Consider the following 56529-nt stretch of genomic DNA (forward strand, 5'->3'; position numbering starts at 1 on the left):
GATCCAGCCGAGGCATTGAGATGCTATGGGGGATGCCGCATGAAGGAGACAGCCGCATGTCGACCGCCCGCATTCCTGCTTCCGCGCCGACCTCATCCTGGCCTCCCCTCGACTACAACCAGTGGCGCGACACCGCCGTCACCCTGCAGCTGTGGACGCAGATCGTTGGCAAGATCAGGCTGGCGCAGACGCCATGGCTCAATCATTCGTGGCATGTGGCGCTGTACGTCACTGCGCGAGGCCTGACGACGTCGCCCATCGATTTCGGCAACGCGCAGGTCGAGATCGCCTTCGACTTCATCGATCACCGTCTGCGGATCACGACGAGCGCCGGGGATAGCTGCGAGATCCCCCTTGAGCCTCAATCCGTCGCCACTTTCTACACGCGCGTCATGGCGGCGTTGTCAGAACTTGGACGTCCGGTATCCATCGACACCATGCCCAACGAAGTCGAAAACCCGATCCCGTTTCCCGAGGACGAGGCCCACGTGGCCTATGACGCGGAGGCGGCTCATCGGTTCTGGCGCGCCCTCGTCCAGGCCGACCGGGTCTTCAAGGCCTTCCGGACCGCGTTTGTTGGGAAGTGCAGCCCCGTCCATTTCTTTTGGGGCAGTTTCGATCTCGCCGTGACGCGCTTTTCCGGCCGTCCCGCCCCTCTGCATCCGGGGGGCGTCCCCCATCTGCCCGATGCGGTGGCGCAGGAGGCCTATTCGCACGAGGTCAGCAGCGCGGGCTTCTGGCCGGGCAGCGACGCCTATCCGCACGCGGCGTTCTATTCCTATGCCTATCCCGAGCCGCCAGGTTTCCGGGAGCAGCCAGTGCGGCCGGCGGGGGCCGCGTTCAATCCGACCCTGGGCGAGTTCATCCTGCCCTACGATGTGGTGCAAGGCGATTCATCGCCCGACGAAGCGCTGATGTCGTTCCTGCAATCGACCTACGCGGCGGCGGCCACCACCGCCGAGTGGGATTCCACGCTTGAGTGTTCGCCGGGATTGCCCCGCCGGGCGCGGGTCGTGCGGGGCTGATCGGTGCGCCGGCGGCGGCCCCTGGCGAGCGTTGCCCCTGGGTAACAACCGGCAAAAAATCCCAGATGCGTGGCCGAACCGGGTAGGTTCGGCCGCACGGCTGTGCGACCCATGCTCTTTCAGTGGTGACGTGAGTTCGGGTCATGGATCGTCGGGGACGGCTGATGGCGTGCAGACGCCGGGTGCCGGAAAACGGGCCGTCGTCTGGACCTTCGCAACCCGCGGACCCTCAATCGAAAAGGGAAAACTCCGCATGGCCCCACTTTTCTTGCGCTTCACCCGAATGCTCTGCCTGTCGGCATTGGGCTGGTCCCTTGTGCTGTGCGGGGGCCTCCAGGCCCAGGAGCGTCCGGATTATGGACGCTTCCGCGACGGGGTGTTCCTGCGCTATCTCAACGCCAGCGACGGGCCGCTTGCTGTCACGCCCCATATCGGTCTCTCGTTCGGCGAGCGCACCCTGCGGGCGGACCTCGACTCGGGCTCGACAGGGATCGTGGTGGCCGCAGCCCTGGTGCCTGGATTCGGCTCGCTTCCCTCGACTGGCGAAGGACGCCTGACCTATACCAGTTCCGGCCGGGTGATGATCGGCCAATGGGTCGTGACGCCGCTTTCGCTCGTCGGTCAGAACGGGGCCCGGATCGACACGGAGCCAATGCCGATTCTCGCGGTCACCCGCGTCGAATGCCTGCGCGAATCCCGTGATTGCACGCCGGAGGATGGCCCCCGCAACATCGCGATGGTCGGGGTGGGCTTTGCCCGCGAGCATGACCGGCAGACCCAGAGCACACCGGACAAGAACCCGCTCCTGCGCATCCCGTCCGGCGGACGGGAGCAGCGGCGCGGCTACGTCCTGACCCCGAAGGGGATCCATGTGGGACTGACGGCGGTGAACACGGAGGGCGCCTTCTCGTTCATCAAGCTCGCCCGACAGCCCGACATCGACGATTGGGCGCCGATCCCGGCGTGCATTGGAATCAACGGCCAGCAACCGGCCGCCTGTGGCTCGATGCTGGTGGATACCGGGGTCTCGGCGATGTTCATGACCCTCCCTCCGGCACAGGCAGGCGGCGGGCCCCTGCCCCCCGGGACGCAGGTGACCATCAGCACCGGGATACAGAAGGCGCATCGCGCGCTGTATTCCTTCTCTGTGGACGGGGGCTCACCTCTGGCGCCGAGCGCCATCCATCTCCAGACGTCCGCCGAGCGGGTCTTCGTCAATACCAGCTTTCATCTGCTGAACGGGTTTGATGTCCTGTACGACGCCGATGGCGGCTATGCGGCTTTCCGGCCCCATTGAAAGACCAAATTTCAGACCTCGGGAATGAATCGATATAAAGTGGAACGATTATGTGATTGAAGACTTGGCGGTGAAGGGGAACATCATGGCTCGTTTTTTTCTTCATTTCGAAAGAATTGGTGATTGTATCCGGGCAGACCTGAAAGGTCTTGAACTTCTCGATATTAAGGTTGCTCTGGAAAAAGCAAAAAATCTCGCGGCTCGGCTCGGGCTGGATGCGGCATTTTCTGGAGATAAACTCGAAACTGAGGCCGTCCTCCTCGCTGATCACCTCGGGAATGTGCTCCACCGCGTCCAGGTTCACAAATCCTGCCCGTCCGCGATCCAAAGCCTCCGCTGCCCGCCATTTCGCGGACGCAAACGGGAAGGTTGGTTATCGGGCGCCACGACCCGCAGGTTCAAGGTCAGGCCGCGCCCGACAGAATATCAGTCCGCGGCCGCGACAGGACCCACCCCGGTCTGGATGCGCGCCAGCGCAAGCTCGCAAATCTAAGACCAAATGAGACCCCGTCGCCATGGCGACGGGGGAGCAGGTTACGCCGCGAATTCCGGCACTCAGTAACCGCCGTGCAACTCGCGCTGATAGCGCAGATTGGGATAGCCCGCGGCGGTGCAGAGCGGCGGGCCGGCTGTGCACGGCGCCCACAGGTCCGGGCCGCCATCGTTGGGTCCCACCACAATGACGCTTCCGGTGCTGCTCGGATCGTATTGATAGTAGGCGGGACGTTGCGCCTGCGCATTCTGGCGCGCCAACTGATCCTTCTGCATGAAGGCATTCATTTCGTAGGGCGACAACGCGTCGGACGCCGCAGCCGGCAGAACCGCTCCGGTGCCGATGAACGCCGCCACAAGTGTAAGAGCCACGATCTTCTTCATCTGAAGAACTCCTCTAAAACCCCTCCGCCGATACAATCTCCGCCCTGCGGACGACGTTCCCATGGCGAGGTGCGATCAAAGAGCTCACCGGGTGACTGCGCGCGCGCCCACCCCGTCACGCAATCAGGCGCGCGATCGCATACATCCCGAGCCCGAACACCACATGGGCCACAAGGCTGAGGATTCGGCTCCGGTTGGGATTGGGGCGCTTCGACGACGCGATGCCAGCCCCCATTCCGGGTTGCAGAATGAACCACCCGGCGCCAACCGTCACGATCCCCACCGCCAGAGCGGGAGCCACTGTGGGCTGCGATACCCAGCCTGCCGGCGCGACGATCAGCAGAATGACCGCGAACAGGATCCCCACCACATAGTGACCGATCCAGCCGACCACCAATTCCGACCGGAAGGGGGGCGATCGGGCGATGTCCTCGTGAAACATGCGTCCCTGCGCCAGATAGCAGAACCAACGGCCGACCGGTGCCCAGTTCGGGCGGGGCATCCCGGCCATGCGGTGCAGCCCATAGACCCAGAGGTCCAGGATCGCGGTGGCGCCCACCCCGATGAGAATGGCGTGGGTGATGAAACTGATCACGTAAAAATCCTTCGGTGAGGACCGGTCAGGGAGGAAACGCCAGGGCCCCTAACCGTGGTCGTCGGCAATGGCCACCACATGGCCCGTGGGAGCGCGAAGCACCGGCTCATCGGGGGTCATGACAGCGACCCGGTCGGGGGAGAATAGCCGTCCGACAAGGGGCGCTCCGACGATGCCGGCCACGAGGGCAAAGGCCGCCACGATGAGACCGATATGCCCAAACTGAACAAGAGCCGCGCTACGCTTCATCCGAGACCTTCCGGCTGTGCCGATCAAGCGTGAGCGTAGAGAACCCGATGTCATTCGCCAAGAGTAACAGCCTTGCGTCCGAACAAGGCGGTCGCGAGATCGGCGGCCGCGAGACCGGTTTGCAAAGCGCCATGCGCGGTCGAGAAATCCCGGAGCGAACACGCCTCGCCGGCGAAGAACAGCCTGTCGTCGACGGGGGCTGCGAGCACCGCGCGACTGTCGGCGTGCCCCGGTAGCGCGTGCGAATACGAACCCCGCGCATAGGGATCGGTTCGCCAGGGATGCAGGTGGATCGGTTTCACGCGGCGGGCGAAGTCTGAGCCGAACAATCCGACCAGTTCGGCAACGGCGAAATCGAAGAAGGCGTCCTTGCCGGCTATTTCCAGTTCGGCCGCCAGCGCCCCTGCGAAATACGCCTCGATCTGCGGCCGTCCGAAGGGCCTGACATGGTAGGCGGCGGTGGCCGTCCTGTCCGTGCTGCCAAAGGCGCGACTGTCGGCCGGGAACTCCTCGTGGGACGACAGCGACAGGAAGAGTTTGTCGGCAAGCCCGAGTGGCAGCCCTTCGGCCGCGGCTGTCTTGTCCGGCAAGTCCGGCAAAAAGCGGATCTCCTGACGGGCGAGCAGGCTCGTGGGAAGGGTGACGATCACCGCGTCCGCCGTCAGCGTGCCCTTGTCCGTCTCGAGCCTGAGACGTTTGCCGCTGTGATCGATGAGCCGGACCGGATTGCCTAGAGAGATCCGCAAACCTGCAGCATGCGCCTTGATCACGCTCCCGTAGCCATCGGGAACCCGCCAGTTCACGCCGCTGTCGTGATAGCGGCTGAGATCGCGCACGGACACGCGGTCGAGTTCGACACCGTTCGCGTAGGTGCTGACGGCGTTCGCCAGTGCGTTCCAGCGCCCGCCTGGCGGCAGGCAGGTTTCGGCGGGCCTGTCCTCCGCTTGCGTGCCTGCCGCATGAACGCATGCATCGAGGTCGTCGAGAGCCTGCTGAAAGGCGGATTGCTCGCCGGCGGCAAAACCCGTCGACAGCGATGACCGCCGCCACGGCGGCGGCGTGCGGTCGATCGTACGGCCCTGCGCCTCGGCAATCGGAAGCCACGGATTGCCGTCTGCGGAATGCAGCCAGCCGCACCCGAGATCGACCGGATGGGCCTCGCCTTCCCCGACGGTCCAGGAGCGTCCGCCGAGGCGTTCGCGCGCCTCGACGATCAGGCAGTCGATCCCGTTATCGGTCAGCCGTCGCGCCGCCGCGATCCCGGCAGCGCCTCCCCCGACAATAGCGACCTTTGTGTCAAAGCTGCTCATGGTCTGTCCGCGCTGGTTTGATGGCAGGGCACATGCTGGTAACGCCGTGCATGCTCGCCGGGCCGGGCCTGTGTCAAGCCGCAGCGGAGAGAGCGGCGCACGCCCTCGATGCCAGTGCGATGCGCGGATTTGTCTGTGATGTCACGCAGCGTGTGTTACCCATGAGACCTTCACGTCAGCACCGATCCGCGCGAGGTCCCATGAGCGTTCGAACTCTCGTCTGTCTGCTTGCGGCGCTTGCGCTCTCATGGAGTGTCTCGCGCGCAGACGCGCAGGATGCGGCCTCGATGGACAACACCATGGTGCAGATCGACAGCGGTCGCATCAAGGGCGTGCGCGCGGACGGCGTCGTGGCGTTCAAGGGCATTCCCTTCGCTCAGGCGCCGATCGGCGATCTTCGCTGGGCGTTGCCGGTGCCTGCGGCACCCTGGAGCGGCATTCGCCACGCGACGGCGTTCGGGACCGGATGCCCGCAGACGGCCCGGTATGGATTGACCCAGGCAGGCTATGACGAGGATTGCCTCTCGATCAACGTGACAGTGCCTGATCGTCCCGCCCCATCCGGCGGCAAGCGACCGGTGATTGTCTGGATCTATGGCGGCGCATTCGTGGGCGGCTCGAGCGCGCTCTATCCGCTCACCGACATGGCGCTGACGGGAGACGCCGTCGTCGTGTCGTTCAACTACCGGATCGGCGTTTTCGGCTTCATGGCGAACCCCGCCTTCGGCCGCGACCATGATGGCGGCTACGGTCTTGCGGATCAGCGCCTGGCCCTGCAATGGGTCCAGCGCAACATCGCGACCTTCGGCGGCGATCCGGCCAATGTGACCGTCGCGGGCGAATCCGCGGGGGCTGCATCCATCTGCATGCATCTGGCGAGCCCGCGCGAGGCAGCAGGCCTGTTCGCGAAGGCGATCATGCAGAGCGCGGGCTGCACGCAGCACCTACGCACCCGCGATGAGGCCGATCTTGTCGGCGCGAAAGTGTCCGGTCTCGTCGGTTGCGACCAACCGGTTCTCGCCGACGTCCTCGCCTGCCTGCGCGCCAAGCCGGTCAAGGATCTTCTGGAGGCCGCAGCGCAGGTCGCCGGCAGCGACGTGATGACGTATGTGCCCTCCATCACCGGCGCCCTCGTCGAGCAGCCCCGCGAGGCTTTCGCGAGCGGACGCTTCGTTCAGGTGCCGATGATCAATGGCGGCAATCGCGATGAGTTGCGCCTCTATGTCGCCTATGCCCAGCAGGCCGGAAATCCGCCGGTGAGCGCGGACACGTATGCGGCCCACCTCAAGGTCAATTACGGCGACAAGACCGATCGGGTCGTCGCGGAATATCCGGCCGCCGCGTTCTCCTCGCCCTCTGCAGCGCTCGGGACGGCGTTGTCGGATTACACGCCGGTGAACGGGCTCAACAACTGCGCATTCCTGGAGACGGCCAAGCTGGCGAGCGCTTATGTGCCTGTCTTTCAGTATGAGTTCGCCGATAGGGCGGCACCGGCGGTCACCCCGGATCCTGGCTTCGAGATGGGCGCGGTTCACTCGTCGGAATTGCCCTACCAGTTTCCCGGATTCTCAAACACCACGGCTCTCGACGGCGCGCCGGTCCCACCCGGTTCCCAGGATGTGGCGCGCGTCATGATGGCGTACTGGACGAGTTTCGCAGCCACCGGCCAACCGCGCGCCGCGGATGCGCCGACCTGGAACCGGTTCGTGTCGGCCGCGCGGGTGATGCGCCTCGAGCCGAAGCATTTCGGCGATTTCGACGCCGGAGCCGAACATCGCTGCGGTTTCTGGCAAAAGCTCTACCCTGAGAACCTGCGGCCGTGAGTCCTGCGCGCAGGTGACAAGCGACACATGGCGAACGCGCACCCGGCGGTTTCTCTGCCGCATCCATTGCGCGGACCCGCTGGCGATGGGATAGCTTGTCCCAACGTCAGTTACAGGAACAGGGCCAGGCATGATTGACCATTTCTTCGGCGACGAACCTGCCACCGATTCCGCCACGACGATCGCCCGGGCTCTCGGAACGTTTGTTGGCTTGGCCGTGTACGTAACCCTCACCCTGGTGGCTTTGCGCGGCTTGTTCTGACGCAGCCATATCCGGGCTGACCGACCTTCGCCGTCGGGCGCTATAGCCCGAGCGTCGCGCGGAGGTTTTTCCGCACTCCATCGAGACGCGCCACGAAGGCGGGGTCTGCCAGCAAGGCTGCGGCCACCAGACGGCCTCCCGTGCGGCCGGCCTCCACGTCCGACGGATAATGGAAGCCGCACACGATGCGGCTCCAGCCATAATCCAGACCCCGCGCCTCAAGCTCGGCTGTGCGCTCCGGCGCGATATGCGCCAGCAAAGCGGCAAACAGCGTGCCCGTGGCTGCGTGGGTGGAGGGAAACGAACTGCTGGGCGGCAAGCGGATCGCGCACGGCTTGACCGCTTCGCTTCCCCGAAAGGGACGTGTTCGGTTGAACCGGCTCTTCACGGAGGACAGCGTGTCTTCCAGGGTCGCGGCCGCATCCTTGAACAACGCTCGCGCCTTCTTCGACGGCTTTTTGTTCACAGCCGGTTCGAGGCCGCCGAGAAAGGCCGACAGGGTCTGCCGGCTATCGGCAATGGCCTGCTCTTGACGCGCGCTCGTGCGCGCGTCCTGGGCCGCCAGCACCGCGGCCATGTCGCTCGCGGACGTCGCCGCATCCGGGGGCGACCCGATCTGGCTCACATCGATCGAGACCGGAAATCTCTCGCGATCCCGCGCGCTTGCCGGCAACAGCGTGACGGCCCCCAGCACCATCGCGACCGCAAGGCCGGCGAGGAGCCTCAACGCAGGGGCGGAAGACAAGCGCGGCATGATTCGGGACGCCTTGATGATGATCTGGGAGAGGGATTGCGCCGTGTTCGGCCGGCCGGTGCATCCTGAAGGCGAGCCGCGACCGCGCCAGCCTCGTTCCGGGATGAAATGGTACAGCCGCCCCGGCTTGAACGGGGGACCCCCAGATCCACAATCTGGTGCTCTAACCAACTGAGCTACGGCTGCACACGCGGCAGGGTGTAGTCGGCCCGGCGATGATTTTCAAGGACTGTTTGAGGGGTCAGGGCGCTGAAATGGCAACGGCGGGCCTTGAGGACCCGCCGTCACGGTCGTTCAGCGAGTCGCTTACTCGGCGGTTGCGCCGGCAGCCTTGAGAACCGGGGTCCAGCGGGCGACCTCGGATTCCACTAGCTTCTGGAGCGCGGCCGGGGTCTGCTCGGCGGCGGGCGGGATGACGCCGCCGAGATCGAGCAGGCGCTTCTTGGTATTCTCGTCGTTCAACGATTTGACCAGCGCATCGTTAAGCTTGGCCACGATCTCCGGCGGAGTGCCCTTGGGCGCGAAGACCGCGTTCCAGGCGCTCACCTCGTAGCTCTCAAGGCCTGCTTCCTTCGTGGTCGGCACATTCGGCAGCGCCGGCGAGCGCTCGGCGGTCGCAATGGCGAAGGCCTTGATGTTGCCGCCCTGGATCTGCGGCGCCACGTTGACGATCTGATCGGTCATGTAGTCGACCGTGTTGCCCATCAGATCGTTCAGCGCCGGACCCGTGCCCCGGTAGGCCACCATGGTGGGCTTGGCCTTGACGACGGAGTTGAAGAAGATGCCCGTCGAGTGGGAAACCGATCCGACCCCCGCATGGGCCATGTTCACCTTGTCGCCATTGGCCTGGAGGTAGGCGAGAAAGCTCTTCAGGTCGGTGGCCGGGAAGTCCTTCTTGGCCACGATGACGATCGGCGTGCCGGCCGCAAGGCCGATGGGTGCGAAATCCTTCGCGGGATCGTATTTGAGGTTGGGATAGAGCGCCGGCGCGGCACCGTGCGTGCCCATATGGCCCATCATGATGGTGTAGCCGTCAGGCTGCGACTGGGCCGCGCGGGTGATGCCCGTGGTGCCACCGGCGCCGGCGACGTTTTCGATGACGATCTGCTGGCCGAGCGTCCGCGACATGTTATCGCTGACGATGCGGGCAATCACGTCCGTGGGGCCGCCGGCAGCGAATGGCACGATCATCGTGATGGGCCGTGTCGGATAGGTCCCCTGAGCCTGAGCGGCCGTCGCAGCAAGACCCAAAGCCGCAAGCGTGAGCACAAGTTTTTTCATTTTACTCTCCCTGGAAAATCGTCACGTGGCTGAATGATAGACTGCGACCGCGGCTGTCGGCTATTCGACGAAAACCTCATCGCGGCCCTTCCGGATCGATGGCAGGAGCGCGAGAACGAGCAACAAAGCCGCGACGGCAAGGAGCCCCGCACTGATCGGCCGCTCCACAAAGGTCTCGAGCGATCCGCGCGACAGGATGAGCGCACGCCGGAGGTTTTCCTCCAACAGCTTGCCGAGCACGAAGCCAAGCAGCAGCGGCGCCGGCTCGAAGCCGAACTTGAGGAGCACGTAGCCGATGATCCCGAACAGCCCGATGAACATCACGTCGGTGGGCAGCGAGTTGATCGAATAGATACCGATGCAGCAGAACATCAGGATCGCCGGGAACATCAGGTGATAGGGCACCTTGAGCAGGCGCACCCACACGCCGACGAGGGGCAGATTGATGATGAGCAGCATGAGATTGCCGACCCACATGGAGGCGATCATCCCCCAGAACAGATCGGGGTTTCGCGTCATCACCTGCGGACCCGGCACGATGCCGTGGATCGTCATGGCGCCCACCATCAGGGCCATGACCGCGTTGGGGGGAATGCCCAGGGTCAGCAGCGGGATGAACGAGGTCTGGGCGCCCGCATTGTTGGCAGCCTCCGGCCCCGCCACGCCCTCGATCGCGCCCCGTCCGAACCGGCGCGGATCCTTCGCGAGCTTCTTCTCGACCGTGTAGGACGCGAAAGGCCCGAGTACCGCGCCGTTGCCCGGCAGAATGCCGAGAATCGCCCCGATCGTCGTGCCGCGCAGGATCGGCAGATAGGATTGCCGAAAATCCTCGCGGTTCGGGAGCAGCCGGCCGATCGCCTGATGGACGACGTCCCGCGTCTCCGTGTGGTCCAGATTGCGCAGGATCTCGGCGATGCCGAAGATCCCCATGGCCAGCACGGCGAAATCGATGCCGTCCGACAGGAAGGACAGGCCGAATGTCATGCGGTCCTGGCCGGTTTCAAGATCGGTGCCGACGGTGGAGAGAAGAACGCCCAGCAGGATCATCGCAATGGCCTTGAGGATAGAGCCCCGCGCGAGAACGACCGCGAAGACAAGCCCCATCACCATCAGGGAGAAATATTCGGCCGGCCCGAAGATCAAGGCGAGCTTCGTCAGCGGCGCACCGAGTGCTGCGATCACGACCGTGGACACGGTTCCGGCAAAGAACGACCCTATGGCGGCGATCCCCAGCGCGACGCCGGCACGGCCCTGGCGGGCCATCTGGTGCCCGTCGAGGGTCGTGACCACGGAAGTCGCCTCACCCGGGATGTTGACCAGGATCGCTGTGGTCGAGCCGCCGTACTGCGCGCCGTAATAGATGCCGGCCAACATGATCAGGGCGCCCACCGGCTCGAGGCCGAAGGTGATCGGCAGCAGCATGGCAATGGTGGCGATGGGGCCGACGCCCGGCAGGACGCCGACCAGGGTTCCCACCAGACAACCCAGAAAGGCAAGGCCAAGGTTCTGGAACGTCAGGGCGATGGAAAAGCCGAGACCGAGGTTTGCGAACAGATCACCCATCAGCGTATCCCCGACTCGTCGACCACATCGATGCGGCTGCTGCTCCGGTGACGGCCCGTGATGAAGATGACAAGCGCCGCAAGGGCAAGAACAGCCGCGGTTGCACGCAGAATGGCCTTCTGGGACCAACTGGCCGGGAAGAGGTTGGCGAAGCTCTGCGGAAACACGGGAATGGGCAGGTTCAGGAGATCCCCGAACAGCAGCATGCAGAACGGCGTCAGGCTGAGCGCGAGGATGACCAAGGGACGAAAGCGCACATCCGCTGTCGCGTAGCCACCGATGATGATCGCCAGCGGGCCTGCTACCACCATGCCCAGCCCGGGAATGGACACGGGGCCGAGGGAGAACGGCCGGATCGTGACCGCGAAAGCCAGGATGGCCAGCACCACCACGACCGGACCACGCAAGGCGGAAGGTTCGATCGCGTCGCCGTCCTTGATCAGGCCGGAGACCAGCAGGGCGAGGCCGCAGGCCGCAACCGCATAGGCGAGCCAGTCCGGCAGCATGGCCGGCCCCATCGACCGCAGGCTCCCTTGCGGAAGCTCCCGCGTGAGGTACAGCGCGAGGGCCGCGACAGCCATCAAGAAGATTCCGCCCGCAACATTTTGCGACGATCGGATCCAGCTGCGTCGCTCCGGGGGAGCGGTGTGGGGGTGGGACATGGGCAAGCCTCCCGATCGAGCTTCTCTGTCCCGACCTTCTCGTGGGTCGATTAGTGCCCAAGGCACGGCTCGGGATCAATCCCTCCCGGGCCGCTTTCGAAAATGACCGTCGGGAACCTGTGGGCGGCCAACATCTTATTCTGCCTGAACAGCTTAGCCGTTTGGGCGATTGTCCCAAACGACTTGATCGGTGGGCATCTCTTGGCTAGATGAAGTCCACCAGGCCGGGCCCCTCTGGCGGCTCCTCGGAGCAGCGATGTCGGACTGGATCGCAACCAGGGTGGCCTGGATCGTTCATTCGTCGCCTTTTAACCCGATTGTCGCGTTCGCCGCCCGATCCCGTCGGTGCCGCAACGCCGAGGCGGCTTGCGTCTGAACGAGTCCTGCGCCCCCGTCGATCGGATGAATGAGGCGTCGCATGGAACAATTTTTCTCCCCCGAGGTGACGGCCTTTCTCCAGGTCGTGATGATCGACCTGGTGCTCGCAGGCGACAACGCCATCGTGATCGGGCTGGCCGCCGCTGGCCTTCCCAAGGATCAGCGCAACAAGGCGATCCTGGTCGGCGTCATCGCCGCCACGGTCCTGCGCATCATCTTTGCGGGGCTGACGATCCAGTTGCTGCAGATCGTCGGCCTGCTGCTCGCGGGCGGTATCCTGCTCCTGTGGGTGTGCTGGAAGATGTGGCGCGAATTGCGCACATCCTCGGCCGAGGAGGAAGACGGCGAGCTGGCGCTCGAAGGGCTTGACGGAAAGACCACCGGCGCGCCTCGCAAGACCTTCGCTCAGGCAGCCTGGCAGATCGTCATCGCCGACGTGTCCATGTCCCTCGACAACGTGCTGGCGGTGGCGGGCGCTGCCCGCGAGCATCCCTACGTGATGGTCTTCGGCCTCGTCCTCTCGATCGCCCTGATGGGACTTGCGGCCTCCTACATCGCACGATTGCTGCAACGCTACCGCTGGATCGCCTATGTGGGTCTGCTGATCATCCTCTATGTGGCGCTCAAGATGGTCTATACGGGAGCCCTCGAGGTGTTCCCGCAGCTCGCGACCTTCACGCTCTAGCGCCGCATCCCGCTTCGCGGGACCGCCCTGTCGAGAGCCGGGCCACCGGGCGCCGGCTCTCGTTTCCACCCTGCGGAGTGCGCACTTTGACCTTACGTCATCATGAGGGCGCAGAGCCTTCCGGGCAGACGTCAGGTCCGCATACGGTGTTCACGCGCGCTGCCTTTCTCGCTGGCGCTCGCAGCTCTCTGCCGGGGTTTCCCGGTCTCCTTGTCTTTGGCATGGCTTTCGGGGCAGCCGCCGCCCAAAAGGGCCTGTCGTTTGCCGAAGCCCTGGGCCTGAGCACCTTTGTCTATGCGGGTGCGGCGCAGATGGTGGGCCTCGAGGTCTGGCAGGAGGTCTGGACGCTGGGAAACATCCTGACGCTCATGACCGTGACGGCGATCATCAATGCCCGCTTCCTCCTGCTGGGCGCGACGATCCATCCCTGGATCCGTTACGAGCCCCTGCCCCGGGCCGCCGCCAATCTGTTTCTGCTGACGGATGCGAGCTGGATCTTCAGCATGCGCTACCGCAACGAGGGCGGACGCGACGTGGGGTTTCTGTTCGGCTGCGGCGCAGCCCTGTGGGTGCCCTGGGTGGCGGCAAGCGTCGCCGGCTTCTTCGCGGGCGCCTTCATTCCAGAGCCAAAGCGGTTTGGTCTCGATCTGGTGATGCCCATCCTGTTCAGCGTCATGCTGGTTCCCATGTGGAAAGGGGTGCTGCCGGCCCTGCCCTGGCTCGCGGCCGGGCTTGTCTCGCTTCTCGTGCACACATTCGTGCCGGGCTACACCTTCATCATTGCGGGCGCATTGGCCGGGGTTGCGACCGGCATGGTGATGAAATGACGACCTGGATCCAATTCGCCAGCCCCTGGGGCAGCGCGCTCGCCATCGCCGCGATGGCTCTGGCGACCTATCTGTGCCGCATCGGCGGCGTGCTGCTCATGACGCGGGTGAAGATCACGCCGCGCGCCGAGCGCGGCCTTCGCGCGCTGCCGGGCTCGATCATCGTTGCCACCACCCTGCCGTTGATCGTCAATGGCGGCCTTTCTGCGTTTGTCAGCGTCGCGGTTGCGGCGATTGCCATGGCGCTCACGCGCGTGGAGCTTGCGGGTCTTGCGGCCGGCCTCGGGACCTTGTCAATCCTGCGAGCCTTTGGCGTCTGAGCCCTGCTTGAAACGCATCCGGATGCGATAGACGAGCCCGTCCCGCACATTGCGATGAGCGTCGAGCATCTGCTCGCGCGAGCCCGTCACCAGGGTTGGGTCCTGCGTCGGCCAGTATTCCACATCGGCCGCAAGCGTCCGGGTGAGCTCCAGCGCCGCGTGATGGGCCTCGGGCGAGAGCGAGACGATCAGATCGAAGTTCAATCCCTCCCACTCCTCGAGTTCATCGAGGGTGCGCGGCTTGTGCTTGGATCCGTCGATGCCGATTTCGTCCAGTGCGGCCGTGGTGAATCCGCTGGTCTCGCCTTTGTGCACACCCGCCGACTGCACGTAGATCGACCGCCCGAAATAGTGGCGGGCTATGGCCTCCGCCATCGGCGATCGGACCGCGTTCATGGCGCACACGAAGAGAACCGAGTGGATGCGTTTGGACCCCGGCTCCTCCAATCCTCAACCCCTCCAATGCAGGGCGAAGATCAGCGTGAAGATCCGGCGCGCGGTGTCGAAATCCAGCACCAGCTTGCCGTCGAGACGCTTCATCAGGAGTTCCGCCGCCTCGTTATGCAGACCGCGGCGGCCCATGTCGATCGCCTCGATCTGAGCAGGCGACGCAGAGCGGATCGCCTTGTAATAACTGTCGCAGACCATGTCGTAATCGCGGATCGTGTTGCGGAAGGGCGTCAGCGACAGGTGATGCGTGACAAGGCGCTCGCCCGAATCCGAATTGACCTCGAAACACAGGCGGTTCTCGACGAGACCAACATGCAGCGCGTACGGCCCGCCCTCGTAATTCGGCAGCGCGAAGTAATTCGCCTCCACGATGTCGTAGATGGCAATGGCGCGCTCATGCTCCTGGTCGGGGTTGCCCCGGCCGATCGAGGTCTCGTCCAGAGTAATGGCGATCAACCGACTCCGTTCGTTCGCCATCCCCCCTCCCGTCCTCACATGTTCAAGCGGATCGCCACCGACCGCGCGTGGCCTTCCAGCCCCTCCGAGCGTCCGAGCGCGATGGCCGCCGGACCGAGCGCGCGCAGGGCCTCGGCGTCGCATTTCAGGATCGAGGTTCGCTTCATGAAGTCAAGCACGCCGAGCCCCGACGAGAACCGGGCCGAGCGCGCGGTGGGCAGGACGTGGTTGGGACCGCCCACATAATCGCCGATCGCCTCCGGCGTGTGGCTGCCGAGGAAGATGGCGCCGGCATTGCGCACCCGGGCCGAAAGGGCGTCGGCATTCTCGGTTTCGATCTCGAGATGCTCGGGGGCCAGCCGGTCGACGAGGGGAATGGCATCCTCCAGAGAGGCCACGAGAATGATGGCGCCGAAATCCCGCCAGCTCGCCCGGGCGATCTCCGCCTTGGGGAGACTGAGCAATTGCCGCTCGACCGCACCCTCGACGGCATCGGCCAACGCCGCATCGTCGGTGATCAGGATCGCCTGCGCGACCGGGTCGTGCTCGGCCTGTGCCAGAAGATCGGCCGCGATCCAGTCCGGATTGGCGTGACGGTCGGCAAGGATGAGAACCTCGGAGGGGCCGGCGATCATGTCGATTCCGACCTGCCCGAAAACCCGTCGTTTCGCCGCGGCCACAAACGCGTTTCCTGGCCCGACGATCTTGGCGACCGGCGCGACCGACGCGGTTCCGTACGCGAAGGCGGCAATCGCCTGGGCTCCGCCGATGCGGAAGACCTCGTCGACCCCGGCAAGGCGGGCTGCCGCAAGAACGAGCGGATTGGTCTCGCCATGAGGCGTCGGCACCATCATGGCAAGCCGCGGGACGCCCGCGACTTTGGCCGGAACGGCGTTCATGAGAACCGATGAGGGATAGCTTGCCCGCCCGCCCGGCACGTAGAGGCCGACGGATTCGATCGCCGTCCACCGCCAACCGAGGGTGACACCCAGCGAATCGGTGCTCATATGGTCCTGCGGAACCTGCGCCCGGTGATAGGTCTCGATCCGCTCCTTCGCCAGGGCGAGGGCCGACAGCTCCTCCGGCGAGCAACGTTTGGCCGCTCCTTCGATTTCCTGATCCGAGATGCGCAGGCTCTCCGGGGTCAGGTACAGGTGGTCGAAACGCGCCGTATAATCGATCAGCGCCTGGTCGCCGCGGGCCACCACGTCCTCGATGATGGCGCGAACGGCGTGGTCCACATCCTCGGAGGATTCGCGCTTGCCCGAGAGCAGGCGGGAGAAGGCGTCCGCGAATGACGCGTCACGGGCGTCGAGTCGCACCGGCATCAGGGGCGCTCCGGCGATGCATCGTCGTGGACGGGACGGCCATCGGCGGCCCATACGGGGCCCACGTCCATCATCTGCAATTCCACGCAATCGATATCGACCTGAATGGCGCCGCCCTCGGCGAAGATCAGCGTCGCGGTGCCCGAGGGCGCATCCGTCTCCTCGAAGGAAATCGCCAGCAGGTTCAGAACCGAATCCTTGTTCGATTGATCGATTCCCCGGACCCGTACGCCCTTCACCTGTTCGAAATGCATGCAGGTCAGCCGCCGCTGCGGCTTGTCCAGTCCGCACTCCCAGTCGAACCGGCGCACTTCGATGGCGAAACGGCGCTCCTTGGGCAGGAACACAATATCGCCGACCCGCAGCACCGCATCCTGGAGATGGGTCGAGATGATGGCCAGATCCTCGGCATCGAGGGCGACAAGTTTCAGGAGGTCCATGGGCTGCCAACTGGTTGCCGGGATCAGCAGATGAGCGGAAGATAGGATCCCGGATAAGCGTTCTCGTTAGGTAGATAGCAGCGCACCCGAGCGCAACCTTTGCCGGCGGGCGCGACGCCATTCTATCCGCGCAGGCGCTCGATTTCCGCCCCGCACCGCGCGAGCTTGGCCTCCAGGGCCTCGAACCCGCGGTCGAGGTGATAGACCCGGTTGATCGTCGTTTCCCCGTCAGCCACCAGACCGGCGATGACCAGCGAGACCGAGGCCCGCAGGTCGGTCGCCATGACCGGCGCGCCCTTCAGGCCGGCAACGCCTTCCACATAGGCGCTGTCGCCGTCGAGCCGGATCTGCGCGCCCAGGCGCGCCAACTCCTGCACATGCATGAACCGGTTCTCGAAAATCGTCTCGCGAATCCGCGAGGTCCCGTTCGCGCGGGTCATCAGGGCCATGAACTGGGCCTGGAGGTCGGTGGGAAACCCGGGGAACGGGTCCGTGGTCACGTCGACCGACTGGATTCCGTTGCCATTGCGCCGGATCCGGACCCCGCCGAAGGTCGGCGTCACCTCGGTGCCCGATTGCTGAAGCACATCGAGGGCGAATTGGAGAAGCTCCGGCCGGGTGTTCTCGAGCACCACATCGCCGCCGGTCATGGCGACCGCCATGGCGTAGGTCCCTGTCTCGATCCGATCGGGCAGGACGTCGTGAGAGGCGCCGCCGAGGCGGGACACGCCCGTGACGACGATCTCCGAGGTTCCCGCACCCTCGATCTTGGCGCCCATTTTCACGAGGCAGGCCGCAAGATCGGCGACTTCAGGCTCGCGGGCAGCGTTGCGAATCACCGTCACCCCGTCGGCCAGCGTCGCGGCCATCAGCGCCACGTGGGTCCCGCCCACGGTCACCTTCGGGAAGTCGATCTCGGCCCCTTTAAGGCCCTTCGGAGCGGTGCCAATCACATAGCCGCCGTCGATCTCGATGGTGGCGCCCAGCCGGGCCAGGGCCATGATCAACAGATCGACCGGCCGGGTGCCGATGGCGCAGCCCCCCGGCATCGACACCTTGGCGTGTCCGAAGCGGGCGAGCAGCGGCGCGATGACCCAGAAACTCGCCCGCATGGTCGAGACCAGCTCATAGGGCGCGCAGGTGTCGATGACCGCGCGAGAGGTCAGCCGGATGGTCTGACCGGTCTCGGTGGTCTGGCCGGGGCGGCGGCCCGCGATGGTGTGGTCCACACCGAAATTGCTCATGATGCGCAGAAGGGACGAGATATCCGCCAGCCGGGGCACATTGCCGAGTTCCAGGGTTTCGTCGGTCAGCAGGCTCGCGATCATCAGGGGCAAGGCCGCATTCTTGGCGCCGGAGATCGGAATCGAGCCGTGGAGAGGCGCGCCGCCCCGTATGCGAATGCGATCCATCAGGACCCCCTCAATATGCGTGTCACAAACCAGACCTATGCAGGCAGCAAGGCGGTGCGGCTAGTCTGACGGCTTGTCGCGCTGCGCAAGACCGCCCTCGGGCCGCGCCTCGCCGTCGGCGACAGTCGCCGCCTTGCGGCCGCGCGCCTGAGCCTTGCGCCGCTTGAGGTTTTCTTTCAAGGCGGCAGCCAGCCGGTCGGCCTTCTGTTGCGATCTCACGTCTGTCATGATTCTCGCGACCCATCGTCGCCACCACCAGATAAAGGGTTCGCAAACAGCCCTCAACCAGAATATCAGTGAGATATGGCGACCTTGGCCTTGCGTGAGATCAATGCCGTCTCGGCCGGCATCCCCGATAGAGGGTGTCGTTTGGATCTCGTCCGGTGAGATGATGGATTATCAGAGCTTCTTCACGTCGGCGCTGACGCGCCTCCAATCCGAGCAGCGCTATCGCGTGTTTGCCGACATCGAGCGTCTGGCCGGCCGGTTTCCCGACGCCATTTGGCACAGTCCGGCGGGGCCGAAGCCCATCACCGTCTGGTGCTCGAACGATTATCTCGGCATGGGCCAGAACCGGGACGTGACCCGGGCCATGGTGGAAACCGCCTGGCGCGTCGGCACCGGCGCGGGCGGCACCCGCAACATTTCAGGAAACAGCCACGCCATCGTCGATCTCGAGGCTGAACTGGCCGATCTTCACGGCAAGGACGACGCCCTCGTCTTCACCTCCGGCTACGTATCGAACCAGACCGGCATCGCCACGCTTGCGCGTCTGATCCCCGGCTGCCTCATCGTCTCCGATGCCCTGAACCACAATTCGATGATCGAAGGCGTCCGCCAATCGGGCTGCGAGAAGGCGATTTTCCGCCACAACGACATGGCCCATCTGGAAGAGGTGCTCATCGCCGCCGGCGACCGGCCGAAGCTCATCGTGTTCGAGAGCGTCTATTCCATGGACGGGGACGTCTCGCCCATTCATGCGGTCTGCGACCTCGCCGAACGCTACGGGGCCATGACCTATCTCGACGAGGTGCACGCGGTCGGCATGTACGGCCCCCGCGGGGGCGGAATCGCCGAGCGCGACGTCGCCATGCATCGGATTGACGTGATCGAGGGGACCCTCGGCAAGGCCTTTGGGGTGATGGGCGGCTATATCGCCGCCTCGAAGGCGATGATCGATGCGGTGCGCAGCTTCGCGCCGGGCTTCATCTTCACCACCGCCCTTCCGCCGGCAGTGGCGGCGGCGGCGGCCGCCTCGGTCCGCCATCTGAAGAATTCCTCGGTCGAACGGGAGCACCAGCAGCGCCAGGTCGCCCGGGTGAAGGCCGCGCTGATCCGGGCCGGCCTGCCCGTTCTCGACACCGAAACCCATATCGTGCCGATCATGGTGTGCGATGCGGAAGCCTGCAAACTGGCCTCCGACCGCCTGCTGGAGAAACACGGCATCTACATTCAGCCGATCAACTACCCCACCGTGCCGCGCGGCACGGAGCGCCTGCGCATCACTCCCACCCCATTGCACACGGACGCCCACACACAGACCTTGGTCCGCGCCCTCACAGAGGTCTGGGGCGCCCTCTCCCTGACCCTGAATGCGAAAGTCGCCGCGGCCTGACATTTAATTCGCCAATCAAACTTGCGCCCGGCGCTGCCCTATGGCAGTAACCGGCGCGTCGCACGACAGGCTGCCGTAGCTCAGTGGTAGAGCACTCCCTTGGTAAGGGAGAGGTCGAGAGTTCAATCCTCTCTGGCAGCACCATTTTTCTCAATGAAATCAGTGCACCTCCCCCTCATCCAAATTCTGCGACCGGTAATTCGGTGCGAACAAGGGTAGAACACGGCAGACGAATCCGTGCAAAATCCGGGTACGAGATTTGCTAATGCCCTGAACGCCGAGACGCGGCATTCTTCCTTGCGTTCGTCGAGCCGCCTGGCCTGCAGCCTTGTCCTGAGGACGTTCACGGACATTCTGGTGGCAGTCGCGGCATACCGTATGCGCGATGCAGCCCGAGACACGCCGACGTCAGCGTGAAGTTATGGGTAGTGCAAGATCGTACCGGCCGGGGGCTCGCTCAGGCGCTCCGCAGGGCGGTTGGATCAGGGGGCACGACTTCGCCTCACGCCCAACCCCAGTGCCGACACAGTGCCCGCTGCATTGTCCTACAAAATCAAATCGCCCGTCCACACCACCTTGAGACTGCGCAGCAGGATCTGAAAATCCGCGACGTGGTCGCCGTTGGTATCGCCTTCGAGAATGACGTGTGAGCCGGATTTGGCCGTTCGGAGTTGGCCGGCGGCAGTGAATGGCAGGGTCTCGATATAGACAAAATGCTGTTTGCCGGAAAACTTCACGTTCGCGTCGTACGATCGAAGGTCGATGCGGTCGACACCGTTCTTGAAATCCGTGATCGTGTCGCGCGCCTTTCCGAGCCCCGCCTCTCCGCGGGTGAACACGAACCGATCCACGCCAGCGCCACCTGTCATGACATCTGCTCCCGGGCCGCCCTGAATGACGTCGTTGCCGCCCAGTCCGCGGATGATATCGTCGCCCGCATTGCCTTTGATGACATTGGAGGCCCCGTTCCCCGTCAGCGTATTGGGAAGCGCGTTGCCGACGATGCTGAGGGACAGCGTTCCGCTGACAACGGCGTCCTCGACATTCGCACTGAGGACGATCCCGCTTCTGGACGACGAAATGCGATCATGGCCACCGGACAGAGCCTCGGTGATCACATCGGAGAGCGAGTCCGTCCAGTAGACGTCATCGCCGTCGCCGCCGGCCATCTGGTCGCTGCCAGCGCCGCCGTCGAGCAGATCGTTGCCGCTCTCGCCGACCAGCACGTCGTTGCCGTCAAGCCCCGAGAGCCAATCGTTATCCTTGCCGCCGTTGAGGGTATCGGATCCGGTCGAGCCGGTGATCGTGTCATCCCCTTTGCCACCATAGGCTTCGCCGGCCCATGTGAAGTTGTCGGAGGTGAGATAGCCGGTGCGAACATTGCCGACGATGAGGCCCGTATGCTCGCTGTATTCGTAGACCCAGGCATGCAGGGACGGATAATCGTAGAATCCGTCCCTGATCTTGTAGGCACCGGTCGCGATGGCGGTTTTGACGGTCTCATCGAAGGTGCTGATGTCGGCACCGCCCGTGCGGGCATGATCGAAAAATGACGTCATGGCGGGATAGAGCGCCCCAGTGGCAACACCGGTGAGGGTCGCGTTGCGCACGATCAGTCCGATCGTCGGATCGAGCAAAGCAGCGTCGCGATCGGTCGTGATGAACAGCTGGGAGTGGTTGCCGACAGCTCCGTCGTCCCACCCCACTGCGTGGAAATTGGCGCTGAGCGTGCCGAATTCCTGAATCAGGAACATCGTCTGCTGGACGTATTGTCCACACGACAGGAGATCGGCAGACAGAAGGGCAGACAGGTCGACACCGGCGTTGCTCGAGCCATACGGCGCCAGATCGTAGGATACCACGGTGCAGAAGGCAGCGATCTGGACTTCCGCGCTCGCCGATTGCAAGCCGGCATCGGCCACGAAATCCGCTTTGTGCGTCTGATAAAGGTCGACGATCCGGGTCGGATCGGACCGGATCGCGGCGTATTCGGAGCGTTTCAGATAAGCCACGAGAGCCCCCTTCTGCATGGCGACGCGGAGGTGTCCGCTTCGATCGTCGTGTTGCTGCGGGCGAGCGGCGGGTACGGCGCCTGCAGCGTCGGTACGCGCAGTGGCAACCCGGAAGCTCGCACCGCCCGCTAAGCGCGGTTGTACTGCCCGGACCAGAGGGCGGGAACGCCTCCGCTTGGCCTCATCACGGCGTCGCTCTCAAAGTGCAGACAGTCACTCTCATCGTTTTCCCTCGGCTTCCGTCACGGATTTGACAATTCCCTAACGTAAACTCTGAACGTCATATTCCGGCGCAGAGTCTATTAGATCCCTTCTCTCTGACTTGATCTTACGAAATTTTCAAGTCATCGCTCTCCATCGTGAGACCGCACTCACATATGACGTTGCGTCATCTACAATGACGTTCCGATTAAGAAATTATCCACCGCTCTACTGATAATCTTTTGCCGTTCAACGTTCTCAGCCTAACGCCCTGGCGCGGATGCCAGCTTGACCGTCGGGTGGGATAAACCGCGCGTGGGATAGCGTTGCGGCAATGTGCGCGACCAAATCGGTCCTCTGGTCTTCCGGAAGGCCGCATGACAAGCTCCGGCCCGAGGCTTTCCGCCTGCCGACCCCGGTTCGGAACCAAGCGTGCCAAGTCCGGTTCACCTCGGCGGGCGCGAGCGCCCATGCACTCAAATGGAGATTCCGATGCGGACCGTCTTGATACTGGCAGCAGGCTTGACCGTGATGGCAACATCCGCGTTCAGCCAACCCTATTCACGCGACAGGGACGATGCAGGTCGCGGGGGCTGGTACGAGCGTCGCGGCGACTGGGAGCGCGGCCGTGAGCCGGACGACCGCCACGGATCCGCAAGCCCCAGCGAGAATGAGCCTGACAACGATCGGGGCGATGGTGGCGCGCGGTTCTCCCTCCGGATGGGCGACACCCACATCAGAGTCGTTTGTGGCGATCGCGAACCGTCGCGGGCGTGTGTCGAGGCCGCGATCCTTTTGTTGGACCGCGTCAAGGCATCCGCACCGGCGTCGCCGCCTCCGCCTTCGCCTGCCGGCCAGTAACCACTGTTCGCGTCGGTGCCGCCTCAAGCCCCTTCTTCGTCAAGGCTTGGGACGGTGCCGTCGGTTTCGATCTCGGCGATGCGGGCCTCCACGAGTTCGGCAAGAGCGCTGTCTGGCGTGAGCGCCCGAAGGTTGCGGGCAGCGTCGCGCAATTCGTCGAGCGTCGCGCCATCGACGAGAGTCCGTTTTGCGATTTTCATCGATTGTCCGAAATCCATCGACACCTCCCTTCCGAGGGGGCCGGAATGACGGCCGATTGCGGCAGCTATGAGACATCGTTGCAGCTCTTCGGAGGTGTTGTGATGGGTCGAACAAGCCAGGCCATCAAAAAGACTGGTCGGTAAACGTGCGAAAACGCTTCACGAGCCCGTGACCCCGGGCCGATGCTGGAGCGGCTACGCTTGCCTCACACGACGGAATGGTGCGACCAGACGCGTCATCCCAATGACCGATTCGTTAAGGACACCATCATGACGCACATCGCTTTCGCCCGTCTTGCAGTGCTCGCCGGTATGACGGTCGCCACGATGGCTCACGCGGCCGAGACGGATCCCGCCCTTCGCGCACCGGGGCAGGTTCAGATGGGGGCCGAGTCGCGCACCTACTACCGGGAGCACCGCCTGCGTGCCTATGAGAAGACCCGCGCGGCCACGAGCCAGGGCGCGACCTGTGTCACGCCCAAGCTGGTCTGTTGGATTGGCGCGCCAATGTCCGACGGCGACACATGCAGCTGTGAGACGCGGCGGTTCGGAACGGTCGAGGGCGTAGTCGGCGGCTAGAGCGCCGCCGCCCCGCGCGACCGGAGGGTGGTGCCGAGCGGGCGATGCCTGGCGGATTTTTCTCAGTCCACCGATGATGTCGCAAGGTGGGACTCACAGCGTGTGAGATAGACCTGAAAGAGACGATCTGTCGGATCGAGGGCGACGAGCCCATGGAGAAGTCCCGCGGCCTTCTCCCACTCTCCCGCCTCATAGGCAGCGACAGCCGCGGCCCATTGGTCGAGGGTCTGTGCATGGAGCGAGGTGGGGCGCAGTTCCGGCTCGTCCTCGCGCTCGGCGCCGATCAGCTCGTAGAGCGCAATGGCCATGTGAGCCCCCTGCGGAATGGCGCGATCAACGAAGCGAAAGAGAAAGCTGTCGCCTGCGGCTCGGCGCACGTCCTCGCTCACGAGGATGAGGGTGCCGTATTGCTTGTTCAGCGCCTCGAAACGCGACGCCATGTTCACGGTGTGACCGAGCGCCGTGTAATTCATGCGATCGACCGATCCCACATTGCCGACGACGGCGTCGCCGGTATGGATGCCAAAACGCGTCGGCATGGGACGCCCGCCCTCGGCCACGAACGCCGCGTTGAGGCGATCGAGGCAGCGCGCAGCGCGCAGGGCACCAAGACATCCAAGCGCCACATGATCCGCGTGCTGCTCCGGCGCGTTCCAGAAGGCCATGACGCTGTCGCCGATATACTTGTCGATGGTCGCGCCTGAGCGCACAAGCTCGGCGCCGATTTCGCTGAAGTAGCGCGAGGTTTTGGCCATCACCTGCTCGGGATCGAGGGATTCGGCCATGGTGGTGAACCCCGCGACATCCGAGAACAGCACGGTGATGGGCTGGCGAATGCCGCCGAGATCGGACGAGAAGCGTCGCCCGATGATCCCGCGCACGAGAGCCGTCGGCACATACCGCATGAAGTTGCTGAGGACGAGCTCGAGCGTGTCGATGGCGCGCGACAGCTCGCGCACCTCCATCACGCGCGATTCCGGGCGCCGACCATGGCCGAACTCGAACTTCATGATGCGGCGGATGTCTTCGGTCGCCCGGCGCAGGGGCAGCGCCAGCCGGCGCGATGCCAGCAGCACGATCAACATCGCGACCAGCACGGAGGCCCCGCTCACCAGCAGCAGCTTCGAGGCGATCAGTGCCGCCGGCTTCAGCATCGTGTCGTAGGGAATGGCCAGACTGATGAACAGGTCATCGACACCTTCGCCGACCCGCTCCGAGCGGCCGAAATAGCTCTCCCCGTCCACCACGAAGGAGGAGCTGCGCGGCCGGCTGCCGCCCACGGCCTGAAAGTTCCGGTACATGCCGCTGAGCAGCGGAGACCCGAGATCGTCGACGGTCAGGAGCCTGTCCACGAGATCCGCCTGCCGGATCTTGCGCAGGGACCCGCCGCGGGGATGCGCGATCAGCGAGCCCGCCGAATCGAAGACGAGCAATTCGAGCTCCTCCGGAAAGCGCAGCTTGTCGAGATACTGGTCGAGGCTTGCCAGCGTCATATCGATGCCGAACACCGCGCCCGGCGTGCGGCGCGCCTGCCGTGCGAGCGTGATGCCCGCCTCCGGCACATTGGCGAAACGATAGGGCGGCGTCAGGATCGAGCCCATTTTGGCGAGGCTCGCCGCATACCATGGCCGTTTGCGAGGGTCGAAGGTTGTCGGTTGCGGTGGCACCCGACGCAGTTCGCGGCCGTCCTTGTCGATCACGATCCACCGCGCGGTCGGGCCTGCGTCGGTGTTCTCCACAATCATGAAGGCGTAGGCCGCATCGGGAAGCCCGGGGCCGATCTCGGGAGGCCGCGTCCCGTCGAGGCTCTGCACGACCACATGCGTACCATCGCTGCGCCCGACGAAGATGCCCATGGCGGCCGGCAGCACGTCGTCGAGATCCCCAAGGACACCGGTGAGAACCTTGGCGAGGTCTTCCAGGGGGAGGTCCGCATCGACCGTCAGGGACGCCGTATCCAGAACCGAGCCCGCCACTTTCAGGCTGCCGGAGATCTCTTCGCGGATCGTCGTGGTGATGCGCTGGAAGTCCTCTTCCGCGTCGCTGAATGTCAACCGTGTCAGCTGGACGTGGTTGTAGCCGATGAGGGCGCCGGAGATCGCCAGAACGATGATCATGAAGACAAGAGCCACGAGCCCTTGCAGAGACCACAGAAAGGATTTCGGCGCGTCGCGCGTCATCGCTTTCCATCCATCAGGCTCGTCCCCTCCAGATCCGCAGCGGGCGGAACGTGCGATGTGTCTAGCACGTGCGAGATGCTATCCGGAAGGGAGAGGTTGAAGCCCTGCCGCCCGTCAGTCCAGGTGTGAGGCGGCAAGGTAGATCGCGACCAGACGCTCACAGCCCTCCCGGTCGACCGCATCGAAGCGTGCCGGCGACGGGCTGTCGAGATCAAGAACTCCAAGCGCCTCGCCGTCGCGCAGGAGCGGAACGACGAGTTCGGAACGGGAGGCGCTATCGCAGGCGATATGCCCAGGAAAGGCGTGGACATCCGGCACGACCATCGACGTCCGCTCCGCGACGGCCGTTCCGCAGACGCCACGGCCGACCGGGATGCGGACGCAGGCGACCTTGCCCTGGAACGGGCCCAGCACCAGCCCCTCGCCGCGCATGAAATAAAATCCAGCCCAGTTGAGATCGGGCAGCTGGTCGTAGAGGAGCGCCGCCATGTTGGCCGCATTGGCGATGGCATCCGGCTCACCCTCGAGCAGGCCGGTCAGTTGCTGCGCCAGAGAAGCGTAGCGCTCCTGCTTGGTGGCGGAAGACGGGACGGATTCGACATCGAACATGACAGACGATGTACGGTTCGGACTGCCCCGTGTCCAGAGGACGCCCCCTCCCCCTGCTCCGATGCGGCATGCAGACGCGGAACGCCTCCAGGTGCCCCGGCTACCCGATGGGGGTATGGCGCAGCCGGGCTCCGCCCGCTATAGGATCCTCTTCTTATGACGCAACGGAACACTCAATGGCGACCCTGACATTCTCCAACGCCCTGCCGGCAGGCCGTCGCCTGGAGGATTTTCTGAAGCCGGTAACCCTCCCGATCACGTTCGGGCCCGGGAGCGCGGCGTTTCAGGTCGACGATTACGGGAGCCCCGTGGACGTCGTCTACAAGGGCCCCAGCATCGGCGCGAATGCCGGCAACGTTTCGTTTCTCAGCATCGGCGGCTCGTGGCTGACCTATGGGGCGGACGATAACGTCACCCGGTTCAGCTATCAGGGCAGCCTTGAGACGTTTCATGCGAGCGGCGCCACGGCGGCCGCCGAGATCATGAAGGGCGATGACAGCATCATCGGGTCCGATAACGGCGATTTCCTTGAAGGCTATGCGGGCAACGACACGCTGCAGGGCGGCAAGGGCTCGGACACGATGGTCGGCGGCAGCGGCAACGACACCTATTATGTCGATGACGGCGCCGACCGCACCACGGAAAACGCCAATGGCGGCTATGACCGGGTGTTCACCAGCGTGGACTTCGCCCTCGCCTACTCCGACGAAGTCGAAGAGCTGCGCGCCACCGCCAGCCACGCGGTTGCGCTCACCGGGAGCGGCACCAGCAACCTCATCGTCGGCACGGCCTTCAACGACACGCTCAACGGCGCGGGCGGGATCGACACCCTCATGGGAGGGGCCGGCGACGACACCTATATCGTCAACAACCCGGCCGATGTCCTGATCGAGGAGGCCGGTGCAGGTCTCGATACGGTGCTGACGCGGACGGATTACGCGCTCGGGGCCAATTTCGAGATTCTCAAGGCCATCGCCGGCGGTTCGGTCGGCCGCATGGCCGGCAACGAACTGAACAACGAGATCACCGGCAACACCGGCGCCAATACCCTTTACGGCTACGGCGGCAACGATACGCTGTATGGCGATGGCGGTCATGACAGGCTGATCGGTGGCGACGGGTCGGACATCCTGTTTGCCGGGATCGGCAACGATTCGCTGTATGGCGGCACCGGTAACGACACCCTCTATGGGGATGTCGGCAACGACTATCTCCGGGGTGAGGACGGCAACGACAAAATCTATGGCGGCGCCGGCAACGACACGCTCCTTGGCGACAAGGGCAACGATCTGCTCTACGGCGACGTGGGCAACGACAAGATTTATGGCGGGGCCGGCAACGACAAGCTCTATGGCGGCCTCGGCAAGAACGCGCTCTATGGTGGCGACGGCAACGATGTGCTCTACGGCGGCATTCACGCTGAAACGCTCAACGGCGATGCCGGCAACGACAAGCTTTACGGCGATGCCGGCAATGACCTGATCAACGGCGGGCTCGGCAACGACGTGCTGTCCGGCGGACCGGGCGCCGACACCTTCCTGTTCAATACGAAGCTCGGGCCAAAGAACGTGGACCGGATCGTCGACTTCACAGTCGGCTATGACAAGATCAGGCTCGACGACCTGGTCTTCAAGGGCTTCGGCCACCGCGGCAAGCTCAGCGCCGACGAGTTTCACATCGGGTCAGCCGCGCAGGATTCCTCCGATCATGTGATCTACAACGCATCGACCGGAAGCCTGTTTTTCGACCCCGATGGTGCAGGCGGCGCTGCGCAGATTCGGTTCGCGATCCTGAAGCCCGGACTCGCGCTCGGACCGGGCGATTTCTACATCATCTGACGCGCGACGATCGCCTAACGCTCGACCCGCACCACGACGCTGTCTGTTGCGCCGCTCGCATCGACCACCGACAAGCGGACGAAACCGGCCCCTTCCGGATTCCACACCGTTTCCCGGCGCAGGCTTGCGCTACGAACCGGCGCGCCGTCCACCAGCCATGTGAGGGGCGGGACGCCGCCCGAGGCCTTGAGCGACAGGCTTGCAGTTTCATGGACTTCGCTGCGGTCCATCTCGACGCGAGAGCCATCGAGCGGAAAGGCGATCTTCAGCGGCGCCCGGATCGTGGACGCGATGGTCTTGGGAACGTCGTGGCGGATATGGCGCAGCGGCGGCGGAAGACTGGCGGTTGTCGCCTGGAGGGTGAAGGGGGGCGCGATGAGACTCTCCGGTTCGCGGTTGAGCCGCCCATAGGCATCGAACAGAATGGGCGCCGCCACGACGCGACCGATGAGCCCGGGTACCGCGGTTCCATCGGGTCTGCCGACCCAGACGCCGATGGTGAAATGGCGGTCGTAACCCACCGCCCAGGCATCCCGATAGCCGTACGAGGTGCCGGTCTTGAAGGCGATCCGTCCGGCAAGCGCGTTATCGGGTGGAGGCGCGCCGCGCAGGATGTCGAAAATGTACCAGGACGCCACCGGGTCGGCGATCCGTCGATCGGAAGGAGTGACGGGCCCGCCATTGGCGCGACGAACGAGATCCGGCATCGCACCACCTCGTGCCAGTCCCGCATAGAGCCGCGACAGATCGGTGAGCGTGATGCCGAGGCCGCCGAGCCCGACGGCAAGGCCGGGTGCCGCGTCCTTCGACAGGGAATACGCAACATCGCTCTGCTGAAACCGCGCCAGCAGACGGGCCGGCCCAAGCTCGTTGAGCAACTCGACCGCAGGCACGTTCAGCGACAGCTGAAGCGCCCTGCGGGCCGTCACTGTGCCTTGAAACGCGAGATCGAAATTCTCGGGTTGGTACGCGCCGTAGCGCGAGGGTCGGTCGTCCAGAAGCGTTTCGGGGTGCGCAAGCCCGCTCTCGAATGCCAGCGCATAGATGAACGGCTTCAGGGCCGAGCCCGGAGACCGGATCGCCCGCGTCATGTCGATGGCGCCGGCTCTCTGCCGGCTCATGTAGTCGGGACTGCCGACCTGGGCACGAACCTCGCCGGTCGCGTTGTCGATGACCAGGATGGCAAGCGACAAGGCCGGGCCGAGACGCTCTGCCCGGTCCCGCGCAAGGTGCTCGAGGCTCGCCTGCAGACGCCCGTCGATGGCGAGCCGGTGCGTGGTTTCGGTCGGCTGCTCCGCATAGGCGGCCTCTGCGGCGTGCGCTGCCAGCATCGGAAAGGCCCGTCGCGGAAGTCGAACAGACTCGGCTTTGGCGGCCGCGGCTTCGGCGGCAGTGATGACACCGCTCGCGCTTGCGCGGTCGAGCACCCGGTCCCGCGCGGCCCGCGCAGCCCGCGACTCGCGATCGGGGCGACGGGTTTCGGGCGATTGTGGCAAGGCCACCAGCAGAGCCGCCTCCGCGAAAGTCAGGCGTTTCGGCTCGCGGCCGAAATACGACAGGCTTGCCGCGCGGACGCCTTCGAGGTTGCCGCCGAACGGCGCGAGCAGAAGATACAGGCGCAGGATCTCGGCCTTCGAGAATCGGTGTTCCAATTGCACCGCGCGCACCATCTGCCGCATTTTCGCGGAGAGCGAGCGCTCCTCGCGCGGCTCGAGCAACCGGGCCACCTGCATGGTCAATGTCGACCCGCCCGACACGATGCTGCCGCGCGACACCCATTGCCCGGCGGCCCTTGCGATGGCGAGCGGATCAATCCCGCGATGCTGAGCGAACCGCCGATCTTCGTAAGCCTTAAGCATCGACAGGTAGCGTGGGTCAACGTCGGCAACCTCGACCGGAAGGCGCCAGCGTCCTTCCGGCGTGGCAAATGGCCGAAGCAGATGGCCCTCGCGATCAGTCACGATGGTCGAGCGGGCCTGTGCGACAGAGAGGTCGAGCGGACCGAGCGAGTCGACAAACCGCCAGAGCCCGAAAGCCGCAACCGCGAGACCGCCCACCGCAAGGGCTGCGATTGTCAGGAGGCTGCGCCGCAATGCCGACATGGCTATTGGTCCCTATGGTCTGCTCGAGAGAACCTCGACAGCGCCGAAAGCCGTTCGCCCGAAGCGCTCCGGGCGATACATGTCCTCCACCTGCGCGGCCGGATGAACGTAGCGGCCCGGCGAAACCGCGCGGACCATATAGGCGATGGTAAAGAACGCCGATTGCGAGGGCTCGCGATCGAACGCCGCCACGAACCGATCGTCGCGGAACTCCGTATGTGAAGGCTCGACGTCGCGCTTGAGCCACGGCAGCTCGGCCACGCTATCGCTGTCGGCGAGCTTGGGATTGTCGATCTCGAAACCAGCCGGAAGCCTGTCGACGAGCAGGATGCGCGCCTGCTTGGCGGCGGCTTCCGTCACCTTGAGCACGACCACCAGCCGCTCGTTCTGTTGCACCGTCGATGGCTGCACCTGAGTGCCGTCGAGTTTGTAGTAGGACCGGTCCACCGCGTAGCCGGCCGACAGGGCGGGCTGCGGCTCGATGGGACTGCCGCTGACCGTGATCACCGCCTGCACCGGTGCCGGGCCGGCATTGGCGAGAGACACGGATCCGCTGGCAAGCGTGCTGTCGCGATAGGCTTGATAGAACGCACCCTTTCGGTTCGCGCCGTTGATCGTGAGCGACATCGCCTCCGCCTCGCGGGCCACGGCTTGCGCGGCCAAAACCAGCCACGCCTGCTCCTGCGTGCTCGTGCGCCGGTTGCCGCGCTCTTCGTCGATGATCCTGGCCACCGGCTGGATCACGGCGGGCACATTGTCGGTTTCGGACGCCAGCGTCAGAAGGCCCGCGCCGTCGCGCAGACGCGAGCCATAATCGCCGCGGAACGCGCCGTTATCCTTCTCGCCCGTCAGCAGCTCCACGGCGGACGCGAATGTCTTCTGCGCGCGGCCGCGATCACCCAGCAGGGCGAGGGCCGCCGCGAGCTGGCCGCGCGCGAGCGGCGAGGTAAACTCCGCAAGCTTGGTATCGGCCAGATAGCGTAGGTCGCCCATCACAGGCCGTCCGTTGCGGGCCAACACATAGGCGGCGTAAGCGAGGTTTGCGCCGTTATCTCCGACTTCCGTCGTGTTCGCGACAAAGTTCCGCAACCGATCGAGCGCGACGGTGAACGCCACCTGCGGCACCACGAATCCACGCTCACGAGCACGGGTCAGGAAATCGGTGGTGTAGGCATCGAGCCAGAGGTCGTCGCCGCCCACTGACCAGAGCCCGAAGGAGCCGTTGGAATCCTGTCGCGCGAGCACCCGCTCGATGGCGCCGCGTACCCGCTCGTCCGCCTTCTCGTCGAGCGACAGCTTCTCTTCTTCGGCGAGCTTGTTGACATACAGCAGCGGCAACGCACGGCTGACCGTCTGCTCCGTGCAGCCATAAGGATAGCGATCGAGCGCCTGCAGCAAGGCCGGCACATCGAGACTCGCGCGCGGCGACACCGACACCGACACGACGCCCGTTCCAGAGAGGATATCCGCGACCAGATCCTGCGAGACCGTCAGGCTCGCGCCCGGCGCGAGTGAACGCACGGTTCGCTGTGCAATCGACCCGGTGCCGGGCTGGATCGCGACCGCGAAGGTTTGACCGATGGGATCCAGTCCCGGTCCGCGCAATGTCGCGTCGATCACAGCCTGTCCGTGTCCGCCGGCCGTCACGGGAATGGCCAGTTGGCCCTTTGCCTTCGCGTCGAGCCGGATGACGGAGCGCAACGATTCCGCCGGCACGATCACGGGACCGCGCAGGTTGAGATCGAGCGTGTAATCGCCCGCTGCGCCCTCCACGTTGTCGAGCTGAACGGAAAACCGCGAACGATCGCCCACCGACAGGAACCGTGGCAGGGTGCCGGAGAGCACCACCGGATCGCGAATGATCACATCCGACGTGGCGTGTCCGACGCGGTCGCGTGTCCACGCCACCGCCATCACACGGGCCGTGCCGTTGAAGGCCGGAATGTCGAAGGTCACCTGCGCGGTGCCGTCGGCCTCGACTTTCACGATGCCGGAGAAGCGCGCCAACGGCTCCTGCGTTGGCGGGATTCCATCGAGAGGCTTGGGCTCCATGTCGCCGCCGGAACGGATCGACCCGCGCGTTCCCTGCATCCCGTCGATGAGATAGCCGTAGAGATCACGCAACTCGGCCGAGAGCTGCTTCTGACCGAAGAAATATGCGGTCGGATCGGGCGGTGTGTAGCGGGTGAGATTGAGGATCCCGACATCGACCGCCGCCACCGTGATCCGCGCTTCCTCGCCGGGATTGAGGCCCGCGACTTTGACCGGCAGATTGAGCGTCCCGCGCGGACGGATCTTCTCGGGCGCATTCAGATCGAGTGTGAGCGCACGCGATTCAGGATCGATGGCGAACCAGGCGGTGCCGAGCGAGCGACCGGGCATGCGTCGCGCCGCCTGGTCGAGCGGACGGTGTGCGAGGGCGACCAGATAGGCGCCCGGTCCCCATTCGCCCCGGACCGGCACGGCGATGTCGGAGCCGGTCGCCGCAACTTCTACGACCTGGATGTCGTGCATTCGGTCGCTGACGACCGCCAGCGTGGCTTTGCCCTTGAAGCGCGGGTTGAGACGAACGCGCATCGTCTCGCCGGAGCGATAGCTCGCCTTGTCGAGAGTCATGTCGAGCAGGTCGGGCGTGTCGGCGGTCTGGTCGCCCGACCACCCGACGGTGAAGGACACGCTGGTCTGTGCGGTCTCACCGAGGTCGGATGCACTTACGTCAAGCCGGTAGCTTCCCCATTCGACCGGCGCGGAGAGCCGCGCGGGCGCGGTGGTGCCGACATCGAGACGGCCGTCGCTCATGCGGCGCGTGGTCTTGACCGGCTCGTAGCCCCAGCGGCCGTCCGAGTTGTACCATTGGTAGCGCCGCTCGACCTTGTAGAGGTTCCACACGACATTACGGTTGCTCACGCGGGTGCCGTCCGGATTGGCCAGCACCACGTCGAAGGTTGCGTTCGCGCCTTCGCCAAGCTGGCCCGAGAACGTCTTGCGGACAGCGACCACCGGGCCCTTCGGCAGGATCGGCAGCGTGACCGTGCGCTCCACGGCCCGGCCGCCGGTTTCGGCCACGCGCAGGGTGATGCGCGCCTCGGTCGGCCGCGGGGCGGAAACGTCCTGCACCGGAATCTTGAGGCTGGCGCGCCCCTGCGCGTCGGTGGTGGCCGCCTCTTCGATCTCTGCGGTCGAGGATTCCACCGGCTCGTCGTCGAGGCCCGTGGTGTAGCCATCCAGTCCCTTGATGCCGCTGGCGCTTGCCGCCGCAACGGTGACCTCGCCCGAGACCACAAGATCGGATCCGGGCGCGCCGTAGAGATAGCGCGCCGAAAGGTCGATGGGCGCCGGCAACCCGGGACGCAGGGCCTCGACCTGCGGCGAAAGCTTCACCTCAAGCCTCTCGGGGATGTAATCCTCCACCAGAAACGTCACGTCGCCGATGGCCGGGCCCTTCGGGTCCGTGTAGGCGGCAACCCGCCAGGTTCCGCGCAAAGACCCGGGCAGGATGGGTATCGCAAAGGCTCGTCCGCCGAGTCCCTGATCCTCCACCTGCGCGCGGCGATATTCGACGCCGTCGGGGCGACGCACCACCAGGGTGAGCGGGATGGACGGCACCGCAACACCTTTCACGTCGCGCAGAAGCGCCGTCAAAGCCACCGTTTCGCCCGTGCGATAAACGCCCCGTTCAGTGTAAAGAAATGCATCGACCGCACCGGATGCGACCCGTCCCTTGACGCCGCGATCGGTCAGATCGAATGCGGCCGATCCGAGATCGAGAAAGCCGTAATCGGTGCCCGCGCTGGCGACGAGAATTCCGGGCGCCAGTCCGCCCTCGCCGCGTGCGAGACCTGGATCGAACAGCGCCACGCCGGCGCTGTCGGTCTTGACCGTGGCAAGCACTTCGTTGTTGCGGGCAACCAGTCTGATCTCCACATCGGCACGCGGCTCGGCGCTCGCCAGCGACCGGACGAAAACCTGCACGCCGCCCTTGCCGCTGAACGCTGTCAGACCGAGGTCGGACACAACGAACCATTGCGTGGCGATGTTGTCGTAGCTGTCGGACGTCTCGTTGTTGCCCGGCGAACCATCGTTCGGCTTGGCGGTCATCACATAGACGCCGGGCTCAAGCTTGCCGATCGCCTCAATGACCGGGAACGCCGTCACTACGTCGCGATTCAGATCGGATGCTGTATCAAGGGTGCCGTTCCAGATGCGCAACCCTTTGTCGCGGGCAATCTCGGCAGCCGAATAGCGGGTGATCTGACCGAGAAAATCAGACGAGCGAACGGTCGGCAGCAGATTGCGGTCGCCGATGCGGTAGACCTCCACATCGACCTTTGTTGTGTTCACCGACACGAGCGGGATGCCCTCCTGCCCGGTGCTCGGCAGGACGTAGTTGCGGCCGGTGAAGCGCGCCTGCGGCGACCGGTCCCGCACGTAGATCTCGTAGTCATAGGGCTTGAGCAGCGTCTCGCCCACGGATGACGGCAGGCCCTGTCGCAGCACGACGGAATAGCGCTCGCTGTGCTTGAGACCATCGACGCAAAGCTGGGAGGCCTCGGCCGTGACGGCTGCTGAGGCGCTGCCGGAGATGGCCACGAACGGTGTAAAATCGACCTTCCCGCTGGCGAGCGGATCGGAGAACTGAAAGCACACTCGTGGCGAGGCGGAATCGGAATCGACCTTGAAATCCGTCACGCGAAATCCGTGCTCGACGCGAAGGGGTTCGTAGGTCGCGCGGACAGTCGGATCGTCGCGCAGCTTGAGGCTTGCCGCATACGCATTGAGCGACGGCCGCCAGGATTGCTGGGCCGCGTAGACCTGTCCCAGAAGTGCCAGCGCGGAGGCCTCTTCCGCGGTGTTGGTCGCGCGTTGATAGGCCGTGTAGGCAGCGACCGGCTGGCGCTCCTGAAGTTTGTAGCGCTCCTGCCAGTTATTGCCGGGATCGATCGCGAGCGCGGCGCGGGCAAAGCCTGCCCAATTGGCCGCGACAGCCGGCTCGACCGCGATGGCCGCCGAAAACAGGTTCAGCGCCTGGCGCGCGTTGCCGCGAGCGAGCAACGCTTCGCCCTCGCGCCGCAACTGGGGCGCAGGTTTTCCCGCAATGAAGGAAGTGGCCTCCGTCTTCAGGGTCTGCTCGAGGCGCACGCTCTCGCTCGCCAGATCGTCCCGCGAGAAGCTCTTCTGCCCCTGCGCCTGGGCGGTGAGAATCGAGGCAACGAGCATTGCGGCACCGAGCAAGGTGCGCACGACAGATATGACCATGGACGTCGTCCTCGATTGAAGCCGTAGCGGTGCGACCTTACCACCGCTTGGTCGCGCCACAAGGCGGCCATTCGTGTTGCAACGCACGTCCCGCGTTCTTCCGGTTGGCGAAAGTTCTGGCGTCTCGGCTTCAGGTTTGGGAGAGTGCCAATGGGGGACATGACGCATGACGGTTCGCAGATTTGGCATTTTGAGCGTGGTCGTCGCGGCAGCGATCGCGCTGCCCTGCATTCCAACCGCCCATGCGCAGAATCAGATCGGCCGCGCCGCGGCGTCCGTCGTGGGGCTCGACGCCGCAAAGGCGGCGTTTGAAACCTTGCCGGAGGCCGATCGCAAGGCAATCCAGGACGCCCTGATCTGGACCGGCGCCTATAGCGGCACGGCGGACGGAACGTTCGGCCGGCAGACCTTCGAGGCAGTCTCGGCCTTTCTACAGAGCCAGCGCAAGCCCGGCACCGGAATCCTCAGCGCGGCCGAACGGGCGGAACTGCAGACCCTCGCGCAGCGGGCCCGGATGGCAGCTGGTTTCACCGTCGTCGACGACAGCCGTGCCGGCGTGCGCATCGGCGTCCCCACGCGCCTGCTTCCCAAGCAGGTTGCCAACGCCAATGGCGGAAGCCGCTGGCAGAGCGCGGATGACCGGGTCACGCTCGACACCCGCACGGTGCCGGCCGACGCGACCCTGGAGTCTCTCTATGAGCGCAACCTTGCGCTTCAGATCAATGGCCGGACCGTGACCTACAAGGTCCTGCGGCCGGACTTCTTCGTCATCGCAGGCGAAACCCCCTCTGGCCGGTTCTACACGCGCTACGGCGCAGGAAGCGCGGGAATACGCGGCTTTTCGATCGGCTATGACAAGAGCCTCGCGCCGCAGCTCGACCGGGTCGTGGTGGCGATCGCCAACAGCTTCGATCCCTCCGGCCGGGCCGCGCCCGCCGCCGGGCCCACACCTGCCACGTCGCCGTCCCTGTCGCCATCGCAAGCGCCGGTGGCGGCCCTCCCGGCGAGCCGTCGTCTCGTGGGGACCGGCATCGCCATGACCCCGCGCCGGGTGATCACCACTGCGGACCTTGCAGGCTGTACGGATCTCCAGGCTGGCGACCGCAAGGCATCGCCGGTCAAGGCCCAGGACGGCAACGGTGCTGGCGTGCTGATCATCGACCTGGCACAGGCGCTGCCATCCGAACTTCCCAAGTTCGCCACCGCCGAGGCAGCATCCGGCGATCCTGTCTTGATCCTCGGATATTCCACGGACGATGGCCGGACCGGGTTGAGCGCGGTTCCAGGCACCATGGCCGACGGGCAATCTGTCCTCGCCCCCCTTCAGTCGGGAGCCAGCGGAGCGCCGGTTCTGGATGCGGCCAACGCCCTGATCGGATTGGTCGCGCCGCCGGTTGGCGACGGCCGCAGGATTGCGGGCATCGCCACAAGCCGCCGCTACACCATCGTACCTGTGCGACAGGTTCAGGAGGCAGCATCCTGGGTCGTTCCAAGCCTCGACCCCAAGAACGCGGTAACCGGTGGAGCAGCCAATGCAGCGGCGGCATGGCGGACGGCGGTCGTTCCCCTGACCTGCGCCCCCTGACGGCCGCTTACCCGGTGAGCGCCGGAACCGGCACAATCTCGGGCGGCGCATGGACGTGAAGCGGTAGTGACCGGATCAATTGGCCAAGGGCCGGCTCAAGCACCTGGTGGGCTGCCTCCTCGACCCCGAACCAGCGGGAATCACGTTCCCCCTTTTCGGGCCATTTCTTCATCTGCTTCAGCACTTCCAGGGGATAGACCTGAACCCGGCACAGATCGAAATGCTCCGTCCGACGCTTCCAGTAGTCGTAATGGCCGATGGGCGCCTGGGCGACCGTGCCTTTGACGCCGGCCTCCTCCATCGCCTCCTGGGCCGCCGCCCGGTAAGGCTTCTTGCCTTTCATTGGCCAGCCTTTGGGAATCAGCCACCGCTTCGTCTCGCGTGACGTGACGAGAAGAACCTCGACCCTTCCCTTTCTGATCCGGAAAGGCAGGGCGGCTACCTGATTGAAACGATCTTTCGGGGTGCGGGGCATTCGAGAAGGGTGGGGATTCCTGGTTGAGGGATGAAAAAGCGAGTTGCTCGAAGCCGGCTAATAAAGGATCAATTCTTCGCGCCGGAGAAGCCTTTTTTCACACGGTCGGCTTTCCTCTGCTGACTTGTAAACCGGAAATGATGAATGTTTGGCAACGTTGCGGGTCGACGTTGCCGCATCGGAGCAATGCGGGGCTATCAGAATGACCGACGGTCTGGACACACGATTTGCCATCGCCTGCGCGATCGCGCGCGAAGCCGGGGTGCTGGCACGCCGCCGCTTTCTTGAACGGCCGCGCTCGCAGAGGCCGGACATGAAAGGCCACCAGGACTATCTGACCGCCACGGATTCGGAGGTGGAAGATCTCATCCGCGCGCGCCTCGGCAGCCTCCTGCCGGCGGATTCGTTCTTCGGCGAGGAAGGCGGAGGATCCTTCACGCGGGATGTCTGGGTGGTCGACCCGATCGACGGAACGGCAAACTTCGCCCGCGGCATCCCGCATTTCGCCATTTCCATCGCCTTCGTGCGCGACGAGCGAACCGAGGTCGGCGTCGTGTACAACGTGATGCAGGACGAGTTGTATGCGGCCCTTCGCGGTCGCGGCGCGACCCTCAATGGCGAGGCAATCCGCGTCAGCGGGCTGGCGGAAATCAGCCACGCGACGGTGGAAGCCGGATGGTCATCGCGGCTGACGAATGACGTCTATATCGGGCTTGTGACGCGCCTGAAGAATGCGGGCGTGAATGTGCGGCGCGCAGGCTCCGGCACCCTGGGGCTTGCCTATGTGGCCGATGGACGGATCGATGCTTATTGCGAGCTGCACATCAACTCCTGGGACGTGCTCGCCGGCCTGCTGCTCATCGAGGAGGCCGGCGGCTGGACCAACGACTTCCTCGCCCATGATGGCCTGCGGGAGGGCAACCCCGTTCTCGCCTGCACGCCCGAACTGGCCCAGGCGGTCATGAGCGCGACCGGCCTTGGCAAGGATCCCGAACGCCAAGGCCTCTGACCCCTATCTCTCACCAAGGCCCAAAATTCAGCAAGCCCCTTGACCTGCAACCGCATTGCATGGAGCTTAGCCAGCCAAGCATCAAGACTTCAAGAAACGATTCAGGGAGAACGCCATGAAGATAAAGAAGAATTTTATCGCCGCCACGATGTTGGCCGGCGCGACGACGGTTCTATCATTCCTGTCTGCCGGATCGGCACAGGCGCAGGGCGCGCTCGTCATGTATTGCGGCGTCCAGGAGGAATGGTGCCGCGCGATGACCACGGCCTTCGAGCGCGAGACGGGCATCAAGGTGTCGATGACCCGCAAGAGCTCCGGTGAAATCTACGCACAGGTCAAGGCCGAGGGCGCCAACCCCCGCGCCGACATCTGGTGGGGCGGCACCGGCGATCCGCATATGCAGGCAGCCGAAGAAGGCCTGACGGTCGAATACACGTCGCCGAAAAACGCGGAATTGCAGGATTGGGCGATCCGGCAATGGGAGCAATCGAAGAACCGGACGATCGGCATCTATTCGGGTGCACTGGGCTTTGGCTACAACACCGATCTCATCAAGTCGAAGGGCGTCGCCGAGCCGAAATGCTGGGCTGATCTGCTCAACGTCAAGTTCAAGGACGAGGTCCAGATGGCGGACCCGAATTCGTCCGGCACCGCCTACACGCTGCTTGCCACCATCGTCCAGCTGATGGGCGAGGAGAAAGGCTTCGAGTATCTCAAGGCCCTGCACAAGAACGTCAACCAATACACCAAGTCCGGCGCTGCTCCGGCCAAGGCCATGGCGCTCGGCGAGACCACCATCGGCATCGCGTTCATGCACGACATCGTCACGATGCTGGTGGACAAGGCGCCGATCAAGGTGGTGGCGCCCTGCGAGGGCACCGGCTACGAGATCGGCTCCATGTCGATCATCAAGGGCGCCAAGAACATGGACAGCGCCAAGAAGTTCTACGATTGGGCGCTGACACCGGCCGCGCAGAAACTCGGCGCTGACGCGAAGTCCTATCAGGTGCCGTCGAACAAGGCGACGCCGGTGCCGCCGGAGGCGCCCAAGCTGTCGGAAATCAAGCTGATCAATTTCGACTTCGCGAAATACGGATCGTCCGACGAGCGCAAGCGCCTGCTGTCCAAATGGGACAACGAGGTGAAGAACCTGCCGAAATAGGCTGAGGCTCTCCACGGCGGGGCGCCGAGTCGTCCCGCCGTTTTTCATGACGTCACCGGCAGAGCAAGGGCATTGCGCCACCCGCCAACGGGTGACGACGGGCCCGGCATTATGCGAGCATCCCATCATGTCACGGGCAACACGCGGCTGGATCATCCTCGGCTGGATCGGCTTTGCCATCCTGCCCTGGTATGGATTCGAGAGCGCGGCGACACCCGCGCTCGGCGATTATCTCTTCGGCGGCTCGGGTCTGATGCTCGGATTGAAAGGGGCGTGGTGGCTCCTGCCGATACTTGTGCCGCTGTTGATGACCCTGCGACCGGCCGCCGCACGAGCAACCGGAGCGCATAGCCAATGGCTTGTCGGCGCGGGAATTCTCGGCCTCGCCCTCATCGTGCTGCAAGGCTTCACCATCGGCCTCAATGGCTGGACGAGCGAGGTCCTGCGCGGCCTGTTCGGCTCACCCGGACCCCGCCAGGCCGGCATGGGCTACGGCGCGGCGCTGACCGCGACGGCCCTTCTGATCCTCCTCTGCCATGGCCTTGCGGCGCGGGGCTGGTGTCGCGGCGATGCCTTCGTGACCTCGTCCATCGGGATCGTCATCGCGCTCATCGCAGTGTTCGTGTTCTTTCCCGTCTCGACCATCCTCGCGAGCGCCTTCGGCGATGATCGCGGCGCCTTCGCGCCGGCGCAGTTCATGGTGAAATTCCTGGATCGCTCTGTCTGGGGCCTCGACTGCCTCGTCGGCGACCTGCGCTGCGGCGTGGCCTGGAACACGCTGTTTCTCGGCATCCTCGTGGCGTTCGGCACGACGGCGTTGGGCCTTGCCTTTGCGTTGATCGCCACGCGCACGAGCTTTCGCTACAAGAAGCTCCTGCGCATCATGAGCGTGCTGCCTATCATCACGCCGCCCTTCGTCATCGGCCTTGCGCTGATCCTCCTGTTCGGGCGCTCCGGCAGTGCATCGGCATTGCTCTATGACTGGTTCGGCGTTCCGCGCTCGCGGTGGATCTACGGCCTTCCGGGCGTGTTCATCGCGCAGCTTCTGGCATTCACGCCCATCGCCTTTCTGGTGCTGATCGGCGTGGTGCAGGGCATCAGCCCGTCGCTCGAGGAGGCCTCTCAGACCTTGCGGGCGAAAAGCTGGACGACCTTTGTGCTCGTCACCCTTCCGCTCATGCGCCCCGGTCTTGCCAACGCCTTCCTGCTCGGCTTCGTGGAGAGCCTCGCCGATTTCGGGAATCCCTTGGTGCTCGGCGGGAATTTCGAGGTTCTGTCGACCAAGATCTTTTTTGCGGTCGTCGGCGCGCAACAGGATCAGGGGCGTGCGGCCGTCCTTTCCATTATCCTGCTGGCTTTCACGCTCGGCGCATTCTGGCTGCAACATGCGTGGCTCGGCAAGAAGGTCTACACGACCGTTACCGGCAAGGGCGATTCCGGCATTCCCCTGCCCTTGCCGCGTCGCGTGGCCTTGGCCTCCTATCTCACCGCGATACCGTGGGCGCTGTTCACCGTCCTGATCTATGCGATCATTCTCATCGGCGGCTTCGTGCGCTCCATGGGCCGGGATTACACGCCGACCCTGGAGCACTACATCACGGCCTTTCGAATCGAGCGGTCCGATTGGGGAATCTACTTTTCCGGCTCGGCCTGGAACTCGTTCTTCGCGACCGTGAAGGTGGCGGCCCTGTCGGCGCCGCTGACGGCCGCCATCGGCATTCTCACCGCCTACCTTCTGACCCGGCAGCGCTTCCAGGGTCAGCGTCTGTTCGAGTTCGGCACATTGTTGAGTTTCGCCATTCCGGGCACGGTCGTGGGTGTCTCCTACATTCTTGCGTTCAACGTTCCGCCCATCGAGATCACCGGCACGGGTTTCATTCTCGTCATGTGCTTCGTGTTCCGCAACATGCCCGTCGGCGTCCGCTCGGGGATCGCGACCCTGAGCCAGATTGACAAGAGCCTCGATGAGGCCTCGCTGACCCTGGGCGCGCGCTCCTGGACAACCATGCGCCGTGTCGTGTTGCCGCTGCTGCGACCTGCCATCGTCGCATCGCTGGTCTATTCGTTCGTGCGCGCCATGACGGCCGTGAGCGCCGTCATCTTCCTCGTCACAGCCGAATACAACATGGCGACGGCCTATATCGTCGGCCGGGTGGAAGCCGGCGAGTTCGGCCTCGCCATCGCGTATTCGACCGTCCTCATTGTCGTGATGCTGATCGCCATCACCATGATCCAGCTCGTTGTCGGCGAGCGGCGTCTCGGACGTCGCAGCGCTCACGCGAATGCTCCCGCTCTTGCTGTTCAGGCCCTCCCGTGAACCAGATGAACCAGACCGCATCGCCTGCCCGCGTTCCCTCCGGCAAGACCCCGGCCTCCGTGGAATTCCGCAATGTCACCAAGCGCTATGGTGAGGTGACAGCGGTCGATGACGTGACCTTCACGATTGAGCCAGGCAAGCTCGTGACCCTGCTCGGACCGTCCGGCTGCGGCAAGACCACGACCTTGCGGATGATTGCCGGCCTCGAGATGGCAAGCTCCGGCCAGATCCTCATCGGCGGCCGCGATGTAACGCATTTGTCGGCTGCCGATCGCGATGTGAGCATGGTGTTCCAGTCCTACGCGCTGTTTCCCCACATGTCGGTGCTGGAGAACGTGGCCTATGGCCCGTCCGTCCAGGGCGTTTCCAAGAAGGACGCGCAGGCCATGGCCATGGAAAAACTCGCGATGATCGGCCTGTCCGGACTCGAGAAGCGCTCGCCGTCGGAATTGTCGGGCGGACAACAGCAGCGTGTCGCGGTCGCCCGCGCCCTCGTTCTCGAACCGCAGGTGCTGCTGTTCGACGAGCCGCTATCCAACCTGGACGCCAAGCTGAGAAGGCGCGTGCGCGAGGATATTCGCGAATTGCAGCAGAGCCTCAACCTTACCGTCGCGTATGTGACCCACGATCAGGAAGAAGCCCTGGCGGTCTCCGACCACATCATCGTGATGTCGAATGCCCGCATTGCCCAGACCGGTTCGCCGCGCGAATTGTACGAGCAGCCAGCGGACCTGTTCGTGGCCGATTTCATTGGGGACGCCAACATTCTGACCGGCACGCTCGGCCCGGCCGAAGGCGCGGACGCGCAGGTGACCATCGGCGGGTTGAGCGTTCGCCTGCCCCATCGCGGCGCAAGGCCCGGCACCGTGAAACTCGCCGTCCGTCCGGATGCCATCCTGCTCGACGACAGGGGCTCGGCTGCCGCCGCCATCCCCGGCACCATCACCAAGGCATCCTATCTCGGCACACAGATGGAATACGAGGTGGACAGCGCGGTGGGTAACCTGTTCGTCGTCCAGTACGGCAGCAAGGCGCCGATCGCTCCGGGAACAGCCGTGGCGGTCTCGCTGACCCCCGAACGGGGCGTAGCGATTATCCCCAATGCCTGAAGGGCTTTCTCACACCCGCCCTTCGTCCGGGATGTTCAGAATGGTGCCGCAGGCCTTGCAATGGACCGCATCGCTGTCGTGCCGCTGCAAGCCGCAGGCCGGGCAATCGTGGCGTACCTTCGGGGGACGCAGGAGCACCTGGACGAGACGCAGGAACAACGTCACGCCGCAGATCATGATGATGACCGCGATGAGGTGGCCGGAGGTTCCGGTCAGCGTGATGTCGCCGAACCCCGTCGTCGTCAGGGCAGCCACCGTGAAGTAGAGCGCATCCACATAATTGGCGATGGTGGGGTTGGACCAGTGCTGCGTCTCGTAGACGAAGCCGGTCATGATGAAGATGAACACGCACAGATTGACCCCTGCCTTGATCAGGTCCTCGTGCCGGCGGAAGAACGCGCTGTCTGCGCGCAGGCGGGACAGCAGCTGGTAGGTGTAGAGCAGCCTGAGGGTGCGCAGCACGCGCAGGAACCCGATCCCCTCTCCCACGATCGGTGCAAGAAACGACACGATGGCCGCAAGATCGGCCAGCGTCGCCGGATGGGCGAAATCCTTCCATCGGTTGCGGCTGATCGCGAGCCGCGCAAGGAAATCGGCCAGGATCGCGAGACCGAGCACCACATCGATGCCCTCGACGACCCCCGACCGCGGCAGGAACGACGTCACCACGATGAAGAGGATCGTGGCCATATCGAAAACCAGCAGGCCGTATCGAAAGCGATGGCTGTCAGGCGCGTCGTCCTCGTAGAGCGCGCGCAGGCGGGAGATCACCATGGGACGCCCGCCCCCAAAACGTTACGCCGCCGTCCGAAATGGCTCATGAGGCAAGACTCTCTTCGATGTCGCTTTATCGGCGGGCCGATTATCTGTAGGTACGCGGGTGAAATCCACCTGCCCGAGGGCACATGCCGATGACCCATCGAGGTCGATGACCGGTCTGGACGAGAGTCGCTCATGCTGAAAGCCCTGATTTTCGATATGGACGGAACGCTCGTCCACAGCGATCCGGTCCATCTGCGCGCGTTCGCGGAGGTTTTGGGGCCGGAAGGTGTCGTCATCGACGACGCGGTCTATCGCCGGTCGATCATCGGACATACCAACGAGTCGATCTTTTCAACATTGCTGCCCGACAGTTCCGTCGCCGATCATGAAGCGCTTGCCGACCGGAAGGAGGCGGCGTTCCGTCGGCTGGCATCGGATCTTCAGCCTCTCGACGGCCTCCTCGACCTGCTCGACTGGGCCGACCGCAGCGCCATCGGCATCGCGCTGGTCACCAACGCGCCGATGCTCAACGCCACGTACATGCTCGATGTGATGGGGCTGACCGCACGGTTTGCCGTGAAAGTGACGCGGGACGATGTGAGCCGCGGCAAGCCCGATCCCCTCCCCTACCTCACGGCGCTGGATCGGCTCGGGCTTACGGCCGCCGAGGCGGTGGCTTTCGAGGATTCGCCCTCGGGCATGAAGGCCGCCAAGAGTGCAGGACTGTTCTCGTTTGGCGTGCTCACCGGATTGACCGAACAGGACATGCTGGCGGCCGGGGCCGATGTCACGATCCCGAATTTTCAGGACGCCGCCCTGTGGGGGTTGCTACGCACACGCTTCTCCCCTTCTGGATGAACATGGCTTGCCGGTGGCGGTGCGGCGGCATGCGGGTTATCCTGTTGCCATTCGATGTCTCACACAGCCAACAGGATTCTCAATGGCTCTCAAGCTTCACACCATCATCTGCAGCACCCGCCCCGGACGGGCCGGTCCCATTATCGGGAAATGGTTCAATGATCTGGCCAAGGAACACGGCCAGTTCGACGCCACGCTGGTCGACCTGGCGGATTTCAATCTCCCGGTCTACGACGAGCCGTTCCATCCGCGGCTGCAGAAGTACGAGCATGCGCACACCAAGGCGTGGAGCGAGAGTGTGAAGGCGGCTGACGCCTATGTGTTTGTCACACCGGAATACAATTACGCCCCGCCACCCTCGCTCATCAACGCATTGGATTTCGTCTTTACGGAATGGAACTACAAGGCAGCGGGCTTCGTCAGCTACGGCGGCGTCTCCGGCGGGCTGCGCGCCGTTCAGATGGCCAAGCAGATCGTCACGACCGTCAAGGTGATGCCCGTGACGGAGGGCGTGTCCATCCCCAACTATCCGACCTTCATCGATGAAGCCAAGACCTTCAAGCCGAACGACCTGATCCTTGCGTCCGTCAAGCCCATGCTCGACGAGATCCATCGCTGGGCCGCGGCCCTGAAGCCGATGCGGGGCTGATAGTCCAATCCCCGGACGCATCGGCGCGGATCTCGGCGGTGCGTCCGGATACCTTATCCTGAAGGTGTTTGTCAGGTGACGCGTTGTGCAGGTGAACAGGCATGCACAACGCCCACAACCGCTCGAGGGCGAATCCTCAGAGCTTTCCGGCCAGTGCGACCTCGTAGAGCTTGCGTGCGCTCCCCTTGTCGATCGGCACCGGATTGCCGCCGGCGGTCGGATCGTTCGGCGCCATGGTCGACATCTCGTCGAATCGTGCAGCATCCACCTTGAGCCCCGCCAGCGTATGCGGGACGCCCAGATCCTTGCGCAGGGTCAGGACCCATTCCAGAAACGCCGGGAAGGTCGCCTCAAGGCCCAGATAGGCCGCCAGCCGTTCGATCTTTGGCGTGATGACCTCCCGGTTATAGACCAGCACGTACGGCATGAAGACCGCATTGGTCAGCCCGTGATGCGTGTCGTAGAGCGCCCCGAGAGGATGCGAGAGGGCGTGAATGGCCCCAAGCCCCTTCTGGAACGCCGTGGCGCCCATGGCGGCGGCCGACATCATGTTGGCGCGCGCTTCCAGATCGGCGCCGTCCTTGAAGGCGCGCGGCAGATACTCCTTCACGAGGCGGATCCCCTCCACCGCGATGCCGTCCGCCATCGGGTGATAGCCGGGCGCGCAATAAGCCTCGATGCAATGGGCCAGCGCATCAAGGCCGGTTCCGGCCGTGATATGCGGCGGCATGCCGACCGTCAGCTCGGGATCGCAGATCGTGATCTTCGGCATCATCAGGGGATGGAAGATCACCTTCTTGGTGTGGGTGGCCTCTTGCGTGATCACGCCCGCACGGCCGACCTCCGCGCCGGTGCCCGCTGTCGTCGGTACGGCGATGATGGGGAGAATCCCGTTCGGATCAGCTCTGGTCCACCAGTCGCCCACATCTTCGAAATCCCACATGGGGCGGGTCTGCCCGGCCATGAAGGCGATAACCTTGCCGGCATCGAGCGCCGAGCCGCCACCGAACGCCACGACACCGTCATGTCCGCCGGCCTTCAGGGCGACGAGCCCGCGATAGATGTTGGTCTCGACCGGGTTCGGCTTGATGTCCGAGAACAAGGCGGCTTTCAGGCCGGCCGCGACGAGCTGCGCGAGCGCGGCCTTGGTCATCGGCTGGGTGGCGAGGAACGGGTCCGTCACGATGAGCGGAGCCGAAAGGCCGACCGCCCGACAGGCGTCCGCCAGCTCCGAGATCCGGCCGGCGCCGAAGCGGATGGGGTTTGGGTAGTTCCAGTTGGCACGCGGGGAAGCGGTCATCATCACACTCAAACGTCTTGGCGCAGGTGGAAGGATTTCGGACGGGTCAGGGACTCATAGGCGAGCGCCGAAAGGCTTGCGCCCCGCCCGGTATCCTTGACGCCGGTCCAGGCAAGGGCCGGATCGAGATAGTCGCAGCGGTTCATGAACACCGTGCCGGTCTCGAGGCGATCGCCGATCGACTCGGCCGCATCCACGTCGGAGGTCCAGATGGCGGCCGAGAGGCCATAGGGAGAATCGTTCATGAGCCGGATCGCGTCTTCGTCGCCCGCGACCCTCATGATGCCGACCGTCGGACCGAAGCTCTCATCGCGCATCACGCTCATGCCGTGATCGACGCCGGTCAGCACCTGCGGCGCGAGATAGGCCGTGTCACCTTTGTCGGCGGGGAAGCGCGTGGCGTCGATATGGGCTGTCGCGCCCTTCGCGACCGCCTCTTCGTTCTGCCGCCGCACGAGATCGGCGAACCGCTTGTGGGCCATCGGACCGAGGGTCGTCGACTCGTCGAGGGGATTGCCGAGCACATAGGTGTTCACGAGCGCCACGGCACCTTCGACAAAGCGGTCATAATGGCTTTCATGCACGTAGATGCGCTCGATGCCGCAGCAGCATTGGCCGGAATTGAAGAAGGCACCATCGACAAGATTGGCGATGGCGTGCTGGAGATTGGCATCGTGCCGGACATAGGCGGGGTCCTTGCCGCCCAGTTCGAGACCCAGCGTCGTGAAGGTCCCGGCCGCAGCCCGCTCGATGGCGCGCCCGCCCGCAACGGAACCGGTGAAGTTGCAATGATCGACCAGCCCCGCGCCGAGCAGGCGACTGGTCTGGTCGTGGCTGAGGACGAGGTTCTGGAACAGGCCCTTGGGCAGACCGGCCCGATCGGCCGCCAGTTGAAACCGGTCCCCGGCGAGCAGGGTCTGCGAGGCGTGCTTGAGCAGCACCGCGTTTCCGGCCATCAGCGCCGGCACGATGGTGTTGATGGCCGTGAGATAGGGATAGTTCCAGGGCGCGATCACCAGCACGACGCCCACCGGCTCGCGCTTGATCATGCGCCGGAAACCCGCCTTCGGATTGGCAGCCGGGATCGGCCCCAGGCTGTCGGCCGCGATGCTCATCATATGGCGCGCCCGTTCCTCGACGCCGCCGAACTCGCCGCCGTAGCGGACAGGACGCCCCATCTGCTGGGCGATTTCCGGAACAACCTCCTGGTTCATGGCCAGAAGCGCATCGAGAAACGCCGCCACGCGGGTTTCGCGCTCTGCGATCGCGACGGAACGCCACGCCCGCTGGGCCACGCGCGCGGCCTCGAACGCCGCCGCAATGGCGGCCTCCGACGGGAGCGACCGGCGCGCCAGTTCGCGGCCGTTGATGGGGGAAATACAGACGATATCGGTGTCAGCCATGATGATGCTTTAAATGATCTCGAAATAACGCGCGAGCTGCCAATCCGTAATGGCTTTGCGGGCTTCGCGCTCCTCCCACTCGCGGGTTGCCACGTAGTGGTCGACGAAGGTTTCGCCGAACAGGCTGCGGGCCGGGCCGGACGCCTTCAATCGCGCCGCCGCCTCCCCCAGGGAGCGCGGCAGCGCGCGCTCGGGCGGATGCTTGACCGCATAGGCATTGCCCGCGATAGGATCGCCCGGCTCGATCCGGTTCTCGATGCCCCACAGGCCCGACCCGATGGCGGCCGCCAGGGCGATGTAGGGATTGATATCGGCGGCCGCGACCCGGTATTCGACGCGCTGCGACTTCTCTGAGCCGGGAATGACGCGAAGCGCCGTCGTGCGGTTCTCGACTCCCCAGGCGGAATCGGTCGGCGCCCAGAAGCCCGGAATGAGGCGGGTGTAGCTGTTGACCGTACAGGCCACCATGGCGAGCATCTCGGGCATGAGCTGCTGCTGGCCGCCCACGAACCAGCGCATCGTGTCCGACATTTGATGCGGTGCTGCCGGATCGTAGAACGCGCCCTTGCCGGTCTTGATGTCGCGCAGCGAGGTATGCAGATGGCCTGACTGCCCCGGCCAGTCGTTGGACCACTTGGCCATGAAGGTCGCCATCCAACCGCGCCGTTGCGCCAGGATTTTCGTGAACGTCTTGAACAGCGCCGCCTTGTCGGCTGCACGCAAGGCATCGTCGACCCGGATGGCGGCCTCAAGAACGCCCGGACCGGTCTCGGTGTGCAGGCCCTCGATTTCGAAATCCATCTTGTGACCGAGATCGAGAAGCTCATGATAGAAATCGGAATGGACGCCGGAGCGCAGCACCGAATAGCCGAAATAGCCGGGCGTGATCGGTTTGAGATTGCGGTAGTTTTTTTCGCGGATGGAATGCGGTGTCTCGTCGAACACGAAGAACTCGAATTCGGCCGCGGCCGATACCGCAAAGCCCATCGTCTCGGCCTTTTTCAACACGCGCCTGAGCACACCGCGGGGACAGGCAGCCTCCGCATAGCCGTCGAATTCGGCGAGGAAGAACGGCAGGTCGTTCTCGAACGGAATCAGCCGCATGGTTTCTGGCAGGATGCGCGCGGGCGCGTCCGGATAAGCGGTGTGCCAACCGGTCAACGTGGCGTTGTCGTAGAGCTGGTCGTTGGAATCCCAGCCCAGCACGACGTCGCACATGCCGAAGCCGCCGGAGAGCGCCGATTCGAATTTGTCGCGCGCCATGTATTTGCCGCGCATGATTCCGTCCACGTCGACGATGCCGATTTTCACGAAGGGAAGATCGCGGCCTCTGACATAGGCTGCCGCATCGGCGGCTGTTTTGATGATGGGGTGGGTCATGCGGGGACCTGACGCAAGTGAAATGGCAAGCGCGTCTGGCGCGCTCCGGGTTCGGGTGGAACGGCCCGCCGGCATCGCTGAACGCCGGCAGGTCTCTTCGTATGCAACCACATCGCCAGGTCGAAGGACGAAAACGTGTCTCGCCTCCGCGCTCGGGCTCAGTGGCTCTTATATTCGGCCTCGCCCTTGGTGAGCGCAAACTCTTCTTCAGGCGACAGGATCAGCTTGTGCCGTCCCCAGAGCAGGAAATACGCCATCATGATCCCATAATAGATCACAACCCAGAAGACGCCTGCCCGGAAGACCGCGTCGGTCAACTGGAAATACAGGGTGACGGCGGCGATGATCATGCAGATCGCCGCCCCCGCGATGCCGAACGGGCTGACATAGGGGCGATGCAGATGGGCGAATTTCTTCTTCAGCACGATATACGACATGCCCTGCATGAAATAGGCCAGCATGGCGCCCGCCACCGCCATGTTCAGCAGCGTCCCGCCGATCGCCGCCCCGCCCGCATCCGCCCCGAACGAGAACCAGATGGTCATCATCACCGCAAGACCGAGAACGGCCCCCGCGATGAGGGCGACGTGGGGCGATTTGCGTGTGCCGTGGGTCACCGACAGGAAGGCCGGGAAATAGCCCGCCCGTGACAGGGAATAGATCTGGCGCCCATAGGCGAAGATGATCGTGTGAAACGAGGCGATCAGCCCGATCACCGCCACCGCCGCGAGAATCTTGGCGATGTCTGACCCGAACAGGGCGCGGAAGCCGTCGAGCAGGGGCTCGGTGGATTTGGCATAACCCACCGCGCCGGCCTCGATGCCGGTATTGAGAAAGATCACCAAAAACGCGGAGGCGATCAGGGTGAGGATGCCGGCGATGATGCCGCGGGGCATGTCGCGCTGCGGGTCGTGGGATTCCTCGGCTGCCAGGGGCAGTTGCTCGATGGCGAGGAAGAGCCAGACGGCGAAGGGAAGCGTTTTGAAGATCCCCTCGATGCCAAACGGCAGGAAGGGTCCGCCGCCATTGGGCAATTCGACGCCGCCAGGGCCCATGTTGAGCGCCCATCGCGAGAAATCGAACTTACCCGAGAAGATCACCGACAGGTAGAACACCACCAGACAGGCGAGCGCCAGAATGGTGACGATCACCGTGACCTTGAAGGACAATTCGACGCCGACGATGTTGAGCCACACGAAGAGCCCGTAGCAGATGATCCAGTAAACCGGCTGGAAGCTCGGATCGGTGCCGAAGATGCCGGTCAGGTAGGAGCCGATGAAGAACACGATCACGGCCGGCGTCAGCACGAATTCGATGTTCTCGGCGATCCCGGTGATGTAGCCCGCCCAGGGGCCCATCGAGGTTCGGGCGAAGGAATAGGCGCCGCCCGTATGCGGGAGCGCAGGCGACATTTCGGCAAGCGAGAATGTGAGCCCCAGATACATGATGGCAATCACGATGGTCGCGAAGAACATCGAGCCGAAGCCCTGCGACAGGCCGAGATTCCAGCCAGAATAATGCCCCGAGATGACCGCGCCGACGCCGAGTGCCCAGAGCGACCAGACCCGTGCGTAGCGGCGGAGCTGGCGCGCTTCGAAATACGCATCGTCCACGGTTGTGTAAGTGATGCCCGCAGCCCCCTGTGCCGAGGCAGGCGCCGCGTGAGCGCCGCTGTCTTCCATTTTAGTCGACATGAGATCCTCCAAGAACTCTGATCACGGGCCACGGCACGGTCTGCGCCATGGCGGCTGTCACAGCGCCTGCATCCCGTCCCTCAACAGGGGTGCAAGACGATTGGCCCACGACGCCTGTCCGTCTTCCGTGCGGATCAGGTCATTGCGGATTTCGATCATCAGAGGGGCCAAGCCGCGCCTCTCTGCGTGCCGCTCCAGCGTGTGAAAAACACGGTCGGCCGGTGAATAGGGTTCGTTCATGCCGATGGTGAGCGCGGGATCGCGCTGCAGGCCCGCCGCGACCGCCTTGGCGTAGCGCGCATCGCCATCGAAGATCAAGCCGATGTGCCAGGGGCGCGGAACGTCGCGATAGACAGGGGTGAAGGAGTGGACCGAGACGATGGCCGAAAACCCGCCGGCGGTGCCGCGCGCCGCCACCACCGCGTCGACGGCGCGGTGGAAGGGGTCGTAGACATTCCGCACACGGAACGCCCGCTCGTCCGCGTCGAGATCGACGTTGCCCGGAACGATCGTTCGCTCGCTCATTGCCGGTATTGAGTCCGGTGCGTCGGGATCGCGATTGAGATCGATGACCAGCCGGGACACCGTGGCGTAGACCAGCGGCGCGTCGAGGAGATGAGACACCTGCCGGGCAACGGCCAAGGCACCGGGATCCCAGGCGATGTGGCTGTCGCGTTCCGCCGGTCCGAGACCAAGCTCCCGGTAGCGAAACGGAATGGCGTTCGACGCATGTTCGCAGATCAGCAGGATCGGCGCCAAGCCGTCGGGATTTTCCACCCGCGCCACACCCGACGCAGCCTGCCCGGATTGGTCCAACAGTCCTGCCAACGGTATCTGCGACCTGCCGTCCCCCATGGAGCCCTCGAAATGCGTTGATCGTCCGTTCCGTAAGTTCTTGTTTTTCTTATTCTGTAATTTTTGATACAGTATTTCGTATCAGTCAAGGACGCCTGTGGACAGACCGCCGATGAGCACCAGGATGGGAAAGCCGCCGAGCGAATCCGCGAGCCTCGCGGACCGCATCCGCAACACGATTCAAACCTTTACGCCGACCGAGAAACGGGCGGCGCGACTGTTGCTGAGCCACTATCCGTTTGCCGGGCTCGGCACGGTTGCGGCCTTCGCAGCCCGCGCCGGCATCTCGGCACCGTCCGTGCTGCGATTCGTGACGCGCCTGGGCTTTTCGGGCTTCCCCGATTTCCAGAAGCACCTTCACGGTGAACTGGAAGCGCAGTTGCTGTCGCCGCTGGCCAAGGCACGGCCGGCGGAAAGGACCGATACCGCGGCGGCCCTGTCGTCCTTTGCAAAGGCGATCGCGACGAATCTCCGGTCCACGGCCGAGGCGATCGCGCCCGCTGAATTCGAGGCGGTTGCAACGCTCCTGAGCGAGCCTGCCCGACATCTTCACTTCACGGGCGGGCGGTTCACGGCAGCTTTTGCCCGCTATGCCGAAAGCCATTTTCGCATCCTGCGCCCGCATGTGGATGTCCTGGACGGCCAACCCGCCCTGTGGCGGGATCGCATGATCGAGATCGGCCGCCGGGATGTCGTCGTGGCCTACGACATCAGGCGCTATCAGGAGGATGTGATCGCCTTGTGCGAGACCGCGTCCCGGCAGGGCGCGACCGTGATCCTCATCACCGACCCCTGGCTGTCACCGATTGCCCGGGTCGCCCGCCATGTTCTCCCGGCCCATGTGAGCGCACCCTCGAACTGGGATTCGGCAGCCGGCCTCCTGCTCCTGACCGAGGCCCTGATCGCCACCGTCACCAAACGTCTCTGGGCGAGTGCCAAGCCGCGCATGGAGGCCATCGAGCGGCTGCGCGATGAAGTCTGAGGCAATGCCGGGCTGCGCCCGGGCGTCTATGGCTTGAGGGCGCTCTTGTCGACCACATCCGGATTGCTGCCGGGGGGATCATTCCGCTGCAGCCAGGCGATCACGAACGGGATGGTCAGCGCGATTCCGATGAAGCGCACGAAGTGATGAACGCCCACATAGAGTGGATCGAGCCCGAGGACGAGGGCCAGCACCGTCATGGCCTCCAACCCGCCCGGCGCGAAGGCCACAAGGCTGTCGGCAAACGTGACCCCGGAGACCCAGGCCGCCAACACCGCGAAGACCGACGCAATCGCCATCCCGATGACGAACGAGGTCAGGCCGGCCAGCAGGGTCGGCCGGATGGTTTTCGGATCGAGGTCGCGAAAACGTTCGGCCACGAACATCCCGATCAGGATCAGGCCGCCGGTGGCGATGACCGGGGGAATCACCCCGGTCACGAAATCCGTCGCATGACCGACCGTGCTGACCAGTGTCGCGCCGAGCAGGATCGGCGCCGCGATCCGCAGCCGCGCGAGGATGGTGCCGACCGCGAGCCCACCCAGCAGCACGATGCAAAGGGAGGTCGGACTGCCGATCGGCAGACCCTCGCCGAGCAGAACGCCCGAATCGGTGACGCTGCCGGACATTACGATGGCACTGGGCAACAGCGCGATCAGGGCGAACAGCCGCATATTCTGCACGATGGCCACCTGGCCGACCGCCGCATTGCGATCGGCAGCGACCGCCAGAACGGTCGAGAGCGCCCCCGGCACGGATGCCAGCACGGCATCGTCCTTGCGCCAGCCGGAGAGGCGTATGAGCGCGTACGCGGAGCCTGCCGAAATCATCAGGACAGCCACCACCAGGAGGGCAAGGCTGGCAGGATAGCGCGCGATCGCGTCCAGCGCTGCAGGCGTCACCGCCGCCCCCATCGTGGCGCCCGACACCAGCATGGCGAGGTCGGTGAGCGCCCGAGGCATCCGCACCGCCCACCCGGTGAGTCCCCACAGGATGACCGCCAGTGCGGCGCCTGACAGCCACGCCGCCGGGATGCCAAGGCTGTGGAAAGCCAGGCCGCCGAGGCCGGCGATCAGGATCTGGACGGCGTGAGCAAAGAGATCGCGCATCATTCACAAAAATGCGGAGCGGGATTGTCCGCTCGCGCTCATTGGACGCCCGCGCGCGCCGGGTCAAATGCGCCGAGCGCGCCGGTGCCATGCGCGACCCATCCCAAGGTTCAGGCGGTCAACCCGGGAAGGGCCGCGCTGATCCGACGGACCGCCTCTTCCAGTGTGCTGGGATGACGGGCATAGCAGAGACGCAGGTAGCCCTCGCCACCGGGGCCGAAGGCCGAACCGGGCGCGAGCCCGACATTGGCGTCGTCGATCAGGCGGATCGCGATATCCTGCGAACTGCGTCCGCCGCGCACCCGGAAGAAGGCGTAGAACGCGCCGCTCGGCGGGGGAAGGTCGACGACCCCCGTCTCGGTGAGCCGGCCGACGATATCGCGCCCTTGCCGCGCCCGCGCGATCTGCAGCGCGACGAAATCCTCGCCCTGTTCGAGGGCTGCCACGCCGCCGCGCTGGACGAAGACGGGCGTTCCCGAGCTCTGGTATTGGACGAGATTTTCGATCACCTGCCCAAGGGCTGGCGGCGCTTCGAGCCAGCCCAGGCGCCAGCCCGTCATGGCCCAGTTCTTGGAGAAGGTCTGGACGAAGATCACCCGGTCGTCCGGTGCCATCACGTCCTTGAAGGACGGCGTGCGTCCATCCACCGTCAGGGCCGGATCGTAGACGAAGCGGCTGTAGATCTCGTCCGCGATGATCCACACGCCATGGCGGCGGGCGATCTCGAGAACGGCGCTGAGGTCCGCGTGGCTTGCGGTCCAGCCCGTCGGGTTGGCCGGGGAGTTGATGACGATCGCGCGCGTGCGCGGCGTGATCGCGTGTTCGAGCCGCTCGACATCCAGAGTCCAGCCGGACGGGCCGAACGTCATCGGCACGCCCACGGGCGTGGCTCCCGACACGGTGATGGCGCCGGCGAAATTCGGCCAGGCGGGCGTCGGGATCAGCACCTCGTCGCCGGTTCCCGCGACGATGCGGATGGCGATCTGCGCGGCGGGCATGCCGCCAGACGTCACAAAGAACCGCTCGGGATCTGAAGGCCTGCCATAGACCTTCGCGTCATACCGCGCCAGCGCCTGACGCAATTCCGGGATGCCGCGCTGATAGGTATAAAACGTCTCGCCCTCGGCGAGAGACCTGGCGGCCGCATCGCTGATGAACGACGGTGTCGCCAGATCCCCCTCGCCGACCCACAGCGGGATCAAGCCCTCGCGGTTGCGGGCATAGTTGAAGACGTCGACAATGCCGCTGGTCGGCGCATGCTCCGCCTCGCGGCGCAGGGCGAATGGTTCGGAGATCGGCGCGTTGACGTTCATCGGAGAGTTTCCCGGACAGGCACAAGGTGATGGCTGTTTAAGCCAAGTGCCGTCCGGAAACCTATCAAAAAAACCGACGCTATCGATCTGTGGCGGTCATGATTCAGATGGTGTGACCCGCTTTGAGAAGATCGCGGATTTCGGTCAGAAGCTTCACATCGGGCGCGATCTCAGGATCCTTGTCGGCGGTGCCGGCCTTCGCGTCCTCTTTCCTCTTCATGCGGTTCATGGCTTTCACCACGAGGAAGAGCACCCAGGCGATGATGATGAAGTTGATCGCGATGGTTGCAAAGTTACCCCAGGCGATCACGGCGCCCTGAGCCTTGGCTTGCTCGAGCCCGGTTGCGGTGACACGGTCCGACAGCGGCAGGAAGTAGTTGGAGAAATCGAGGCCGCCGACCACGGCCCCGATGATGGGCATGAAGATGTCCCCGACGAGGGAGTCCACGATCTTTCCGAACGCCGCGCCGATGATCACGCCGATGGCCAGATCCACCACGTTCCCACGCAGAGCGAATTGCTTGAACTCATTCAACATCGTCTCAACCTTCCCAGCATTGCGATCTTCCTAAGCTGGACGAGTTTCGACGTTCGTCAACCCTCGCGCGCAGCCAGAAGCTTCTGGAGATCGAGCCGTTGGGTGAACATCTGCAGCGTCCCGTCGGGCGTGCGGGGCCACTCGGCCTCAGGACGATCCCAATAGAGCTCGATGCCGTTGCCGTCCGGATCCCGCAGATAGAGCGCCTCGCTGACCCCGTGGTCGCTTGCGCCGTCGAGCGGCACGCCGGCTTCCGCCAGTCGGCGCAGCGCATCCGCGAGTGCGGCTCGAGTCGGATAGAGAATCGCCATGTGGAACAGGCCGGTGGTCCCGGGAGCGGGCGGATGTCCGCCCTGGCTCTCCCAGGTGTTGAGGCCGATGTGGTGGTGGTACCCGCCAGCCGAGACAAAGGCGGCCTGCGTGCCATAGCGTTGCATCAGCTCGAAACCGAGAACGCCGCAATAGAACGCGAGCGCACGGTCGAGATCGGCCACCTTGAGGTGGACGTGGCCGATCCTGACGCCGGGATCGATCGGGCGCTCGGCCGTATGTCCGGAGGAGCCAGGGGAGACGACGGGCGAGG

The 56529-nt window shown here is 64.7% G+C and carries 51 protein-coding genes and 2 tRNA genes (1 of these 53 cut by a window edge); 21 read left to right on the forward strand and 32 right to left on the reverse strand.

Annotated features, from left to right (window positions below):
- The first annotated feature begins 56 nt into the window (after positions 1-56).
- The 3 genes from J4G32_RS18295 to J4G32_RS18305 all read left to right on the forward strand — a co-directional run bounded on the left by J4G32_RS18295 (position 57) and on the right by J4G32_RS18305 (position 2815).
- Entirely contained in the window at positions 57-1025 is a 969-nt protein-coding gene (locus J4G32_RS18295; RefSeq protein WP_210496995.1) for a DUF5996 family protein, read from the forward strand.
- 253 nt (positions 1026-1278) lie between these two features.
- A complete protein-coding gene (locus J4G32_RS18300; protein ID WP_246505275.1) occupies positions 1279-2322 on the forward strand; it encodes a hypothetical protein in 1044 nt (347 codons plus the stop codon).
- Positions 2323-2374: 52 nt separating this feature from the next.
- The gene (locus tag J4G32_RS18305) at positions 2375-2815 is read left to right on the forward strand and encodes a hypothetical protein (protein WP_210496996.1); all 441 of its coding nucleotides are present in this window, start codon (positions 2375-2377) and stop codon (positions 2813-2815) included.
- Between the two features lie 62 nt (positions 2816-2877).
- On the opposite strand, the gene J4G32_RS18310 is transcribed toward J4G32_RS18305, so the two are convergent.
- The 4 genes from J4G32_RS18310 to J4G32_RS18325 form a co-directional block, all read right to left on the reverse strand.
- On the reverse strand, positions 2878-3198 hold the full coding sequence (locus tag J4G32_RS18310) for a hypothetical protein (RefSeq protein WP_210496997.1): 321 nt from the start codon (positions 3196-3198) through the stop codon (positions 2878-2880).
- Positions 3199-3313: 115 nt separating this feature from the next.
- Positions 3314-3793: a DUF2938 domain-containing protein gene (locus tag J4G32_RS18315; RefSeq protein ID WP_210496998.1), complete on the reverse strand. Its 480-nt coding sequence runs from the start codon at positions 3791-3793 to the stop codon at positions 3314-3316.
- Between the two features lie 48 nt (positions 3794-3841).
- On the reverse strand, positions 3842-4042 hold the full coding sequence (locus tag J4G32_RS18320; protein ID WP_210496999.1) for a hypothetical protein: 201 nt from the start codon (positions 4040-4042) through the stop codon (positions 3842-3844).
- Positions 4043-4092: 50 nt separating this feature from the next.
- Positions 4093-5352 (reverse strand): flavin monoamine oxidase family protein, encoded by a 1260-nt coding sequence (locus J4G32_RS18325; RefSeq protein WP_210497000.1) that lies wholly within the window; start codon positions 5350-5352, stop codon positions 4093-4095.
- A gap of 200 nt (positions 5353-5552) precedes the next feature.
- Between J4G32_RS18325 and J4G32_RS18330 the strand changes: the two genes are divergently transcribed.
- The gene (locus tag J4G32_RS18330) at positions 5553-7175 is read left to right on the forward strand and encodes a carboxylesterase/lipase family protein (protein WP_210497001.1); all 1623 of its coding nucleotides are present in this window, start codon (positions 5553-5555) and stop codon (positions 7173-7175) included.
- A gap of 130 nt (positions 7176-7305) precedes the next feature.
- A complete protein-coding gene (locus J4G32_RS22005; RefSeq protein WP_281413589.1) occupies positions 7306-7437 on the forward strand; it encodes a hypothetical protein in 132 nt (43 codons plus the stop codon).
- Between the two features lie 40 nt (positions 7438-7477).
- Here the strand turns inward: J4G32_RS22005 and J4G32_RS18335 are convergent, their stop codons facing one another.
- From J4G32_RS18335 to J4G32_RS18355, 5 genes are all read right to left on the reverse strand, one after another.
- The gene (locus tag J4G32_RS18335) at positions 7478-8191 is read right to left on the reverse strand and encodes an acid phosphatase (RefSeq protein WP_210497002.1); all 714 of its coding nucleotides are present in this window, start codon (positions 8189-8191) and stop codon (positions 7478-7480) included.
- A 109-nt stretch (positions 8192-8300) separates the two neighbouring features.
- A tRNA-His gene (locus tag J4G32_RS18340) sits at positions 8301-8377 on the reverse strand.
- A 120-nt stretch (positions 8378-8497) separates the two neighbouring features.
- Positions 8498-9472: a tripartite tricarboxylate transporter substrate-binding protein gene (locus J4G32_RS18345; protein ID WP_210497003.1), complete on the reverse strand. Its 975-nt coding sequence runs from the start codon at positions 9470-9472 to the stop codon at positions 8498-8500.
- A 60-nt stretch (positions 9473-9532) separates the two neighbouring features.
- Positions 9533-11035, reverse strand: a complete 1503-nt coding sequence (locus tag J4G32_RS18350) for a tripartite tricarboxylate transporter permease (RefSeq protein ID WP_210497004.1) — start codon at positions 11033-11035, stop codon at positions 9533-9535.
- Entirely contained in the window at positions 11035-11697 is a 663-nt protein-coding gene (locus tag J4G32_RS18355; RefSeq protein ID WP_210497005.1) for a tripartite tricarboxylate transporter TctB family protein, read from the reverse strand. The genes J4G32_RS18350 and J4G32_RS18355 overlap by 1 nt, the downstream gene beginning before the upstream one ends.
- Before the next feature lie 418 nt (positions 11698-12115).
- On the opposite strand from J4G32_RS18355, the gene J4G32_RS18360 reads away from it, so the two are divergent.
- From J4G32_RS18360 to J4G32_RS18370, 3 genes are all read left to right on the forward strand, one after another.
- Positions 12116-12760, forward strand: a complete 645-nt coding sequence (locus J4G32_RS18360) for a TerC family protein (protein ID WP_210497006.1) — start codon at positions 12116-12118, stop codon at positions 12758-12760.
- A gap of 146 nt (positions 12761-12906) precedes the next feature.
- Positions 12907-13587, forward strand: a complete 681-nt coding sequence (locus J4G32_RS18365) for an AzlC family ABC transporter permease (RefSeq protein ID WP_343232680.1) — start codon at positions 12907-12909, stop codon at positions 13585-13587.
- Positions 13584-13907: an AzlD family protein gene (locus J4G32_RS18370; protein ID WP_343232681.1), complete on the forward strand. Its 324-nt coding sequence runs from the start codon at positions 13584-13586 to the stop codon at positions 13905-13907. Before J4G32_RS18365 ends, J4G32_RS18370 begins: the two co-directional genes overlap by 4 nt.
- On the opposite strand, the gene J4G32_RS18375 is transcribed toward J4G32_RS18370, so the two are convergent.
- The 6 genes from J4G32_RS18375 to J4G32_RS18400 form a co-directional block, all read right to left on the reverse strand.
- The gene (locus tag J4G32_RS18375) at positions 13881-14354 is read right to left on the reverse strand and encodes an arsenate-mycothiol transferase ArsC (RefSeq protein ID WP_210497007.1); all 474 of its coding nucleotides are present in this window, start codon (positions 14352-14354) and stop codon (positions 13881-13883) included. The two genes, J4G32_RS18370 and J4G32_RS18375, sit on opposite strands and share 27 nt — an antisense overlap.
- Before the next feature lie 3 nt (positions 14355-14357).
- Positions 14358-14834, reverse strand: a complete 477-nt coding sequence (locus tag J4G32_RS18380) for a UPF0262 family protein (protein WP_210497008.1) — start codon at positions 14832-14834, stop codon at positions 14358-14360.
- A 14-nt stretch (positions 14835-14848) separates the two neighbouring features.
- Entirely contained in the window at positions 14849-16141 is a 1293-nt protein-coding gene (gene hisD / locus J4G32_RS18385; protein ID WP_210497009.1) for a histidinol dehydrogenase, read from the reverse strand.
- Positions 16141-16581 (reverse strand): DUF2948 family protein, encoded by a 441-nt coding sequence (locus J4G32_RS18390; RefSeq protein WP_210497010.1) that lies wholly within the window; start codon positions 16579-16581, stop codon positions 16141-16143. Before J4G32_RS18390 ends, hisD begins: the two co-directional genes overlap by 1 nt.
- Positions 16582-16703: 122 nt before the next feature.
- A complete protein-coding gene (gene murA / locus J4G32_RS18395) occupies positions 16704-17993 on the reverse strand; it encodes a UDP-N-acetylglucosamine 1-carboxyvinyltransferase (protein WP_210497011.1) in 1290 nt (429 codons plus the stop codon).
- A gap of 60 nt (positions 17994-18053) precedes the next feature.
- On the reverse strand, positions 18054-18221 hold the full coding sequence (locus tag J4G32_RS18400; RefSeq protein WP_210497012.1) for a hypothetical protein: 168 nt from the start codon (positions 18219-18221) through the stop codon (positions 18054-18056).
- A 163-nt stretch (positions 18222-18384) separates the two neighbouring features.
- On the opposite strand from J4G32_RS18400, the gene hemA reads away from it, so the two are divergent.
- Together hemA and J4G32_RS18410 are read left to right on the forward strand one after the other, a co-directional pair.
- On the forward strand, positions 18385-19608 hold the full coding sequence (hemA, locus tag J4G32_RS18405) for a 5-aminolevulinate synthase (RefSeq protein WP_210497013.1): 1224 nt from the start codon (positions 18385-18387) through the stop codon (positions 19606-19608).
- 69 nt (positions 19609-19677) lie between these two features.
- Positions 19678-19752 (forward strand) — tRNA-Thr (locus J4G32_RS18410).
- A 401-nt stretch (positions 19753-20153) separates the two neighbouring features.
- On the opposite strand, the gene J4G32_RS18415 is transcribed toward J4G32_RS18410, so the two are convergent.
- Positions 20154-21620: a calcium-binding protein gene (locus tag J4G32_RS18415; protein WP_210497014.1), complete on the reverse strand. Its 1467-nt coding sequence runs from the start codon at positions 21618-21620 to the stop codon at positions 20154-20156.
- A 693-nt stretch (positions 21621-22313) separates the two neighbouring features.
- Here J4G32_RS18415 and J4G32_RS18420 point away from each other — a divergent pair.
- Positions 22314-22682, forward strand: a complete 369-nt coding sequence (locus J4G32_RS18420) for a hypothetical protein (protein ID WP_210497015.1) — start codon at positions 22314-22316, stop codon at positions 22680-22682.
- A 23-nt stretch (positions 22683-22705) separates the two neighbouring features.
- Here the strand turns inward: J4G32_RS18420 and J4G32_RS18425 are convergent, their stop codons facing one another.
- Complete coding sequence (locus tag J4G32_RS18425; RefSeq protein ID WP_210497016.1) at positions 22706-22900, reverse strand: hypothetical protein; 195 nt, start codon at positions 22898-22900, stop codon at positions 22706-22708.
- A gap of 252 nt (positions 22901-23152) precedes the next feature.
- Between J4G32_RS18425 and J4G32_RS18430 the strand changes: the two genes are divergently transcribed.
- Complete coding sequence (locus J4G32_RS18430; protein WP_210497017.1) at positions 23153-23461, forward strand: hypothetical protein; 309 nt, start codon at positions 23153-23155, stop codon at positions 23459-23461.
- 62 nt (positions 23462-23523) lie between these two features.
- On the opposite strand, the gene J4G32_RS18435 is transcribed toward J4G32_RS18430, so the two are convergent.
- Both J4G32_RS18435 and J4G32_RS18440 read right to left on the reverse strand, forming a co-directional pair.
- Entirely contained in the window at positions 23524-25641 is a 2118-nt protein-coding gene (locus J4G32_RS18435) for an adenylate/guanylate cyclase domain-containing protein (RefSeq protein WP_210497018.1), read from the reverse strand.
- A 114-nt stretch (positions 25642-25755) separates the two neighbouring features.
- Positions 25756-26250 carry a GAF domain-containing protein gene (locus J4G32_RS18440; protein WP_210497019.1) on the reverse strand — a complete coding sequence of 165 codons (495 nt, stop codon included), beginning with the start codon at positions 26248-26250 and terminating at the stop codon, positions 25756-25758.
- Positions 26251-26426: 176 nt separating this feature from the next.
- Here J4G32_RS18440 and J4G32_RS18445 point away from each other — a divergent pair, with 176 nt between their 5' ends.
- Positions 26427-28088, forward strand: coding sequence for a calcium-binding protein (locus tag J4G32_RS18445; protein WP_210497020.1), 1662 nt, complete (start codon positions 26427-26429; stop codon positions 28086-28088).
- A 14-nt stretch (positions 28089-28102) separates the two neighbouring features.
- Here the strand turns inward: J4G32_RS18445 and pbpC are convergent, their stop codons facing one another.
- Positions 28103-30190, reverse strand: a complete 2088-nt coding sequence (pbpC, locus tag J4G32_RS18450) for a penicillin-binding protein 1C (RefSeq protein WP_210497021.1) — start codon at positions 30188-30190, stop codon at positions 28103-28105.
- Between the two features lie 12 nt (positions 30191-30202).
- A complete protein-coding gene (locus J4G32_RS18455) occupies positions 30203-35446 on the reverse strand; it encodes an alpha-2-macroglobulin family protein (RefSeq protein ID WP_210497022.1) in 5244 nt (1747 codons plus the stop codon).
- Between the two features lie 166 nt (positions 35447-35612).
- On the opposite strand from J4G32_RS18455, the gene J4G32_RS18460 reads away from it, so the two are divergent.
- Positions 35613-37031 (forward strand): peptidoglycan-binding protein, encoded by a 1419-nt coding sequence (locus tag J4G32_RS18460; RefSeq protein WP_210497023.1) that lies wholly within the window; start codon positions 35613-35615, stop codon positions 37029-37031.
- Positions 37032-37038: 7 nt separating this feature from the next.
- Here J4G32_RS18460 and J4G32_RS18465 read toward each other — a convergent pair whose 3' ends face one another.
- Positions 37039-37506: an NUDIX hydrolase gene (locus tag J4G32_RS18465; protein WP_210497024.1), complete on the reverse strand. Its 468-nt coding sequence runs from the start codon at positions 37504-37506 to the stop codon at positions 37039-37041.
- 202 nt (positions 37507-37708) lie between these two features.
- Between J4G32_RS18465 and J4G32_RS18470 the strand changes: the two genes are divergently transcribed.
- From J4G32_RS18470 to J4G32_RS18485, 4 genes are all read left to right on the forward strand, one after another.
- Positions 37709-38515, forward strand: a complete 807-nt coding sequence (locus J4G32_RS18470) for an inositol monophosphatase family protein (RefSeq protein WP_210497025.1) — start codon at positions 37709-37711, stop codon at positions 38513-38515.
- A gap of 115 nt (positions 38516-38630) precedes the next feature.
- Complete coding sequence (locus tag J4G32_RS18475) at positions 38631-39677, forward strand: ABC transporter substrate-binding protein (protein ID WP_210497026.1); 1047 nt, start codon at positions 38631-38633, stop codon at positions 39675-39677.
- Positions 39678-39804: 127 nt separating this feature from the next.
- Positions 39805-41994, forward strand: coding sequence for an ABC transporter permease (locus J4G32_RS18480; protein WP_210497027.1), 2190 nt, complete (start codon positions 39805-39807; stop codon positions 41992-41994).
- 5 nt (positions 41995-41999) lie between these two features.
- Positions 42000-43103: an ABC transporter ATP-binding protein gene (locus tag J4G32_RS18485; RefSeq protein WP_210497028.1), complete on the forward strand. Its 1104-nt coding sequence runs from the start codon at positions 42000-42002 to the stop codon at positions 43101-43103.
- A gap of 9 nt (positions 43104-43112) precedes the next feature.
- Here J4G32_RS18485 and J4G32_RS18490 read toward each other — a convergent pair whose 3' ends face one another.
- The gene (locus tag J4G32_RS18490) at positions 43113-43877 is read right to left on the reverse strand and encodes a potassium channel family protein (RefSeq protein ID WP_210497029.1); all 765 of its coding nucleotides are present in this window, start codon (positions 43875-43877) and stop codon (positions 43113-43115) included.
- 180 nt (positions 43878-44057) lie between these two features.
- Between J4G32_RS18490 and J4G32_RS18495 the strand changes: the two genes are divergently transcribed.
- Positions 44058-44723, forward strand: a complete 666-nt coding sequence (locus J4G32_RS18495) for an HAD family hydrolase (RefSeq protein ID WP_210497030.1) — start codon at positions 44058-44060, stop codon at positions 44721-44723.
- Positions 44724-44805: 82 nt separating this feature from the next.
- Positions 44806-45372 carry an NADPH-dependent FMN reductase gene (locus tag J4G32_RS18500; RefSeq protein ID WP_210497031.1) on the forward strand — a complete coding sequence of 189 codons (567 nt, stop codon included), beginning with the start codon at positions 44806-44808 and terminating at the stop codon, positions 45370-45372.
- A gap of 136 nt (positions 45373-45508) precedes the next feature.
- On the opposite strand, the gene J4G32_RS18505 is transcribed toward J4G32_RS18500, so the two are convergent.
- The 5 genes from J4G32_RS18505 to J4G32_RS18525 all read right to left on the reverse strand — a co-directional run bounded on the left by J4G32_RS18505 (position 45509) and on the right by J4G32_RS18525 (position 51968).
- Entirely contained in the window at positions 45509-46672 is a 1164-nt protein-coding gene (locus J4G32_RS18505) for an iron-containing alcohol dehydrogenase (RefSeq protein WP_425515533.1), read from the reverse strand.
- An 8-nt stretch (positions 46673-46680) separates the two neighbouring features.
- A complete protein-coding gene (locus J4G32_RS18510; protein ID WP_210497033.1) occupies positions 46681-48075 on the reverse strand; it encodes an aldehyde dehydrogenase family protein in 1395 nt (464 codons plus the stop codon).
- 9 nt (positions 48076-48084) lie between these two features.
- Entirely contained in the window at positions 48085-49455 is a 1371-nt protein-coding gene (locus tag J4G32_RS18515) for a glutamine synthetase family protein (RefSeq protein WP_210497034.1), read from the reverse strand.
- Between the two features lie 158 nt (positions 49456-49613).
- Positions 49614-51149: an amino acid permease gene (locus J4G32_RS18520; RefSeq protein WP_246505280.1), complete on the reverse strand. Its 1536-nt coding sequence runs from the start codon at positions 51147-51149 to the stop codon at positions 49614-49616.
- Positions 51150-51206: 57 nt separating this feature from the next.
- On the reverse strand, positions 51207-51968 hold the full coding sequence (locus tag J4G32_RS18525; protein WP_425515536.1) for an N-formylglutamate amidohydrolase: 762 nt from the start codon (positions 51966-51968) through the stop codon (positions 51207-51209).
- A 148-nt stretch (positions 51969-52116) separates the two neighbouring features.
- Here J4G32_RS18525 and J4G32_RS18530 point away from each other — a divergent pair, with 148 nt between their 5' ends.
- Complete coding sequence (locus tag J4G32_RS18530; protein ID WP_210497036.1) at positions 52117-52986, forward strand: MurR/RpiR family transcriptional regulator; 870 nt, start codon at positions 52117-52119, stop codon at positions 52984-52986.
- Positions 52987-53012: 26 nt separating this feature from the next.
- Here J4G32_RS18530 and J4G32_RS18535 read toward each other — a convergent pair whose 3' ends face one another.
- From J4G32_RS18535 to J4G32_RS18550, 4 genes are all read right to left on the reverse strand, one after another.
- Positions 53013-54098, reverse strand: a complete 1086-nt coding sequence (locus J4G32_RS18535; protein WP_246505284.1) for an AbrB family transcriptional regulator — start codon at positions 54096-54098, stop codon at positions 53013-53015.
- A gap of 107 nt (positions 54099-54205) precedes the next feature.
- Positions 54206-55408, reverse strand: a complete 1203-nt coding sequence (locus tag J4G32_RS18540; RefSeq protein ID WP_210497037.1) for a pyridoxal phosphate-dependent aminotransferase — start codon at positions 55406-55408, stop codon at positions 54206-54208.
- Positions 55409-55511: 103 nt separating this feature from the next.
- Positions 55512-55946 (reverse strand): large conductance mechanosensitive channel protein MscL, encoded by a 435-nt coding sequence (gene mscL / locus J4G32_RS18545; protein WP_210497038.1) that lies wholly within the window; start codon positions 55944-55946, stop codon positions 55512-55514.
- 56 nt (positions 55947-56002) lie between these two features.
- A protein-coding gene (locus J4G32_RS18550; protein ID WP_210497039.1) for a VOC family protein crosses the window boundary here: on the reverse strand, positions 56003-56529 show its 3' portion. 4 nt of this gene lie beyond the right edge of the window; only the last 527 of its 531 coding nucleotides appear in the window; its start codon lies beyond the right edge, outside the window — the gene reads right to left on this strand; its stop codon occupies positions 56003-56005.

The organism is Microvirga antarctica, from assembly GCF_017921815.1.
In the GTDB taxonomy this organism is placed as follows: domain Bacteria; phylum Pseudomonadota; class Alphaproteobacteria; order Rhizobiales; family Beijerinckiaceae; genus Microvirga; species Microvirga antarctica.

What these genes read in the sequence shown, in the direction of transcription:
- J4G32_RS18295 (WP_210496995.1), top strand. Translation starts at nt 57, where the DNA reads ATGTCGACCGCCCGCATTCCTGCTTCCGCGCCGACCTCATCCTGGCCT.
- J4G32_RS18300 (WP_246505275.1), top strand. Translation starts at nt 1,279, where the DNA reads ATGGCCCCACTTTTCTTGCGCTTCACCCGAATGCTCTGCCTGTCGGCA.
- J4G32_RS18310 (WP_210496997.1), bottom strand. Translation starts at nt 3,198, where the DNA reads ATGAAGAAGATCGTGGCTCTTACACTTGTGGCGGCGTTCATCGGCACC.
- J4G32_RS18320 (WP_210496999.1), bottom strand. Translation starts at nt 4,042, where the DNA reads ATGAAGCGTAGCGCGGCTCTTGTTCAGTTTGGGCATATCGGTCTCATC.
- J4G32_RS18325 (WP_210497000.1), bottom strand. Translation starts at nt 5,352, where the DNA reads ATGAGCAGCTTTGACACAAAGGTCGCTATTGTCGGGGGAGGCGCTGCC.
- J4G32_RS18330 (WP_210497001.1), top strand. Translation starts at nt 5,553, where the DNA reads ATGAGCGTTCGAACTCTCGTCTGTCTGCTTGCGGCGCTTGCGCTCTCA.
- J4G32_RS22005 (WP_281413589.1), top strand. Translation starts at nt 7,306, where the DNA reads ATGATTGACCATTTCTTCGGCGACGAACCTGCCACCGATTCCGCCACG.
- J4G32_RS18335 (WP_210497002.1), bottom strand. Translation starts at nt 8,191, where the DNA reads ATGCCGCGCTTGTCTTCCGCCCCTGCGTTGAGGCTCCTCGCCGGCCTT.
- J4G32_RS18345 (WP_210497003.1), bottom strand. Translation starts at nt 9,472, where the DNA reads ATGAAAAAACTTGTGCTCACGCTTGCGGCTTTGGGTCTTGCTGCGACG.
- J4G32_RS18350 (WP_210497004.1), bottom strand. Translation starts at nt 11,035, where the DNA reads ATGGGTGATCTGTTCGCAAACCTCGGTCTCGGCTTTTCCATCGCCCTG.
- J4G32_RS18355 (WP_210497005.1), bottom strand. Translation starts at nt 11,697, where the DNA reads ATGTCCCACCCCCACACCGCTCCCCCGGAGCGACGCAGCTGGATCCGA.
- J4G32_RS18360 (WP_210497006.1), top strand. Translation starts at nt 12,116, where the DNA reads ATGGAACAATTTTTCTCCCCCGAGGTGACGGCCTTTCTCCAGGTCGTG.
- J4G32_RS18370 (WP_343232681.1), top strand. Translation starts at nt 13,584, where the DNA reads ATGACGACCTGGATCCAATTCGCCAGCCCCTGGGGCAGCGCGCTCGCC.
- J4G32_RS18380 (WP_210497008.1), bottom strand. Translation starts at nt 14,834, where the DNA reads ATGGCGAACGAACGGAGTCGGTTGATCGCCATTACTCTGGACGAGACC.
- hisD (WP_210497009.1), bottom strand. Translation starts at nt 16,141, where the DNA reads ATGCCGGTGCGACTCGACGCCCGTGACGCGTCATTCGCGGACGCCTTC.
- J4G32_RS18390 (WP_210497010.1), bottom strand. Translation starts at nt 16,581, where the DNA reads ATGGACCTCCTGAAACTTGTCGCCCTCGATGCCGAGGATCTGGCCATC.
- murA (WP_210497011.1), bottom strand. Translation starts at nt 17,993, where the DNA reads ATGGATCGCATTCGCATACGGGGCGGCGCGCCTCTCCACGGCTCGATT.
- J4G32_RS18400 (WP_210497012.1), bottom strand. Translation starts at nt 18,221, where the DNA reads ATGACAGACGTGAGATCGCAACAGAAGGCCGACCGGCTGGCTGCCGCC.
- hemA (WP_210497013.1), top strand. Translation starts at nt 18,385, where the DNA reads ATGGATTATCAGAGCTTCTTCACGTCGGCGCTGACGCGCCTCCAATCC.
- J4G32_RS18420 (WP_210497015.1), top strand. Translation starts at nt 22,314, where the DNA reads ATGCGGACCGTCTTGATACTGGCAGCAGGCTTGACCGTGATGGCAACA.
- J4G32_RS18425 (WP_210497016.1), bottom strand. Translation starts at nt 22,900, where the DNA reads ATGGATTTCGGACAATCGATGAAAATCGCAAAACGGACTCTCGTCGAT.
- J4G32_RS18430 (WP_210497017.1), top strand. Translation starts at nt 23,153, where the DNA reads ATGACGCACATCGCTTTCGCCCGTCTTGCAGTGCTCGCCGGTATGACG.
- J4G32_RS18435 (WP_210497018.1), bottom strand. Translation starts at nt 25,641, where the DNA reads ATGACGCGCGACGCGCCGAAATCCTTTCTGTGGTCTCTGCAAGGGCTC.
- J4G32_RS18440 (WP_210497019.1), bottom strand. Translation starts at nt 26,250, where the DNA reads ATGTTCGATGTCGAATCCGTCCCGTCTTCCGCCACCAAGCAGGAGCGC.
- J4G32_RS18445 (WP_210497020.1), top strand. Translation starts at nt 26,427, where the DNA reads ATGGCGACCCTGACATTCTCCAACGCCCTGCCGGCAGGCCGTCGCCTG.
- pbpC (WP_210497021.1), bottom strand. Translation starts at nt 30,190, where the DNA reads ATGTCGGCATTGCGGCGCAGCCTCCTGACAATCGCAGCCCTTGCGGTG.
- J4G32_RS18455 (WP_210497022.1), bottom strand. Translation starts at nt 35,446, where the DNA reads ATGGTCATATCTGTCGTGCGCACCTTGCTCGGTGCCGCAATGCTCGTT.
- J4G32_RS18460 (WP_210497023.1), top strand. Translation starts at nt 35,613, where the DNA reads ATGACGGTTCGCAGATTTGGCATTTTGAGCGTGGTCGTCGCGGCAGCG.
- J4G32_RS18465 (WP_210497024.1), bottom strand. Translation starts at nt 37,506, where the DNA reads ATGCCCCGCACCCCGAAAGATCGTTTCAATCAGGTAGCCGCCCTGCCT.
- J4G32_RS18470 (WP_210497025.1), top strand. Translation starts at nt 37,709, where the DNA reads ATGACCGACGGTCTGGACACACGATTTGCCATCGCCTGCGCGATCGCG.
- J4G32_RS18475 (WP_210497026.1), top strand. Translation starts at nt 38,631, where the DNA reads ATGAAGATAAAGAAGAATTTTATCGCCGCCACGATGTTGGCCGGCGCG.
- J4G32_RS18480 (WP_210497027.1), top strand. Translation starts at nt 39,805, where the DNA reads ATGTCACGGGCAACACGCGGCTGGATCATCCTCGGCTGGATCGGCTTT.
- J4G32_RS18485 (WP_210497028.1), top strand. Translation starts at nt 42,000, where the DNA reads ATGAACCAGACCGCATCGCCTGCCCGCGTTCCCTCCGGCAAGACCCCG.
- J4G32_RS18490 (WP_210497029.1), bottom strand. Translation starts at nt 43,877, where the DNA reads ATGGTGATCTCCCGCCTGCGCGCGCTCTACGAGGACGACGCGCCTGAC.
- J4G32_RS18495 (WP_210497030.1), top strand. Translation starts at nt 44,058, where the DNA reads ATGCTGAAAGCCCTGATTTTCGATATGGACGGAACGCTCGTCCACAGC.
- J4G32_RS18500 (WP_210497031.1), top strand. Translation starts at nt 44,806, where the DNA reads ATGGCTCTCAAGCTTCACACCATCATCTGCAGCACCCGCCCCGGACGG.
- J4G32_RS18505 (WP_425515533.1), bottom strand. Translation starts at nt 46,672, where the DNA reads ATGACCGCTTCCCCGCGTGCCAACTGGAACTACCCAAACCCCATCCGC.
- J4G32_RS18510 (WP_210497033.1), bottom strand. Translation starts at nt 48,075, where the DNA reads ATGGCTGACACCGATATCGTCTGTATTTCCCCCATCAACGGCCGCGAA.
- J4G32_RS18515 (WP_210497034.1), bottom strand. Translation starts at nt 49,455, where the DNA reads ATGACCCACCCCATCATCAAAACAGCCGCCGATGCGGCAGCCTATGTC.
- J4G32_RS18520 (WP_246505280.1), bottom strand. Translation starts at nt 51,149, where the DNA reads ATGTCGACTAAAATGGAAGACAGCGGCGCTCACGCGGCGCCTGCCTCG.
- J4G32_RS18530 (WP_210497036.1), top strand. Translation starts at nt 52,117, where the DNA reads ATGAGCACCAGGATGGGAAAGCCGCCGAGCGAATCCGCGAGCCTCGCG.
- J4G32_RS18535 (WP_246505284.1), bottom strand. Translation starts at nt 54,098, where the DNA reads ATGATGCGCGATCTCTTTGCTCACGCCGTCCAGATCCTGATCGCCGGC.
- J4G32_RS18540 (WP_210497037.1), bottom strand. Translation starts at nt 55,408, where the DNA reads ATGAACGTCAACGCGCCGATCTCCGAACCATTCGCCCTGCGCCGCGAG.
- mscL (WP_210497038.1), bottom strand. Translation starts at nt 55,946, where the DNA reads ATGTTGAATGAGTTCAAGCAATTCGCTCTGCGTGGGAACGTGGTGGAT.